Source organism: Corallococcus sp. CA049B (assembly GCF_003611685.1).
Taxonomy (GTDB): domain Bacteria; phylum Myxococcota; class Myxococcia; order Myxococcales; family Myxococcaceae; genus Corallococcus; species Corallococcus coralloides.
In genome coordinates this window covers 1-41,428 of sequence record NZ_RAWC01000061.1, presented here as the reverse complement: position 1 = coordinate 41,428, position 41,428 = coordinate 1, and the positions used below count along the sequence as shown (strand labels likewise).

Annotated in this window: 37 protein-coding genes; 32 read left to right on the top strand and 5 right to left on the bottom strand. The window is 69.6% G+C overall.

Features of this window, described 5'->3' with window-relative positions; all coding sequences use genetic code 11:
- The 20 genes from D7W82_RS16275 to D7W82_RS16180 form a co-directional block, all read left to right on the top strand.
- Positions 1 to 1,859: tetratricopeptide repeat protein (locus D7W82_RS16275; protein ID WP_147439353.1), on the top strand; the 1,859-nt coding region annotated here is incomplete at its 5' end.
- A 3-nt stretch (positions 1,860 to 1,862) separates the two neighbouring features.
- Entirely contained in the window at positions 1,863 to 2,981 is a 1,119-nt protein-coding gene (locus D7W82_RS16270; protein WP_120619231.1) for a DUF4388 domain-containing protein, read from the top strand.
- 96 nt (positions 2,982 to 3,077) lie between these two features.
- The gene (locus tag D7W82_RS16265; protein ID WP_120619230.1) at positions 3,078 to 4,127 is read left to right on the top strand and encodes a PhoH family protein; all 1,050 of its coding nucleotides are present in this window, start codon (positions 3,078 to 3,080) and stop codon (positions 4,125 to 4,127) included.
- A 213-nt stretch (positions 4,128 to 4,340) separates the two neighbouring features.
- Complete coding sequence (locus D7W82_RS16260) at positions 4,341 to 6,854, top strand: HD family phosphohydrolase (protein WP_120619229.1); 2,514 nt, start codon at positions 4,341 to 4,343, stop codon at positions 6,852 to 6,854.
- Positions 6,851 to 7,732 carry an rRNA maturation RNase YbeY gene (gene ybeY, locus D7W82_RS16255; protein WP_171427316.1) on the top strand — a complete coding sequence of 294 codons (882 nt, stop codon included), beginning with the start codon at positions 6,851 to 6,853 and terminating at the stop codon, positions 7,730 to 7,732. The genes D7W82_RS16260 and ybeY overlap by 4 nt, the downstream gene beginning before the upstream one ends.
- A gap of 51 nt (positions 7,733 to 7,783) precedes the next feature.
- The gene (locus D7W82_RS16250; protein ID WP_120619228.1) at positions 7,784 to 9,106 is read left to right on the top strand and encodes a DUF4105 domain-containing protein; all 1,323 of its coding nucleotides are present in this window, start codon (positions 7,784 to 7,786) and stop codon (positions 9,104 to 9,106) included.
- 50 nt (positions 9,107 to 9,156) lie between these two features.
- A protein-coding gene (prfB, locus tag D7W82_RS16245; protein WP_233587644.1) for a peptide chain release factor 2 occupies positions 9,157 to 10,279 on the top strand; the annotation gives its coding sequence in 2 pieces (ribosomal slippage) (positions 9,157 to 9,225 and positions 9,227 to 10,279; 1,122 coding nt in all).
- Between the two features lie 159 nt (positions 10,280 to 10,438).
- Positions 10,439 to 11,071, top strand: coding sequence for an RNA polymerase sigma factor (locus D7W82_RS16240; RefSeq protein WP_120619227.1), 633 nt, complete (start codon positions 10,439 to 10,441; stop codon positions 11,069 to 11,071).
- Entirely contained in the window at positions 11,068 to 11,448 is a 381-nt protein-coding gene (locus tag D7W82_RS16235) for an anti-sigma factor (protein WP_014395488.1), read from the top strand. Before D7W82_RS16240 ends, D7W82_RS16235 begins: the two co-directional genes overlap by 4 nt.
- Positions 11,449 to 11,537: 89 nt before the next feature.
- Complete coding sequence (gene lysS / locus D7W82_RS16230; RefSeq protein WP_120619226.1) at positions 11,538 to 13,097, top strand: lysine--tRNA ligase; 1,560 nt, start codon at positions 11,538 to 11,540, stop codon at positions 13,095 to 13,097.
- A 12-nt stretch (positions 13,098 to 13,109) separates the two neighbouring features.
- Positions 13,110 to 15,479 (top strand): ABC transporter permease, encoded by a 2,370-nt coding sequence (locus D7W82_RS16225; RefSeq protein WP_120619225.1) that lies wholly within the window; start codon positions 13,110 to 13,112, stop codon positions 15,477 to 15,479.
- A gap of 2 nt (positions 15,480 to 15,481) precedes the next feature.
- Complete coding sequence (locus D7W82_RS16220; protein WP_120567698.1) at positions 15,482 to 16,156, top strand: ABC transporter ATP-binding protein; 675 nt, start codon at positions 15,482 to 15,484, stop codon at positions 16,154 to 16,156.
- A 76-nt stretch (positions 16,157 to 16,232) separates the two neighbouring features.
- A complete protein-coding gene (gene bamA, locus D7W82_RS16215) occupies positions 16,233 to 18,704 on the top strand; it encodes an outer membrane protein assembly factor BamA (RefSeq protein WP_233587642.1) in 2,472 nt (823 codons plus the stop codon).
- A gap of 119 nt (positions 18,705 to 18,823) precedes the next feature.
- Positions 18,824 to 19,390 (top strand): OmpH family outer membrane protein, encoded by a 567-nt coding sequence (locus D7W82_RS16210; RefSeq protein ID WP_120619223.1) that lies wholly within the window; start codon positions 18,824 to 18,826, stop codon positions 19,388 to 19,390.
- Positions 19,391 to 19,405: 15 nt separating this feature from the next.
- Positions 19,406 to 20,470 carry a UDP-3-O-(3-hydroxymyristoyl)glucosamine N-acyltransferase gene (gene lpxD, locus D7W82_RS16205; protein WP_120619232.1) on the top strand — a complete coding sequence of 355 codons (1,065 nt, stop codon included), beginning with the start codon at positions 19,406 to 19,408 and terminating at the stop codon, positions 20,468 to 20,470.
- On the top strand, positions 20,467 to 20,937 hold the full coding sequence (fabZ, locus tag D7W82_RS16200) for a 3-hydroxyacyl-ACP dehydratase FabZ (RefSeq protein WP_014395495.1): 471 nt from the start codon (positions 20,467 to 20,469) through the stop codon (positions 20,935 to 20,937). Before lpxD ends, fabZ begins: the two co-directional genes overlap by 4 nt.
- Positions 20,938 to 20,971: 34 nt before the next feature.
- Complete coding sequence (gene lpxA, locus D7W82_RS16195) at positions 20,972 to 21,748, top strand: acyl-ACP--UDP-N-acetylglucosamine O-acyltransferase (RefSeq protein WP_120619222.1); 777 nt, start codon at positions 20,972 to 20,974, stop codon at positions 21,746 to 21,748.
- 31 nt (positions 21,749 to 21,779) lie between these two features.
- Entirely contained in the window at positions 21,780 to 22,583 is an 804-nt protein-coding gene (locus D7W82_RS16190) for an LpxI family protein (RefSeq protein WP_120619221.1), read from the top strand.
- A 74-nt stretch (positions 22,584 to 22,657) separates the two neighbouring features.
- A complete protein-coding gene (locus D7W82_RS16185) occupies positions 22,658 to 23,683 on the top strand; it encodes an OmpA family protein (protein WP_120619220.1) in 1,026 nt (341 codons plus the stop codon).
- A gap of 8 nt (positions 23,684 to 23,691) precedes the next feature.
- Entirely contained in the window at positions 23,692 to 24,162 is a 471-nt protein-coding gene (locus D7W82_RS16180; protein ID WP_120619219.1) for a hypothetical protein, read from the top strand.
- Here D7W82_RS16180 and D7W82_RS16175 read toward each other — a convergent pair.
- The 3 genes from D7W82_RS16175 to lpxB all read right to left on the bottom strand — a co-directional run bounded on the left by D7W82_RS16175 (position 24,155) and on the right by lpxB (position 26,733).
- Entirely contained in the window at positions 24,155 to 24,790 is a 636-nt protein-coding gene (locus tag D7W82_RS16175) for a MarC family protein (protein ID WP_120619218.1), read from the bottom strand. The genes D7W82_RS16180 and D7W82_RS16175 overlap by 8 nt on opposite strands.
- Before the next feature lie 6 nt (positions 24,791 to 24,796).
- Entirely contained in the window at positions 24,797 to 25,501 is a 705-nt protein-coding gene (locus tag D7W82_RS16170) for a polyprenol monophosphomannose synthase (protein WP_120567690.1), read from the bottom strand.
- A 71-nt stretch (positions 25,502 to 25,572) separates the two neighbouring features.
- A complete protein-coding gene (gene lpxB / locus D7W82_RS16165; protein WP_120619217.1) occupies positions 25,573 to 26,733 on the bottom strand; it encodes a lipid-A-disaccharide synthase in 1,161 nt (386 codons plus the stop codon).
- 63 nt (positions 26,734 to 26,796) lie between these two features.
- On the opposite strand from lpxB, the gene D7W82_RS16160 reads away from it, so the two are divergent.
- The 10 genes from D7W82_RS16160 to D7W82_RS42545 are packed head-to-tail and all read left to right on the top strand — an operon-like array spanning position 26,797 to position 37,749.
- Positions 26,797 to 28,683, top strand: a complete 1,887-nt coding sequence (locus D7W82_RS16160) for a DUF4388 domain-containing protein (RefSeq protein WP_120619216.1) — start codon at positions 26,797 to 26,799, stop codon at positions 28,681 to 28,683.
- Between the two features lie 2 nt (positions 28,684 to 28,685).
- Positions 28,686 to 30,470 (top strand): ABC transporter ATP-binding protein, encoded by a 1,785-nt coding sequence (locus D7W82_RS16155; RefSeq protein WP_120619215.1) that lies wholly within the window; start codon positions 28,686 to 28,688, stop codon positions 30,468 to 30,470.
- Positions 30,467 to 31,642, top strand: coding sequence for a PHP domain-containing protein (locus D7W82_RS16150; RefSeq protein WP_120619214.1), 1,176 nt, complete (start codon positions 30,467 to 30,469; stop codon positions 31,640 to 31,642). Before D7W82_RS16155 ends, D7W82_RS16150 begins: the two co-directional genes overlap by 4 nt.
- 20 nt (positions 31,643 to 31,662) lie before the next feature.
- Positions 31,663 to 32,931: a 3-deoxy-D-manno-octulosonic acid transferase gene (locus D7W82_RS16145; protein WP_120619213.1), complete on the top strand. Its 1,269-nt coding sequence runs from the start codon at positions 31,663 to 31,665 to the stop codon at positions 32,929 to 32,931.
- Entirely contained in the window at positions 32,928 to 33,929 is a 1,002-nt protein-coding gene (locus tag D7W82_RS16140) for a glycosyltransferase family 4 protein (protein WP_120619212.1), read from the top strand. Before D7W82_RS16145 ends, D7W82_RS16140 begins: the two co-directional genes overlap by 4 nt.
- Positions 33,929 to 34,960, top strand: coding sequence for a glycosyltransferase (locus tag D7W82_RS16135; RefSeq protein WP_120619211.1), 1,032 nt, complete (start codon positions 33,929 to 33,931; stop codon positions 34,958 to 34,960). The genes D7W82_RS16140 and D7W82_RS16135 overlap by 1 nt, the downstream gene beginning before the upstream one ends.
- Positions 34,957 to 36,018: a tetraacyldisaccharide 4'-kinase gene (gene lpxK / locus D7W82_RS16130; RefSeq protein WP_120619210.1), complete on the top strand. Its 1,062-nt coding sequence runs from the start codon at positions 34,957 to 34,959 to the stop codon at positions 36,016 to 36,018. The genes D7W82_RS16135 and lpxK overlap by 4 nt, the downstream gene beginning before the upstream one ends.
- 52 nt (positions 36,019 to 36,070) lie before the next feature.
- Entirely contained in the window at positions 36,071 to 37,084 is a 1,014-nt protein-coding gene (locus D7W82_RS16125; protein WP_120619209.1) for a bifunctional heptose 7-phosphate kinase/heptose 1-phosphate adenyltransferase, read from the top strand.
- Positions 37,081 to 37,569, top strand: a complete 489-nt coding sequence (locus D7W82_RS16120; RefSeq protein WP_120567680.1) for an adenylyltransferase/cytidyltransferase family protein — start codon at positions 37,081 to 37,083, stop codon at positions 37,567 to 37,569. Before D7W82_RS16125 ends, D7W82_RS16120 begins: the two co-directional genes overlap by 4 nt.
- A gap of 3 nt (positions 37,570 to 37,572) precedes the next feature.
- On the top strand, positions 37,573 to 37,749 hold the full coding sequence (locus D7W82_RS42545; RefSeq protein ID WP_370451006.1) for a Trm112 family protein: 177 nt from the start codon (positions 37,573 to 37,575) through the stop codon (positions 37,747 to 37,749).
- Here D7W82_RS42545 and D7W82_RS16115 read toward each other — a convergent pair.
- Complete coding sequence (locus D7W82_RS16115) at positions 37,739 to 38,848, bottom strand: glycosyltransferase family 9 protein (RefSeq protein WP_120619208.1); 1,110 nt, start codon at positions 38,846 to 38,848, stop codon at positions 37,739 to 37,741. The two genes, D7W82_RS42545 and D7W82_RS16115, sit on opposite strands and share 11 nt — an antisense overlap.
- 82 nt (positions 38,849 to 38,930) lie before the next feature.
- On the opposite strand from D7W82_RS16115, the gene D7W82_RS16110 reads away from it, so the two are divergent.
- Positions 38,931 to 39,809 carry a YicC/YloC family endoribonuclease gene (locus D7W82_RS16110; RefSeq protein WP_120619207.1) on the top strand — a complete coding sequence of 293 codons (879 nt, stop codon included), beginning with the start codon at positions 38,931 to 38,933 and terminating at the stop codon, positions 39,807 to 39,809.
- On the top strand, positions 39,806 to 40,429 hold the full coding sequence (gene gmk, locus D7W82_RS16105) for a guanylate kinase (protein WP_120619206.1): 624 nt from the start codon (positions 39,806 to 39,808) through the stop codon (positions 40,427 to 40,429). The genes D7W82_RS16110 and gmk overlap by 4 nt, the downstream gene beginning before the upstream one ends.
- A gap of 454 nt (positions 40,430 to 40,883) precedes the next feature.
- Here gmk and D7W82_RS41550 read toward each other — a convergent pair.
- Positions 40,884 to 41,428: hypothetical protein (locus D7W82_RS41550; RefSeq protein ID WP_233587640.1), on the bottom strand; the 545-nt coding region annotated here is incomplete at its 5' end.

Genomic DNA, 41,428 nt, shown 5'->3' with positions numbered 1-41,428 from the left:
CCTTCGGCGCCGTCACCCCGGTGATGGCGCCGAAGGTGACGGACGCGGAGCTGCTGGCCGTCTGGGAGAAGTGGAAGGCGGCCCGCTCCCGCAACGACCTGGCCGCGGCGGAAGCCGCCCAGAAGGAGCTGCTCACGCTGCGCGAGGAGGTGCTCGCCTCCGACCTGGAACCCCTGAGCATGGGCTTCGTGCGCGAGGCCGGGGTCCGCCGCCGCGCCGGGGACCTGAAGGGCGCGCTCGCGCTCCTGGACGTGGCCGTGGCCCTGTCGCCCGGGCTGCCCGCCGCGCGCTTCGCCCGGGCGGAGACCTACGTGGTGGCGGATCCGCTGAACGTGACGCGCGGGCTGGGCGAGTGGAAGACCGCCCTCGTGACGCTGCTCGCGGACGCCCGCTACCGCCGGCCCGCGCTCACGGACCTGGGCGCGCTGGTGCTCGCGGCGTGGGCGGCCACGGCGGTGGCGGTGGTCGCGGTGCTCTTCCTGCGGCGGATCCGCTACGCGCTGCATGACTTCCACCACCTGTTCCCCCGGGCGGTGACGCGCTGGCAGTCCGGGCTCCTGGGCCTGATGCTCCTGGCGCTGCCCGCGGTGCTGGGCGCGGGCCTGCTGCCGGTGCTGCTCCTGCTCTTCGCCTCGGTCGCGCTGTACGTGGGCCGCGCCGAGCGCTGGGTGGCCGCGGTCCTGCTGATGGGCCTGGGCGTGATGCCGCTCGCCGCGGGGACGCTGACGCGCTTCACCGTGTTCGCCGGCACGCCCGCGGAGGACGTCTACCTCCTGGAGCGCGGCGGCCTGTCCGCGGAGGGCGCGGCGGCGCGTGTGCGTGCCCGCGCGGAGGCGCGCACCGCCCGCTTCCAGGAGCTGGGCGCGCTCGCCTGGTATGAAGCGCGCCGGGGTTTGCTGGAGGAGGCTCGGGCTGACTTCAAGGCCGCCTCCGCCCTCAAGTCAGGCGACGCGCGGATGCTCACGCGCTTTGGCAACGCGCTGCTGGGCCTGGGCGACGTGGACGGCGCGGTGCTCCTCTACACGCAGGCGTCCCAGGCGGATCCCTCCATGGCGGCGCCGCACTACAACCTGGGGCAGGTGTACCGGCGCCGGGCCCGGCTCCTGCCGGATGATCAGCTGGGCAAGGAGCTGGACCGCTCCACCTCCGCCATCGCCCAGGCGCAGGCCCTGGACAGCTCGCTCCTGCGCAGGGATCCGCCGCCGGAGGACCGCCCCCTGCTCAACCTCCTGCTGCTGGCCCCGACGGTGCCGGAGCGCGACTGGATGGGCCTGGCGGACGGCACCCAGGAGGGCGCCCGCGTGGAGGGCCAGGTGGGACGGTGGCTGTCACCCGTCCTGCCGGCCGGCCCGGTGGGCTGGGGACTGAGCGCGGCGCTCGCGGCCCTCGTCGCCGTCTTCGGAGAAGCCTCCCGGCGCATGAAGGCGTCGCGCGGCTGTGAGCGGTGCGGCAACGCCGTCTGCCTCCGCTGCGACAAGGACCTGTCCGTGGGCGGCGCGATGTGCGGCCAGTGCGTCCACGTCTACGCGCGCAAGAGCCAGGTGCCCAAGGAGTTCCGCTCGCGCAAGCAGGGCGAGGTGGACCGTCACCAGGCCTGGACGAAGCGCGTGACGTACGCGCTGGGCAGCCTGGTGTCCGGCGCGGGCCACGTGGGCACGGGCCTGCCGGTGCGGGGCGCCCTCTACGCCTTCCTGTTCAGCTTCGCCGTGGCCGCGCTGGTGCTCCACCGGGGCCTCGTCCGCACGCCTTACGGCGACGCGCCGCTGTACCTCAAGCTCGTGCCCGCGGGCACGGTCCTCTTCTTCGTCTACCTGCTGACCCTGCGCGGCCTGCGCCGCCACCAGCGGGGGGAGGCCTGAGCCATGGCCCTCAAGGGAACCCTCAAGGACTTCGGCATCGGTGACATCCTGCAGCTGATTGGCCAGCAGCAGAAGACGGGCACGCTCCACCTGCGCAACAAGGACCAGGAGGTGCGCGTCGGCTTCCAGGACGGCCACATCATCAAGGCCGAAAGCCTCACCCGGAAGCGCAAGGAGCTCATCGGCGCCATGCTGGTGCGCGCTGAGATCATCACGGAGACCCAGCTGGAGGCCGCGCTGGAGGTCCAGAAGCGCACCCTCAAGCGTCTGGGCGACGTGCTGGTGCAGAGCCACGCCCTCACCGCGGAGCGCTTCCAGCAGATGGCCCAGCTCCAGGTGACGGAGACGCTCTACCGCCTCTTCACCTGGAAGGCGGGCACCTACGAGTTCATCCAGGAGCCCGTGGAGCCCGGCCCCGAAGGCATCACCCCGCTGCGCGCGGAGACGGTGCTGATGGAGGGCTTCCGGATGGTGGACGAGTGGCCCGTCATCCGGAAGCGCATCCACCGCGACGACATGACCTTCGAGCGCGTCAAAGCGCTCCCGCCGCCCCGCGCCCACGCCGACGAGGGCGGGGAGCTGGGCGTCATCGGTCCGTCGGAGCGCCACGTCTATGAGGAGATCGCCGTGGGGCGCGACCTGCGCCGCATGGTGGACCTCTGCGGCCTGGGCGAGTTCGAGACCTGCAAGGCGCTCTACAACCTGGTCAAGGGCGACTACGTGCGCGCCATCGACGCGGAAGGCCGCGCGCCCGTGCCGGAGGACACCCGCCTCGTCGCCCGGGTCGCCGGCCTCCTGGGCCGCGTCGCGGTGACCATGGCGGTCATCGCGGGCCTGGCCTTCATCGCGTCCCGCTGGGTCGGGCGACAGGGGCACGAGCCCGGCGCCTCCCGGCTGGGGGATCCCGCCGCCCAGCGTCAGATTGCCCACGCCCAACGCGTCCGCATCGAGGCCGCGCTGGAGGTGTTCCAGCTGGAGAAGGGGACCCTCCCGGAGCGGCTGGATGCTTTGGTGGATGCCGGATTGTTGAGTCCGGAGGAACTGCGCTACCCGTGGCGGGAGGAGTACTATTACCGCCGCACGGACGCCCGGCAGTTCATCCTCCTACCGCCCGTGCGCTAGCCCGCGGGCAGGCTCGCCGTCGAGAGATGGCGGGCGTGGGGGGAGGGGCGGCGTTAAATTGAGGGCGAGCGATCACTGAACGAGGAATGACGCGCATTGCGAAATCCCGCCACGCTGGAAGTGCCCGCAGCTCGCGCTGAAACCACTCCCACCTCCGCCAAGGTGGACGTCCGTGACAACGAGACGACCCAGGCCCTTTGCGGAAACCAGAACGAAAACCTCAAGCTGATGGAGCGGCGCCTGGGGGTCCGGGTGGGGCAGCGCGGTACGGAGCTGCTCCTGTCGGGGCCCGCGGACGCGGTCGCCTTCGCCGTGCGTCTGGTGGAGAACCTGGAGGAGATGATCCGCGCCGGACGCCCCGTCTACCGCGAGGACGTGGAGCAGGCCATCAAGGTCCTGGGCCGCGGCACGGAGTCGCTGCAGGAGGTCATGCTCGGCACCGTCCTCAAGAGCTCCGGCAACCGGCAGATCGCCCCCAAGAGCATCGCGCAGAAGCGCTATGTGGACGCCATCCGCGCCCACGACATCGTCTTCGGCGTGGGCCCCGCCGGCACCGGCAAGACGTACCTCGCCATGGCCATGGCGGTCGCCTTCCTCCAGGAGCGCAAGGTCAAGCGCATCATCCTGGCGCGCCCCGCAGTGGAGGCCGGTGAGAAGCTCGGCTTCCTCCCCGGCGACCTGGCGGAGAAGGTGAACCCGTACCTGCGCCCGCTCTACGACGCACTGCACGACATGATGGCCGTGGAGCGCGCCCAGCATCTGGTGGAGCAGGGCGTCGTGGAGGTCGCGCCGCTCGCGTTCATGCGCGGCCGCACCCTCAACGACGCCTTCGTCATCCTCGACGAGGCGCAGAACACCACCGTGGAGCAGATGAAGATGTTCCTCACCCGCCTGGGCTACAACAGCAAGGCGGTCATCACCGGCGACGTGACGCAGGTGGACCTGCCTACGGGCAAGTTGTCCGGCCTGAACCACGCGCGCTCCGTGCTGCGGAACATTGAAGGCATCCACTTCTCGGAGTTCTCCGACGTGGACGTCGTGCGCCACCCCCTGGTGCAGGAGGTCATCCGCGCCTACGAGCGCTCCGAGGCCGCCCAGAAGGAGGCCCCGGCCGCCGCCCCTCCGGCGCAAGGCGCGGAGTCCTGAAGTCGTGACGCCGCACCCGCCACCCCCGCTCCCAGCCTTGCGCCGGGACGGGGTGGAGTCGCTGGGGGGCCTACACTGCTGCCTGTTGGCTTACCCGCAAATTTCGCAGAGCGAACTGGCGTCCAGGCGGCGGCTGTCCCACCCTCACGAATTTTCCCCGTCGCTGCTTCCTTCTAGGGAGCCTGACGTCTTCGCAGGGTGAGGAGTTCCCCCATGGCCGATCCTGAATCACCAACCCCCGGGCCCAGTCCGCTGGACGCGCTCGCGGTCCGCCTGGGGCTCGGGCGGCGTGGGGAGTGGGGTCGGCGCATCGTGCAGGCCCTGCTGTTGCTTGTCGTCTCTGTGGGGGCGGGCTTCGTCATCTCCCCGGGCCTCTACAGCCAGCAGATTCCGGCGCTCACCACGGAGAACCTGGGCAAGCCCTTCCGGGCCAACTCGCCCGCGGGCTTCAAGGCCGCGCGCGACTACGACATCGTCCACCAGTCGATGACGGAGCAGCGCCGCCGCGAGGCCCGGAGCGCCGTGCGCCCGGTGTACGATCTCAACCCGGCGGTGGTGGGCAACCTGCGCGCGTCCGTGCGCGCGGCCTTCGCCTCCGCGCGCGAGCACCTGGAGGAGGAGAAGGACGCCCGCGCCGAGGAGACCCCTCCGGAGGAGGGCCAGTCCAAGCGCCGCCGCCCCGTGCCGCTCGCCCCGGAGGCCCTGGAGCGCCAGCGCCGCGACCGCGAGGAGATGCAGGCCCGGTTCCAGGAGCAGCTCTTCGGCCAGCGGGACGCGGGGCTGGAGTCCGAGGACTTCCAGGCGCTCGTCGCCAACGGCTTCTCGGAGGAGTCGGAGACCGCCACCCTGGTGCTGCTGGACCGGGCCTACCGCGCGGACGGCAGCCAGGTGTACGTGGCCGGCTCGCGGGATGAGCTGGTGCGCGAAGCGCCCCAGGGACTCACCGTGCGCGACGTCCAGCACAAGAACGAGGAGACGCTGCCCGCGGGCGCCGCCCAGGTGGTGGACATGCGCGAGGCGCACCAGGAGCAGGACCGGTTCGCCTCCGTGCCCGGCAACGTGATCCCGGAGGCCCCGGCGGTGCAGCGCCGCGCGGTGCTGAGACTCGCCAAGCGGCTCGTGCGCCCCAGCCTGACCATCAACATCGCGGAGACGGACCTGCGCCGCCGGCTCGCGGGCGACGCGGTGAAGGACGCCGTCATCGCCATCAAGAAGGGCCAGCGCGTCATCGGCGACGGCGAGCTCGTCAACGAAACACACCTCGTCATGCTGCGCGGGATGCGCGCGCAGACGGACCGCCTGGACCTGCTCCAGTTGCAGGTGGGCGGCACGGGCCTGGTGGCCCTGCTGGTGGTGGCCTTCTACGGCTTCTGCCGCGCGGCCTTCCGCCGCTTCCGCCCCACGCGCAAGGACGGCGTGCTCTTGGGCCTGCTGCTGGTGGGCCTGCTGGGCCTGCTCCAGGTCTGGGTGTCCATCGCGGACGCGGTGCAGGACCGCTACACGGCGCTGCCCATCGAAGCGTTCTATTACGCCTTCCCGGTGGCGGCGGGCGCCATGCTGGTGCGCTTCATCCTGGCGCAGGAGCTGGCGCTGTTCTTCGCCATGGTGTTCGCGTGCCTCGTCGGCGTGATGCTGGGCAACTCGCTGGCGTTCGGCATCTACACGCTGGTGGGCTCGCTGGTGGCGGCGGACCGCATCGTCAAGGCGAAGGACCGCGTGGGCATCTTCCGCGCGGGCCTCGTCACCGGCGTGGCCAACCTCATCGCGGTGCTCTTCCTGTTCCTCGTGGAGGGCAAGGGCCTGGCCGGGGACACGGTCATCACCGCGGTGTGCGCGTTCTTCGGCTCCGCGCTCGCCGTGCCCGTCATGGTGATGGCGCTGACGCCGCTCATCGAGGCCACGTTCGGCTACGCGTCGGACATCAAGCTCCTGGAGCTGGCGAACCTGAACCACCCGGCGCTCAAGGAGCTCATCGTCCAGGCGCCCGGCACGTACCACCACTCCATCATCATCGGCACGCTGGTGGAGAACGCGGCGGAGACGATTGGCGCGAACCCGCTGCTGGCGCGCTCGTGCGCGTACTACCACGACATCGGAAAGGGCCGGAACCCGCTCTACTTCGGGGAGAACCAGAAGGGGGAGAACCGGCATGACGGCCTGGCGCCCGCGATGAGCGCGGTCATCATCAAGCGCCACGTGACGGAAGGCCTGGAGATGGCGCGGCAGTACCGCCTGCCCAAGCTGGTGGCGGACGCGATTCCCCAGCACCACGGCACGCGCACGGTGGGCTTCTTCTTCCACAAGGCCTTGAAGGAGCAGGAGGGCAAGGAAGGCGCGCCCCCCATCGACGAGAGCATCTACCGCTACCCGGGCCCCAAGCCGCAGTTCCGCGAGGCGGCGCTGGTGATGATCGCCGACGCGGTGGAGGCCTCCACGCGCTCCATGCCGGACCCCACCAGCGCGAAGCTCCAGGCGCAGGTGCAGAAGATCATCAACATCATCTTCTCCGAGGGCCAGCTCGACGAGTGCGACCTGACGCTCAAGGACCTGAACCTCATCGCCCAGTCCTTCCTGCACACGCTGGAGGGCATCTACCACACGCGCCCCGTCTACCCGGCGGGCGCCATGGGTGGGGGCAAGGGCGGAGGCGCGCCGCTGATGATGGCGCCCGCGCCCGCCAAGACGGAAGCGAAGGACCCGAAGGTGCGAACGGCGGGCATGTCATGAGCCGCAAGGTGGAGGGCGTGAAGCTGCGCAAGGGCAAGGTGATTCCGCGCGACGACGGCAAGCGCATCGAGGAGTTCGTCGGCGTGGCCAGCACGCAGACGGAGTCCGCCTCCGTGGCGCGCATGCGGGCGCCGCCGGGCTGGAGCGAACCCGCGCAGACGCCGGAGTTCGACGAGGTGGTGCTCGTCCTCACGGGCGAGCTCACCCTGGTGGTGGACGGCAAGCGCGAGCGCATTGGCGCGGGCGAGGTGGGCCTGGTGCCGCGCGGCAAGCGCGTGGTGTACCGCAACGACTCGCAGGGCGCGTGTGACTACTGGTCCATCTGCGCCCCGGCGTTCCGCGTGGAGCTGGCGCACATTGAAAAGCCGGCGCCCAAGGCGAAGGCCGCGGACAACCTGGTGACGGTGCAGGTGGCGCACGGGCAGGGCGCGGACTACGAGCGCCTGCTCACCACCTGGGCCCGCGACTACTTGAAGCGCCTGGGGCTCACGGGCTGCGAGCTGTCGCTGTCGCTCGTGGGGGACCGGGCCATCCGCCGGCTCAACCGCACGTGGAGGCAGAAGGACAAGGCCACGGACGTGCTGTCCTTCCCCGCGGGGGACCTGCCCAAGGGCACCCCGGGCCCTCGCCCGCTGGGCGACGTGGTCATCTCCCTGGATACGGCGAAGCGGCAGGCGAAGGAGTACGGCCGCACGCTGGAGTCGGAGATGGGCCGCTACCTGGCGCATGGCCTCCTGCACCTCTTGGGGCATGACCATGAGAAGCCTCGCGACGCGAAGCGCATGGCGGCCCTGGAGGAGCAGCTCCTGGGTGAGCGGGGCATGGTGGCGGACTCGCTGACCATCGACTCGCGCGAGCGCCGCGCGAAGCTCATCTGAAATCCCCGCCGGGGGGCTTGCGGCCCCCCGTGCCTCGTGTTGGATGGAACGATGCCCCGCCTGTCGTCTCTCATCGTCGCAAGCCTGTTGGGTCTCCTGCTGTCCGCGTCCTCCGCGCGCGCCGCGTCGGTGCCGCCATGGGGCACGGGCGAGAGCCGGGGCGAGGACCTGTCCATCTGGCTGGTGACCTTCAGCCCCGGCGACGACGTCTTCTCGTGGTGGGGCCACGGCTCGCTGGTGGTGGAGGACCGCGCCCGCGGCATGCAGCGGCTCTACAACTACGGGATGTACTCGTTCGACGACCAGACGGTGGTCCACTTCGCCAAGGGCCGCCTGGAGTTCTGGGTCGGTGAGTCGAGCGTCAACGGCACCTTCCGCCTCTACAAGTCGCTGGGGCGCGACGTGCGCGTGCAGGAGCTCAACCTCACGCCGGAGCAGCGCGTGACGGTGGCGAAGAAGCTGGCGGACAACGTGCTGCCGGAGAACCGCGACTACCTCTACGAGCACTACAGCGACAACTGCGTGACGCGCCTGCGCGACATGATCGACGTGGCCGTGGGCGGCCGGCTGTCCGAAGCGGAGAAGGCCCCGGCCCGCATGACGCTGCGCGAGCACACGCGGCGCTACACGGCGGTGAGCCCGCCCGTGAGCTTCCTGCTCGACTTCATGATGAATGACTCCATCGACAAGCCCATCACCCGCCGCGAGGAGGCCTTCCTCCCGGACGAGCTGGAGCAGCAGGTGGCGGAGCTGAAGGTGCCGGGCCCGGACGGGCAGCCGGTGTCGCTGGTGGAGAAGCAGTGGAACTTCTACGCGTCGCCCACGCGCCCCCGGCCTCCCGCGCAGCCCCCCGCCTTCGGCCCGTACATCCTCGCGCTGGGCGTGCTCCTGGGCGGCGCCGCGCTGGGCCTGGCCGCTTGGGAGAAGAAGGGCAGCCGCGCCGCGCGCATCCTCCTGGGCCTGGAGAACGTGGTGGTGGGGCTGGTGCTGGGCATCCCCGGGCTGGCGCTCGTGGTGATGTGGGTGGGCACGAACCACGTCGTCACGCACCACAACGAGAACCTCTTCCTCGCGAACCCGCTGACGCTGCTGGCCGTGCCGTACGGCCTGCGCCTCACCTGGAACAGCGCGAAGGCTCGGGCGCGGCTCAGGTGGGTGTGGGGCCTGCTCGCGGTGACGGGCGCGCTGGGGCTGGTCGTCAAGATATTGCCCTGGTTCGACCAGGACAACTGGCGCGCCATCGCGCTCATCCTGCCCATCTCCCTGGGCATGGCCGGCGCGTTCTGGCTGGACCGGCTCCGGGCGCTCGTGCCAGGAACGGCGCGCACGCCGCCCCGTCAGGATGCGCGGGTGACCTCGCTCAAGGCCTCCTGAAACACCCCGGCTTTCCCAACTGTTTCGCAACGAAGGAGACGACGAACACCATGGCGAACGACTCGATGGAGAAGATCCACGCCCTGAAGGAGCGCCTCAACGCGCTCCGGGGGCATCTTTGACCTCGACCGCAAGCGGTCCCGCATTGCGCTGATCGAGCGTGACTCCACGCAGCCCGACTTCTGGAACGACAACACCAAGGCCCAGGGCCTGTTGAAGGAGAAGTCCACGTTGGAGGCCAGCGTGGGCGCCTTCGACAAGACGCTGCGCGGGCTGGACGACGCGCAGACGCTGCTGGAGCTGGCGGCGGAGATGAACGACGAGGCGAGCGCGCAGGAGGCGGAAGGCACGCTCGCGTCGCTGGAGGGCGAGGTCGCCAAGCTGGAGCTGGCGCGGATGCTCTCCGGCCCGCAGGACCGCAGCAACTGCTTCATGGACATCAACCCGGGCGCGGGCGGCACGGACTCCATGGACTGGGCCGCCATGCTCCTGCGCATGTACACGCGCTACGGTGAGACGAAGGGCTGGAAGGTCGAGATCAGCGACGCGTTGCCGGGCGAAGAGGCGGGCTTCAAGAACGTCTCGCTGCGCATCGAGGGCGAGAACGCCTACGGCTACCTCAAGGCGGAAGTGGGCGTGCACCGGCTCGTGCGCATCAGCCCCTTCGACGCCAACGCGCGCCGGCAGACGGCCTTCGCCTCCGTGGACGTCTACCCGGAGGTCGACGACAGCATCCAGATTGACCTGCCGGAGAAGGACTACGAGTTGAAGTTCATCCGCGGCAGTGGCGCGGGTGGCCAGAAGGTCAACAAGACGTCGTCCACGGCGCAGCTGCGGCACCTGCCCACGGGCATCATGATCACCTGCCAGACGGAGCGCTCGCAGTCGGCCAACAAGGACATGGCCTTCCAGATCTTGCGCGGCCGGCTGTACGAGCTGGAGATGAAGAAGCGCGACGCCGAGCGCGACGCGGCGGAGGCGGCCAAGAAGGACATCTCCTTCGGCTCGCAGATCCGCAGCTACGTGCTGGCGCCGTACCGCATGGTCAAGGACCTGCGCACCGGCGTGGAGACGGGCAACGTGGACAAGGTGCTGGACGGCGACCTGGACGAGTTCGTCACCGCGCAGCTGTTGGGCGTGAAGAACCCCAACCGCAACGCCGCCGCGGACTAACCGCCGCCGGTCCTGTCCGGACGCATCCCACCCCTCCCGGGCCTACAGGTCCGGGAGGGGTTTTTCCTTGCCCGGGAACCTTTTTCCCGGGGCGGGTGTCAGGGGGCGGGGCAGGGTGGTGCGGTAGGATGGAGTGGGCCGTACACACAGGAGGCGCGGGTGTCACCGGGCGGAGTGCTCGACGTCGGACAGCAGGCCCTGGCCTCCGAGGCCCTGGCCGACCCGCGCCGCGAGGAGCAGGCGCTGCTCGTCCGGCTGCGGCGCGGCGACCCGGAGGCCTTCGAGTCCCTGGTGCTCCAGCACCAGGACCGCCTCTACGACTTCTGCTTCCGCATGCTGGGCGACCGCGAGGAGGCCCACGACCTGGTGCAGGAGATCTTCGTCAGCGTGCACCAGAACGTCCGCCGCTTCCGCGAGGACGCGCGCCTGTCCACGTGGCTGTTCCGCATCTCCAAGAACCACTGCCTCAACCGGCTGAAGTACCTCCAGCGCCGGGGGCGGGGGCGCTCGGACGTCTTCGACGAGGTGAGCGCCGCCGCCATCGCCGAGGGTGGGGGAGCCCCACCGCAGCCGGACGCCGCCCTGGACGCGGCGCGTGAGCGGGCCCGGGTGCAGCGGGCCATTTCCCAACTGGACCCCGATGCGCGCATGCTGGTGGCGCTGCGTGACATCGAGGGCCTGAGCTACGACGAGATTGTCGACATCACCGAGCTGCCCGAGGGGACCGTGAAGAGCCGGCTCCACCGGGCACGCGAGAAGCTGGCGAACCTGCTGGGGCGCTTCGAACCATGAGCGGCGGCGGGTGGAGGTCAACGGACGTGGAACCGCGATTGGATCACCGCGAGGCGAGGGCGCTGTTTCTAGCGCTCGCCGATGAACAGCTGGCCGCCCCCCAGGAGCAGGCGGTGCGCAGCCACCTGGACGGCTGTGAGGAGTGCCGCCAGGGGTGGGACCGGTACGCCCGCACGGTGGAGCGCGTGCGCACGGTGGAGCGGGAGAAGGCCCCGCCCGCGCTCGCGTCGCTCGTGGCCGCCCGCGTGCGCCGCCAGCGCCGCTTCGGCCTGAAAGGCCTGCACCTGGCGCATGCCCAGCACCGCTTCCCGGTGGAGATCCTCATCCCGCTGCTCCTGGCCGCGGCGGTGGGCGCATTTCTCTTGATGTCTTCCTGACGGTCATTTCCGGGGCCGCCACCCCCTGGGATGCGTTGCGTACCGGGGGAGGCTTGGCTACGGTGCCGCGCCTTTCATACGAGCGCGTCATGGCCGACCCCGAGAACAAGACCCCCCCAGGTGAGAAGAGCGGCGAAGCGGTGGACTCCGGCTCCAAGGAGCAGGAGATCTACCAGCAGCGGTTGGACAAGGCCCAGAAGTGGCGCGAGGCCGGCTTCAACCCCTACGGCAACGGCTACGCCCCGAAGCACCGGGCCGCGGACATCCTGGCCGCGCACGCCGACCACTCCATGGAGGACCTGGAGAAGGACGCGCCCGCCTACGACGTCGCCGGCCGCATCGTGGCCATGCGCTCGTTCGGCAAGGCCGCCTTCATCAAGCTGCGCGACCGCTCCGGGGAAATCCAGGCGCACGTGAAGAAGGACGCGCTCGGGGACCTCTACGAGGTCTTCAAGCAGTGCGACCTGGGCGACTTCGTCGCGGTGCAGGGCCCCGTCTTCCGCAGCAAGACGGGCGAGCTGTCCCTGTCCGCCACGAAGTTCGTGCCCCTCACCAAGTCCCTGCGCCCCCTGCCGGAGAAGTGGCACGGCCTCACGGACGTGGAGGTCCGCTACCGCCAGCGCTACCTGGATCTCGTCTCCAACCCGGACGTGAAGCAGGTCTTCCTCAAGCGCAGCAAGCTGGTGAAGTTCATCCGGAGCTTCCTCGACGGGCGGGACTTCGTCGAGGTCGAGACCCCGATGATGCACCCGCTGGTGACGGGCGCGGCGGCGCGGCCGTTCATCACGCACCACAACACGTACGACATCGACCTCTACATGCGCATCGCGCCCGAGCTCTATCTGAAGCGGCTCGTGGTGGGCGGCATGGATCGCGTCTACGAAATCAACCGCAACTTCCGCAACGAGGGCATCAGCACCCGGCACAACCCGGAGTTCACGATGCTGGAGTTCTATCAGGCGTACGCCACGTACGAGGACCTGATGGACCTCACGGAGGAGATGCTCACGGAGGCCTCCCGCCACGTCACCGGCGACTCCAAGGTGAAGTACGGCGAGCACACGGTGGACTTCGGCAAGGGCTGGAAGCGCATCCCCATGCCGGAGGCCATCCGCGAAGCCGTCCCCGGCCTGTCCGACAAGGACATGGTGGACGTGGACCGCCTGCGTCACGAATTGCTCAAGACGGTCCACTCGGAGGCGGAGCGCCGCGCGGTGGACGCCATGCACCACGGTGAGCTGGTGGGCGCCCTCTTCGAGGCCCACGTCGAGCACACGCTCATCCATCCCACCTTCATCACCCAGTATCCCACCGCCGTCTCCCCGCTCGCCCGCCGCAACGACCAGAACCCGGAAGTCACGGACCGGTTCGAGCTCTTCGTCGCGGGCCGGGAAATCGCCAACGCCTTCTCCGAGCTGAACGACCCCCTGGACCAGAAGGGCCGCTTCCAGGCCCAGCTGGACGCGAAGCAGCGGGGCCAGCAGGAGACCATGGACTACGACGAGGACTACATCCGCGCCCTCGAACACGGCCTGCCGCCCACGGCCGGTGAAGGCATCGGGATTGATCGCGTCGCCATGTTGTTCACGGACGCCGCCAGCATTCGTGACGTGATTCTCTTCCCCCTCCTCAAGCCGCTGGCGAAGTAGCCACGAGGCCTCGTGCACCCCGCCGAACGGCAGACCGACTATCGCTGGCCCCTCCTGTGGGCCGGCGCCCTCGTGGCACTCGTGGGAGCCATCCTCCTGGGGGTGGCCATCTCCGAGTCCGAGGCGTGGGCCGAGGTGGCCGGCGCCCTGGGCCTCTCCTTCGTGGGGTGGGGCGGGCTCGTCCAGTCCTTCGACGCCGGGGCGCTCGCCCTGGGCGCCCAGAAGGCCACGGCCGTGGCCGGCCCCAAGGCGCTGGTGGCCGGGACGCTCGTCTGGCTGGCCGGCTGGGGCCTCATCGCCGCCGGCATCCGCCGCGCGCCGGCATCCGGTGAGGGGCCGAGCCCCGCCGCGGGCGCGCCCCTGTACCCGCGCCTGGCGCGCTACCGGGACTTCTACTGGAGCACGCTGGGCGCCTACGGCGGCGGCATCCTCCTGGCGGAGCTGGTGCTGCTGCTCCTCCAGACCGTCCTCTCCAGCGGCGTGCCGTCGGATCTGGGCGGCGCGGCGCGCGAGGCGGCCGGGGGGCTCTCGCTGCCGCCCACCATCGCCTTCGCCATCGCGTTCATGGTGAGCATGGGCGTGGCGTTCGCGTCCGGCTTCGTGGGCGCGTCCCGGGCGCAGCGGCTGTCGTTCCCGGAAGCCACCATCGGCGTGTTCTACCTGGGCCTGCCGGTGCCCATCCTCCTGTCGCTGATGGAGCGCGTGCCGTCCCTGCAGCTGGCGCTGGGCTACCGGCTGCGCGAGGTGACGTACGTCGCGGGGCTCATCGGCCGGCCGGAGCTGGCGTACTGGCTCGTCTTCGCGGCGCTGGTGCTGGCGTTGGTGCTGGGCATCAACACGGGCTTCATCGCGGCGGGCAGCGGCCGGGTGGATCTGCGGCTGGGCTTCGAGCTCTTCGTCGCGCGCCGGCACGTGGCGGTGTTCCGCCCGTCGCTGCTCTTGGGCGCGCTCGCGGTGCTGATGTTCGGCATCATCCCGCCGCTCATCGTCTACTTCATCATCCGCGGGGCGGAGGCCGCCGTGGAGCGCACGCGCGTGAAGTCCCTGGGCCTGGCGGATCCGCTCGCCGCCGCGTCCGCGCAGCACCGGATGAAGCTGCACGAGCAGTCGCCCACCATGATGATGACCGCCCTGTCGGTGGGCGGCGTGGGCGTGGGCGTGATGGCGCTCATCATCGTGCTCAGCGTGATGAGCGGCTTCGAGGCCGACCTCCAGCAGAAGATCCTGGGCACCAACGCGCACGCGGTGGTGTCGCGCTACGCAGGCGACCTGCCGGACTACGACAAGGTGATGCAGCAGGTGAAGCGCGTGCCCGGCGTGGTGGGCCAGACGCCCTTCATCATCAACCAGGTGATGATCGCCTCTGAGGGCAACGTCGACGGCGTCATCATCAAGGGCATCGACCCGAACACGGTCGGCTCGGTGACGGACCTGCCGCAGAACATCCTGCCCGGCGGCGACCTGGGCCACCTGGAGCAGCCCGGGAAGATCCTCCCCAGCAGCGCGGTGGAGGACGCGGATGGCCGGAAGGACGCCGAGGAGGAGGACCCCATCATCGGCAAGCCCTCCAAGCCCGCGAAGCCCACGGTGCTGCCGGGCATCATCATCGGCCGGGAGCTGGCGGCGTCGCTGCGCGTGGTGGTGGGGGACCGGGTGAACGTCGTGTCGCCCCTGGGCACGGAGCTGGGGCCGTCCGGGCCCATCCCCAAGAGCCGCGCGTTCCGGGTGGCGGGCGTCTTCTACTCGGGCATGTACGAGTACGACTCCAAGTTCGTCTACATCCTGCTCAAGGAAGCGCAGGACTTCTTCGCGGTGAAGGGCGCCACCGGCATCGAACTGAAGGTGGCGGACATCGACGACGCGCGCCGCATCGCCAACCAGGTGGTGCGCGTGCTGGGCGGCTACCCCTACCGCGCGCGCGACTGGGGCGAGATGAACAAGAACCTCTTCTCCGCGCTGCGCCTGGAGAAGCTGGTGATGGGCATCATCCTGTCCATCATCATCATCGTCGCCGCGGGCCTCATCGTCGCCACGGTCATCATGCTGGTGCTGGAGAAGCGCAAGGAGATCTCCGTCCTCAAGGCGCTGGGCGTCCCGGACGGCGGCATCGTGAAGATCTTCCTCGCCGAAGGGCTCCAGATTGGCGTGGCCGGCGGCGTGCTGGGCCTGTTCTCCGGCCTCGCGTGGTGCCTCTTCATCGAGAAGGTCGGCATCAAGCTGGATCCGGAGGTCTATTACATCCCCGCGCTGCCGGTGCGCATCGAACCGGTGCAGACGGCGCTGGCGGTGATCATCGCGGTGCTCGTCACCTACCTGGCGTCCATCTACCCGGCCCTCAAGGCGAGCAGCGTGGAACCGGTGGAAGGTCTGAAGGCGGAGTAGCCATGGCGCTGTTGTCCATCCGCAACGTCTTCAAGAGCTACTTCCTGCACGGCAAGCGCATTGACGTGCTGCGCGACGTGTCTCTGGACATCAACGCCGGCGAGCTCGTCTCCATGATTGGCGCGTCCGGCGCGGGCAAGAGCACCTTCCTGCACGTGCTGGGCACGCTGGACGCCCCCGCCGCCGGTGAAGTCCTCTTCGACGGCAAGTCCGTCTTCTCCATGAACGACGCGGAGATCGCCGAGTTCCGCAACCGCACCATCGGCTTCGTCTTCCAGAGCCACTACCTGCTGCCGGAGTTCACCGCGCTGGAGAACGTGGCCATGCCCGCGCTCATCCAGCGCCGGGACCGCGGCCCCTCGTACGCTTACGCCCGGGAGCTCCTGGAGCGCGTGGGCCTGGGCAGCCGCGTGGACCACCGCCCCGGCGAGCTGTCCGGCGGCGAGGCCCAGCGCGTGGCCCTGGCGCGCGCCCTGGTGCTCAAGCCCGCGGTCCTGCTCGCGGACGAACCCACGGGCAACCTGGATCCCACGACAGGCGAGGGCATCCACCAGCTGCTCCGGGACGTCAACCGGGACCTGGGCATCACCGCCGTCGTCGTCACGCACAACGAGACGCTTGCTCGCTCCATGCCCCGCCGCCTGAGACTGGCTGGCGGGCAGGTGTCGGAGGCCTGATGGCCGCTCGCTTTTGGATTGAGGGGCCCTCCCCCCATCCCGTACATTGCCCCGCCTTTTCCTGGCCGGACTGCACTTGAGGCTCACCGTTCTGCGCAAGTCATTGCTCCCGCTGCTGGCGGTCGCCCTGTGGGCGCTCGGGCCCGTTTCCGCCTCCGCCCAGGTGGACGTGGACGCGGGTACGCCCGCCGTCGTCCCCCCGTCCACTCCCGCCGCCACGCCCGTTTCGCCTCCGGATGGGGGCGCTCCCTCGGGCGCGGACGCGCCGCTGGCGTCCTCTCCGGACGACGAGGACACGAACGTCTCCTCCTCGGATCGCGTGGTGGAGATCCGCATCGAGGGCAACCGCCGCGTGGAGTCGGAGGCCGTCCGCCGCGCCATGCGCACCCGGGTCGGTGATCCGCTCACCCGCTCCGCGGAGGACCTCCGCGCCATCTGGGCCCTGGGCTACTTCACGGACGTGCAGCTGCTCGCGCAGCGCCTGGCCAACGGCATCGCGTACGTGGTGCGCGTGTCGGAGCGCCCCACCATCCGCGCCGTGGCGCTCCAGGGCAACGAGGAGCTCAACGCGGAGGACCTGAAGGAGCAGCTGGATCTCAAGATCGGCAGCATCCTCGACATCGAGGCCGTGCGCGCCACGCAGAAGAAGATCCAGGAGAAGTACGTCGAGAAGGGCTACTTCCTGGCGGAGGTGAATTACAAGCTGGAGCCGGTGGATGGCGGCGCCGCGGTCACCGTCGTCTACCTCATCAACGAGCACTCGAAGGTGATGGTGAAGCAGATCGTCCTCCAGGGCGCGGAGCAGGTGTCCCCGGAGGAGCTCAAGGCGACCATGATCACGAAGGAGGGCGGCTTCCTGTCCTTCTTCACCGGCGAGGGCACCTACCGCGAGGAGGCCTTCCAGCGCGACCTCGCCGTCATCCAGATCGCCTACTACGACCGCGGCTTCATCAACGTGCGCGTAGACAAGCCCACCGTGCAGCTGTCCGCGGACAAGCGCGACATCTACATCACCCTGCACATCACCGAGGGTGAGCCCTACGACATCGGGAAGATCGACTTCGCGGGCGACCTGGAGCGCCCGCCGGAAGAGCTGCTGAAGCTGATGAAGTCGCGCTCCAAGGAGCGCTTCAACCGCGGCCAGCTCTCCACGGACATCTCCGCCATCTCCGACGTGTACTTCGACAAGGGGTACGCGTACGCGAACATCAACCCCGTCACCTCCGTGAACGCGGAAGACCGGACGGTGGACCTCACCTTCGACATCCAGAAGGGCCCGCTCGTCAACATCGAGCGCATCGACGTCGTCGGCAATACGAAGACGCGCGACAAGGTCATCCGCCGCGAGCTGCGCGTCTACGAAGGAGAGCTCTACAACGGCACCGGCGTGAAGCGCAGCCGCGAGCGCGTCACCGCGCTGGGCTTCTTCGAGACCGTCGAAATCACCCAGCACCCGGGCAGCTCCGACAACGCCATCGTGTTGCAGGTGGAGGTGAAGGAGAAGGCCACGGGCACCTTCCAGGTGGGCCTGGGCTTCTCCAACGTGGAGAACTTCATCTTCACGGCCCAGGTGTCGCAGAACAACTTCCTCGGCTGGGGCCAGAGCGTGTCCGCGTCCGCCCAGATTTCGGGCCTGCGCTCGCTCGTCCAGCTGTCGTTCTACGACCCGTACTTCCTGGACACGAACTACCTGCTGTCCGCGGAGTTCTTCCGCGTGCAGGCGGACTACGACGGCTTCATCCGCAACTCCACGGGCGGCACCGTCTCCCTGGGCCGCCAGCTGGTGGACGACGTGCTCGCCACCGTCGGCTACTCGCGGGAGTACGTGGACGTGCAGGCGGGGCAGGGCATTGGCGCGGTGCTGCTCGCCAACCAGTTCCAGTCCGGCGTCACCAGCGCGCTGCGCCTGTCCGTGTCCTTCGACCGGCGCGACAACCGCCTCTTCCCGTCGCGCGGCTTCATCCACTACGGCTCGGTGGAGACGGCGCCCTCGTTCCTGGGCGGCACGTTCCTCTTCAATCGCTACACCGCCTACTCGCGCCTGTACTTCCCCATGCCGCTGGGCTTCGTCTTCAAGACGAACGCCACGCTGGGCTACGTGCAGCAGCTGGACTCCAGCAAGCCGCTGCCCATCAGCGAGCTCTACTACGTGGGCGGCATCAACACGATCCGCGGCTACTACCTGCGCAGCATCAGCCCCACGCTGCTCGTGCCGCGCGCGGACAACCCGGACGCCAACGTCACCGAGTTCCGGGTGGGCGGCAACAAGCAGCTCATCTTCAACTTCGAGCTGGAGTTCCCCATCTTCGAGAAGGCCGGCCTGCGCGGCGTGCTCTTCTACGACGCCGGCAATGCCTTCGGCTCCAACGAGAAGTTCTTCGAGGACCGGCAGGACAAGCTGCCGCTGGGCCTCTTCCACGCGGCGGGCTTCGGCTTCCGCTGGTTCTCGCCCATCGGACCCCTGCGCTTCGAGTGGGGAATCCCGCTGACCAAGCGGCCGTCGGACGACTCCATCCTGTTCGAGTTCACGATCGGTAACTTCTTCTGATAGGCATTGACCCCAAGGCCTTCCCGGCACGTCCTCTTTCGCCCCACCCGGGCGGAAGTGAACAGGCGGGGAGGGCGGACGTCGGAGCCTGCAGCACCCTTTCCGAGGAGCCTTGACCCATGTCGCTTCGAAGCACCCTGGCGGCCGCCGCCGCTGTCCTGTCGCTCGCCCTCCCGGTTGCCGCTTCGGCCGCCGAGCTCAAGGTGGCCTACGTCGACCTGCAGCGCGTGCTGCTGGAGGTGGATGACGGCAAGGCCGCCAAGGCCCGTCTCCAGAAGTGGCTGGAGGACCGCCAGAAGGAGATCGACAAGGAGCAGGAGGCGCTCCGCAAGGAGAAGGACACCCTGGACAAGCAGGCCAGCGCCATGAGCGAGGCCACGCGCACCCAGAAGGCCACCGAGCTCCAGAAGAAGGTGATGGAGCTGGCGCAGAAGTACGAGCGCAGCCGCGCCGAGGCCGCCAACAAGGAGCGCCAGGAGATGGAGCCCATCGTCAACCGCATCGACCAGGTCATCGCGTCCATCGCGGAGCGGGACGGCCTGGGCATGGTGCTGGACAAGCGCGACTCCGGCATCGTCTTCGCGCTGTCCCAGTACGACATCTCCAACGAGGTCGTGCGCAGCTACAACAACAGCGCCTCCAAGAAGCCTGCGCCGGCGGCCAAGGACGCCCCGGTCAAGAAGTAGGCGTTGGACACCCCCGTGCCTTCCGCACCCAACGCGCACCGGCTGGGGGACATCGCCACCCACGTCCGGGGTGAGCTCCTCGGCGACCCCGGACTGCTCGTCCATGGCCTGAACGGCCTGGAGGAGGCAGTCCCGGGGGAGGTGTCGTTCTACGGCAACCCCCGCTACCGCAAGCAGTTCGAGGCTACCCGCGCCTCGGCGGTGCTGGTGGGGACGGATGCCCCCGCTCGCGACGGCGTGGCCCTGGTGCGGGTGTCCAACCCGCACCTGGCCTACGCGCAGCTCCTCACCCTGTTCCACCCGGCCACGAGGCCCGCCGCGGGCATCCACCCGGCCGCCCACGTGCACCCGGAGGCCGCGGTGCACCCGGAGGCCACGGTGAAGGCCGGGGCGGTGGTGGAGAAGGGCGCCCACGTCGGCGCCCGCACGGTGCTGCACCCCGGGGCCTACGTGGGGGAGGACGCGCGCGTCGGCGACGACTGCGTGCTCTACCCGCACGCCACGGTGCGCGAGGGGTGCGTGGTGGGCTCGCGCGTCATCCTCCACGCCTCCTCGGTGGTGGGCGCGGACGGCTTCGGCTTCGCCTTCGACGCGGAGGGCGAGGACGGCCCCCGCCACTTCAAGATTCCCCAGGTGGGCATCGTCCGCATCGAGGACGACGTGGAAGTCGGGGCCTGCACCTGCATCGACCGCGCGACGGTGGGTGAAACGGTGGTGGGCCGCGGGACGAAGCTCGACAACCTGGTGCAGATCGCCCACAACGTGCGCGTGGGCCCGCTGTCGCTCATCTGCGCGCAGGCGGGCGTTTCGGGTTCGGCGGAGGTGGGCACCGGCGTGGTGCTCGCGGGGCAGGTGGGCGTGGTGGGCCACATCCGCGTGGGAGACCTGGCCAAGGTGGGCGCGCAGTCCGGCGTCGCCCATGACGTTCCAGACGGGCAGGTCGTCAGTGGCAGCCCCGCCATCCCCCACAAGGAATGGCTGCGCGCCAGCGCCGCGTCGGGGCAGCTGGCGGACCTGCTCAAGGAAGTGCGTGCCCTTCGCAAGAGGGTGGAGCTGTTGGAGAAGGAGAAGGGCGGATGATGGACATTGGCGAGATCCAGGCGCTGCTGCCGCACCGCTACCCGTTCCTCCTGGTGGACCGGGTGGTGGAAATCGTGCCGGGCCAGAAGCTCACGGCCTACAAGAACGTCACCATCAACGAGCCCTTCTTCAACGGCCACTTCCCGGGGCACCCGGTGATGCCGGGAGTGCTCATCCTGGAGGCGCTCGCCCAGGCGACGGCCATCCTTGCGTATAAGACGGAAGCCATGGACCCGACGCGGCTCGTCACGTACTTGATGGGCGTGGACAACGCGCGCTTCCGCAAGCCGGTGGTGCCCGGAGACCGGCTCCAGCTGGACATTGAAGTCATCCGCCACAAGGGCGCCATCTGGAAGACCAAGGGTGTGGCGTCGGTGGATGGCGCCAAGGTGGCGGAAGGGGAGTTCCTCGCCACCGTGGTGGACAAGAACAAGGCCGCCAAGGGCGACGAGAGCGCGGCGCCGTAGGGCGCGTCATTCGCGCTGCTGAGGAGAGAAGGACATGGCGCAGGTTCATCCCACCGCGGTCGTCCATCCGGGAGCCCGGCTCCACGACACCGTGGAGGTGGGGCCGTTCTCGGTCATCGGGCCCCAGGTCGTCATCGGCGCGGGCACCCGCATCGGGCCGCACGTCGTCATCGAGGGCCGCACCACCTTGGGAGAGCGCAACCACCTCTTCCAGTTCTGTTCCGTGGGCGCGGCGCCCCAGGACCTGAAGTACGCGGGCGAGGATACGGAGCTCGTCATTGGCGACGAGAATCAAATCCGCGAGTTCGTCACGGTGAACCTGGGCACGGTGGCCGGAGGTGGCGCCACGCGCCTGGGCCACCGCAACCTGCTGCTCGCCAACAGCCACATCGCGCACGACTGCGTCGTGGGCAATGAGGTCCTCCTCGCCAACGGGGCCGCGCTCGCGGGCCACGTGGTGGTGGAGGACGCGGTGAAGATTTCGGGCCTGGTCGCGGTGCACCAGTTCACCCGGCTGGGGCGCTACGCGTTCATCTCCGGCGGCTCCATGGTCACCATGGACGTGCCCCCGTACTGCACCGTGCAGGGGGACCGGGCCACGCTGGTGGGCCTCAACACCGTGGGCCTGGAGCGCGGCGGCTTCACCGAGGAGCAGATTGGCCGCGTGAAGGAGGCCTACCGCATCCTCTTCCGCTCCAAGCTGGGGCTCCAGGAGGCGCTCGCGCAGCTTCGCGGGGAGCTCTCCGGGCACCCGGAAGTGGAGCACCTGGTGCGGTTCGTGGAGACGAGCAAGCGCGGCGTCACGCGCTAGGCCCTCTCGCGAGGGCACGGAAGGGGAGTGGGTGGAGCGCATCGGGCTCATCGCCGGTAACGGCCAGCTTCCCTTCCTCTTCGCGCGGGCCGCCCGTGCGCGCGGCCTGGAGGTGGTGGTGGCCGCGCACCGGGGAGAGACGGACCCGGCGCTGGAGCAGGAGGTCGGCCACTTCGCCTGGGTGCGCGTGGGGCAGGTGGGCCGCATCCAGAAGGTCTTCCGCCAGGCGGGCGTCACCCGGGCGGCCATGGCGGGCGGCATTGGCCGCGTGCGCGCGCTCACGGAGGCCCGGCCGGACCTGGGCGCGCTGCGCATCATCTCCCGCCTGCGCAGCTTCCGGGACGACGCGCTCCTGCGCGCCGTGGCCGCGGACTTCGAAGCGCAGGGCATCACCATCATCGCGCCCACGGACTTCCTGGGCGAGGTGCTGTGCCCCGAAGGGCACCTGGCCGGCCCTACGCTCAAGCCCGCGCAGGAGAAGGACGTGGCCCTGGGCAGGGAAGTGGCGGTGCTCCTGGGGCAGGCGGACGTAGGCCAGACGGTGGTGGTGCGGGACGGCCACGTGCTCGCGCTGGAGGCCGTGGAGGGCACCGACGAGACCATCCGCCGGGGCGCGAAGCTGGGCGGCCCGGGCGCGGTGGTGGTGAAGCGCTGCAAGCCGGAGCAGGACCTGCGCTTCGACCTGCCCGCCGTGGGGCCCCGCACGCTGGAGGTCATGGAGGAGGTGGGTGCCCGGGTGCTGGCGCTGGAGGTAGGGCGCACGGTGCTGTTGGACGCACCCGCTCTCTTCGCGGGGGCCACCTCGCGAGGCATCACCCTGGTGGGCGTGCGGTAGGCTCGCCGGGAATCCGTTCCCCCGGGCTGGAGTTGCCTCCCTACCTCCCCCCGCGACGCCGAGGTTGACGCCGCATGTCCGTCCGACTCCTACCTCTCGTGGCCCTGCTGGGCCTGCCGCTCACTGCCTCCGCGGAGGCCATCCGGGTATCGCTGGAAGGCAAGGCGGCGCTGGGTGAAGGCGTGCCCGCGCTGCTCGTCCACATCGAGGAGCCCATCGACGGCTTCGAGGTGAAGCTCAAGCGCAGCGACGGCAAGACGGTGGAGCTCAAGGGGGGCGGCAAGCCGGGCATCACCCGCCGCGTCGCCCTGGAGCAGCCGGAAGGGAAGTTCCACTACGAGGGCGAGCTCACCGTGCGGTTCCCGGGCGGGGCGGAGCCGGGAAGCATGCCGCTCTCCTTCGACACGGAGCTCAACGGCCCGCTGAAGATGGAGGTGCGCCCGGAGGACGTGGACGTGCCCGGCCGCAAGCTGCGCTTCACGCTGTCCCGCCCGGCCGCCAAGACGGAAGTCACGGTGAAGATGGACACCGGCAAGACGGCCTTCGCGGGCGACGTGGACTTCAAGGGCGCGCCCGCGGGCACGCCGCTGGAGGTGAAGTGGCTGCCGGCGGAGGGCAAGGTGATGCACATCCGCCTGAGGGCCTACGACACCTCCGACTTCTACACGGGCGTGGACCTGTACCCGTGGCAGGTGGACATCCCGCATGAGGAGGTGACCTTCGCCTCCGGCCGCTCGGACATTCCCCCTGCGGAGAAGGGCAAGCTGGACGCCAGCTACAAGAGCATCGCGGAGGCGTTGAACAAGTATGGGCGGTGGGCGTCGCTGCGCCTGTACGTGCTCGGGCACACCGACACGGTGGGCAGCGCGAACGACAACCGCGAGCTTTCGCTCAAGCGGGCGAAGAGCATCGCGTCCTACTTTCGCCAGCGCGGCCTGAAGGTACCAGTGTTCTACGAGGGCTTTGGTGAGCAGTCCCCGGCGGTGCCCACGCCGGACGAGACGGCGGAGGCGGCCAACCGCCGCGCCGAATACATCATCGCGGTGGAGGACCCGTCCCTGACGAACGCGCCCTTCACCCCTCGCTGGCGCAAGCCTTGAGGTGTCACATGGTGGAACTTCCTCGCATCCGTTGGGCGCTCGCCGTGGCGGGCCTGGGCTTGCTGGGGACGGTGGGCTGCGCGCACTCGGTCCCCCTCGAGCAGCGCGTGCAGGCCGAGGACGAGAAGTGCACGCTCCTCCAGGCGCTGATGCGCCAGCCCGAGCCCGCGAAGGCCATCCAGAAGTTCGTCGCCGAGGGCAAGGAGGAGAGGGCCCCCGTGGTCGTCTACGTGCGCCACCCGGAGGAGGCCACGCTGGAGCGCTTCTTCACCGGCGACACCCAGTGCGCGAACGACTCGTTCAAGGTCGTGCAGGAGAACGTAGTGGACGCCGTGGTGGTGTACCTGCAGGAGGTCCAGGGCGGCTACGCGTACGACGCGCAGCGTTCCAGCCCGGACCGGCTCACCATGGACGGCCGTCCCCAGGGCACCGTGCGCAAGGACGGCGCCGTGTGGGTGGCGGGCGCGGACGCTATTTGAGCAGGTCCTTAGCCCCGTCCGCGATGAACTGCACCGCGATGGCGGCAAGGATGAGACCTGACACGCGCTCCAGGATGGCGACGCCGGACTGACGCAGCACCCGCTGCACCAGGCTGGACGCGTTGAGGATGAAGTAGGTCGCGGTGAAGGTCAGCACCACCGCCGCGACCACCGGCAGCGCGGACACGAAGGACGTCCCGGAGCGCGCCATCAGCACCATGGCGGTGGCAATGGCGCCCGGCCCCGCGAGCAGCGGAATGGCCAGCGGGACGATGGCCACGTCCTCCTTCACCGCGCCCTCTTCTTCTTCCGTGGGGCTGGTGCGCGTGGAGGACGGACGGGCGCGCAGCATGTCCAGCGAGGTAATCAGGAGCAGGATGCCGCCCGCCACGCGGAAGGCGCCCAGCGACACCGCGAACACCTGGAAGATGACGCGGCCGAAGAGGGCGAAGAACAGCATCATCCCGCACGCCACCAGACAGGCGCGCAGGGCGGTGCTGCGGATCTGCTCCTTGGTGTCCCCCGCCGTCATCGCCAGGAACAGCGGCACGACGCCAATCGGGTCCACCACGAAGAAGATGGCGGACAGCGACACGAGGAAGGTGGACACCATACCGGACGTCGACATGGTGCTTTAGACCGTGAAGCGCAGCTTCCAGACCATGCCCAGCGCTTCGACGAAGATCTTCTTGTTCATCTTCGAGTGCCCCACGCGCCGGTCCTCGAACACGATGGGCACCTCGCGCACGGTGAAGCCCTTGCGCAGGGTGCGGTAGGTCAACTCAATCTGGAAGGCGTAACCGGTGCTGCGCACCTCATCCAGGTTGATGCTCTCCAGCACGCGGCGGTTGAAGCACTTGAAGCCGCCGGTGAGGTCGCGCACGTCCACGCCCAGGATGCTGCGCGCGTAGAGCGAACCGCCGCGGCTGATGATCTTCCGGCCCACGCCCCAGTTCACCGTGCCGCCGCCATCCACGTAGCGCGAGCCCAGCACCAGGTCCGCGCCGCCTTCCGCAGCGTCCAGGAAGGTGGGCAGGTAGCGCGGGTCGTGGCTGAAGTCCGCGTCCATCTCCAGGATGTACGTGTAGCCCTCGGCCAGGGCCCACCGGAAGGCGGCCAGGTACGCGCGGCCCAGGCCCTCCTTCTTCTCGCGGTGGAGCACGCGCACGCGCGGGTTCTTCGCGGCCAGCTCGTCCGCCAGCTGCCCCGTCCCGTCGGGCGAGTTGTCGTCGACGACGAGGATGTCCACGCGGGGGTCCGCCGCCAGCACCGCCTGGGTGATGGGGCCGATGTTGTCCCGCTCGTTGTAGGTGGGGATGCAGACCAGCGCACGGTTCATGACCCGGCGGACATACCCCAAACCCGGCGCTGGAACAGCACTCCCGACGCCAACCCGGTCGGTTCTCCGGCTCAGGAGACAGGGCGCGGGGGCAGCAGCTCCAGCACCGTCTGGGCCGCGCGGTGGGCGGCCCCCACCTCGCCCAGGCGCCCGCGCACCTCCGCCAGCCCCTGGACCATGGCGTCGCGGGGCTCGCCGGGCAGCCACACGCGCCGCACCTCCGAGGCGATGTTCTCCGGCGTCATCTCCCCCTGGAGCAGCTCCGGCACCACGCGCCGGCCCGCCAGCAGGTTGATGAGCGACACGAAGGCCACCTTCAGCATCAGCCGGCCCACCCAGTACGTCACCAGCGACACGCGGTACACGACGACGAGCGGCCGCTCCATCAGCCCCGCCTCCAGCACCGCCGTGCCGGAGGCCACCACCGCGGCGTCGCTCGCGCCCACCACCTCCGGGGCGCGCCCGTCCACCAGCACCGGCGTCACGCCGCTGCCCTCGAAGCGGGAGAGGATCTCCTCCTTCGCGATGGTGGGCGCCACCGGCACCACCACCTGGAGCCCCGGCCGCTCGGAGACGAGCTGCTTCGCCGCCCCGACGAGGGTGGGCAGGATGCGGCGGATCTCACTCATCCGGCTGCCGGGCAGCAGCGCGAGCGTGGGAGCGTCCTCGGGCAGGCCCAGGCGCTGCCGGAACTCGCGGGCGCTGGCGGACCTGGGCATCTGCTCCAGCACGGGACTTCCCACGTAGCGTGCGGGAACCCCGGCCTCCCGGTAGAAGTCCTCCTCGAAGGGCAGGATGCAGAGCATCCGGTCCACCAGCCGCTGGATGGTGCGCACGCGGCCCCGGCGCCAGGCCCAGATCATCGGGGACACGTAGTAGGCCACCGGGATGCCCAGGGCCTTGAGCTTCTTGGCCAGGCGCAGGTTGAAGTCCGGGATGTCCACCAGGATGGCGCAGTCGGGGCGGCGCTCCTCGGCGGCCCGGGCCAGGTCCTTCATGATCCGCAGGATGCGGGGGATTCGGGGGAGCACCTCGGTGATGCCCATGACGGACACCTCCCGGGCGTCATGGATGAGCTCCACCCCCCGAGCGGCCAGCCGGGCGCCTCCCATGCCGAAGAAGGTGAGGTCGGGGCGCAGGGCCTGGAGGGCGGCGACGAGCTCCGAGGCGTGGGTGTCGCCGGAGGCCTCGCCGGCCACGACGAGGATGCGGGGGGAGGATGGCTGCGTCATGGGAGGCAAGACCCTCATCGTAGCTGATGCGCGGAGGGAGGGAGGTTGTAGACTGCGGCCCCCTTGAAGACGCTTCTGCTCGCTGAGAGCCACCCCCCGACCCTGGAGCACCTGACGGGCTTGCTCTCGCAGGCCGGGTACACCGTTCGGGCGGTGAATGACGCCGTGATGGCGTTGGAGCACTTCTCGGCGGACAACCCGGACGTGGTGGTGCTGGGCGTGGACCTGCCGCGCGTGGAGGGGCAGCACGTCGTGCACCTCATCCGAGGGCACAGCCAGGGCGGGCGCGTGCCCATCGTGGCCATCGACAAGGGACACCTGGGCCGCGCGAAGGGCGTGAGCTCGGTGCTGGACCTGAAGGTCAACGCGTACATCCCGGATCCGCTCAAGCCGGGGGAGCTGGTGCCCCGCCTGGAGGCGCTGGTGAAGGCGGCCCAGGCCATCACGCTCACGGGCCTGCCCGCCACGCTGTCGCGCCCCACGGTGGCGGCGGGGGAGCTGAAGTCCTTCCCGCTGCCGGCGCTGCTGCACTCGCTCTACCGGCTGCGCCGTGATGGCGTGCTGGTGGTGGCCCTCAAGGGCCTGTCGCGCCGGGTGTACTTCCTGCGAGGCGGGCCGGTGAACTTCGACTCCTCCGCGAAGGAGGACGCGCTGCCCCGCTTCCTGCGCGAGCGCCGGGTCCTCACGGAGGCGCAGGAGCAGCCGGTGGTGGAGTCGCTCGCCTCCGGGCTGCGCATCGGCGCGGCGCTGGCGGACGTGGGCGTGGAGGCGGTGGGCGAGGACCTGCTGGCGCTCCTGCGCGACTTCACCCGGGACCGGCTCGGACGCGTGCTGGCCATGCGCGAAGGCCGGTACGCGTTCTACGCGGGCGACGAGTTCTCCTCCGAAGTGGCCTCCGTGGATCAGCCCGCCCTCGCGCCGCTGCTGGAGGCCGCGCGCAAGCGGATGCCCCTGCGGGTGGTGGCGAACGCGCTCAAGGCGCACCTGAACGAGTACCCGGTGCGCTCGGCGGACTTCGGTCGTGACCTCCAGTCGATGGCGCTGGACACGGAGGACATCAAGCTGGCCATGCAGGTGAATGGCCGCATCGTGCTCAAGGACCTGCTGGCGCACGGGCGCGCGGAGCTGCGCGCGGCGTACACGCTGCTGTGGTTCCTGAAGCTGACGGGCGGGGTGACGTTCTCCGCGACGCCGGTGGCGACGGGGACGGATGTGCTGAGCGCGGCGGCGGTGCCGGACGTCATCGCGCCGCGCAAGCGCAAGAGCCTGCCCGCGGAGACGGCGGCGGCGCTGCGCGAGGAAGCGGTGCGCATCATCACGCGCAGCTACTTTGGCGGGCTGGGCCTGGACCTCGCGGCGGACAAGGAGGCGGTGGAGCGCGCGTACCACGAGACGGCGATGCGCTTTCACCCGGACACCTACGCGGAGTTCGACCTCTCCGACCTGCGCGACCTGTTGGAGCAGGTGCAGGAGAAGCTGTCCGCGGCGTACCGCGTGCTGAGCGTGGACGAGAAGCGCCGCGCCTATCTCCAGTACTTCTTCAGCCGGCAGGAGGTGGTGGGCCGCGCGACCGCCATCAACGTGGACGCGGAGCTCGCGCTGCGCCGGGGCGAGTCCGCGATGAAGCGGGGTGACTTCAAGGCGGCCATCCAGGGCTTCGAGGAAGCGGTGTCGCTCAACGGCAGCGAGCCCGAGTACTACTCATACCTCGCCTGGGCGAAGTACCGGGGCTCGCCCGGGCCGCTGATGCAGCGGGCGCTCGCGGCGCGCAAGGTGCTCAAGCAGGCGCTGACGTTGGACCCGTACCTGGAGCGGGCGCAGATCATCGCGGCCATCATCGAAATCGACCTGGATGACGCGCCGCTCGCGCGAAAGAAGCTGATGAAGGTGCTGGAGCTGAATCCGTATTCGGTGCTCGCGAGGGCGGCGTTGCAGAAGGTGGTGAAGTAGTCATGCATCACGCGCTCTGGCGGCTGCTCCGGTACGCGAAGCCGCACGCGGGAATCCTCGTCCTGGCCTTCGCGTGCATGGCGGTGTTGGGGCTCGCGACGGGCGCGTACGCGTACCTGCTGGGCCCGGCGCTGCGCTTCCTGCTGTCGGGAGGAGAGGAAGGCTTCGCGAGCGCGCACCGGGTGCCGTGGCTCGCGAACCTGCCGCGAGAGGCCGCGCTCTGGGGCTTCCCGGTGTTCGTGCTGGCGGTGGGCGCGGTGAAGGGCGTGGGGTACCTGGGCCAGTTCTACTTCATGGGCCTCTTCGCGCAGCGCGTGGTGAAGGACCTGCGGCGCGACCTGTTCCTGCGGCTCACGGCGCTGTCGCCGTCGCAGCTGTCGAAGGAGCGGACGGGAGATCTGCTCAGCCGCTTCTCCTCGGACGTGATGGCGGTGGAGCTGGCCGCCATGTACACGGTGGGTTCGTACCTGCGAGACACCATCCAGGTGCTGGTGCTCGCGAGCGTGGCGCTGGCGATGAGCCCGGTGCTTGGAGGGCTGATGCTGGCGGTGATTCCGCTGGCGGCGCTGCCCGCCTCGAAGCTGACGCGCAAGGTGCTGAAGGGAACGCGAGAAGGGCAGGCCCACCTGGGCCAGCTCGCGGGCCAGCTGCACGAAGGGCTCGGAGGCCTGCGCACCATCCAGGCCTTCAACGGTCAGCAGGCGGAGCTCGCGCGCTTCGAGTCCTATGCGAAGGCCCACGAGGAAGCGGTGGTGGGCGCGGCCTGGGCGCGAGGAGGAGTACCGGGGTTGATGGAGGTGCTCGCCGCGGCGGCGCTCGCGGGAGCGTTGGGGTACGCGGCGGCGACGCGGGCGATGGAGCCGGAGGCGCTCCTGTCGCTGCTCACGGCGGTCATCCTCGTGTACCAGCCGGTGAAGGACCTGGGCCGGGTGACGCAGTTCGCGGTGCAGGCGGGAGCGGCGGGAGAGCGCCTCTTGGCACTGCTCGACCTGAAGCACCCCGTGGAAGACGCCACCGGCGCGGGGCCAGCGCCAGCGCTGCGTGAGTCGCTGCGCATGGAGGACGTGCGCTTCTTCTACGGCGAGCGCCGCGCGCTGGAAGGGCTGACGCTGGACCTGAAGGTGGGGCAGGTGGCGGCGCTGGTGGGAGGCAGTGGAGGCGGCAAGAGCACGGTGACGTCGCTGCTGCTGCGCTTCGAGCGCCCCCAGCAGGGGCGCATCCTCCTGGATGGAATGGACGCGGACACGTACACGGCGGCGAGCGTCCGGAGTCAGTTCGCGCTGGTGACGCAGGAACCGCTGCTCTTCCACGGCACCGTGCTGGAGAACCTGCGGCACGCGAGGCCCGAAGCGACGAAAGAGGAAGTGGAGGCCGCGGCGAAGGTGGCGAACGCGGACGCCTTCATCCAGGCGCTGCCCCAGGGCTACGACACACGCATCGGCGAGCGAGGCGTCACCCTGAGCGGAGGCCAGCGCCAGCGCCTGTGCATCGCGAGGGCGGTCCTGTCCAAGGCCCCGGTGCTGGTGCTGGACGAAGCGACCAGCAGCCTGGATCCGGAGAACGAGCGCGAGGTGCAGGCCGCGCTGGCGAAGGTGCTCCCCGGCCGGACGGCGCTGGTCATCGCGCACCGGCTGTCCACGGTGACGAACGCGGACGTCATCCACGTGGTGGAGGCGGGCCGCATCGTGGAGAGCGGAAGCCACGCGGACCTGCTCCAGAAGGAAGGCCGCTACGCCGCCATGTGGCGCCTGCAGACGTCAGGCCCGATTGAGCGGGGAGCGGCGTGAGCAAGGCGGGCACGGCGAAGCGGCCCGTCTCCCTGGCGATCCGCGCCGTGTTCGGTGTGCTGTTCCTGCTCCTGGGAGTCGCGGGCTTCTTCGCCTTCGCGGCGGGCTTCGCGGACTACCCCGTCGTCGAGCCCGCACCGAACGCGAAGCCGTGGATCCGCGGCGCGTACCACGTGCACACCACGCGCTCGGACGGGAACGGGACGCCCGCGAAGGTCGCCCGCGCTGCGAAGGCCGCGGGCCTCGACTTCGTGGTGCTCACCGACCACAACGACTTCAAGCCGCCCGCCGCGACCTGGGTGGACGGCGTGCTGCTCATCCCCGGAGTGGAGATTTCGACCAACGCGGGCCACCTGACCGCGTTCGGCATGCAGCGGCCCATTGAAGGCGTGACGCTCTGGGGGCCACCGGAACAGGCGGTGGCCGAGGTGGAAGCAGCCGGAGGCACGGCGGTCCTCGCGCATCCGGTCCAGACGAAGAACCCCTGGAAGGACGAAGCGACGGCGCACCAAGTCCCGGGCTTCGAGCTGTACTCAGCGGACACCTTCTTCCGGCAGGCGCTGCGAAGCCCGGTGAGCCGGCTCCTGCCCGCGGTGGGGGCCTCCCTGGTGAACCCGGTGCACGGCGTGACGCTGCTCGCGGTCCCGGAGCCACGCCCGACAGAGCGCTTCCTGGAACTGGCGCGAGAGCGCAAGCGCATCGCCCTGTGTGGCCATGACGCGCATGGGGTGCCCGCGTACGAGGACATCTTCAATGCGCTCGGCATGGAGCTCCCGCCGGACGTGCTGCCAGGTCCCCTGTCCCAGAACGCGCGCGAAGCCGCGGCCCAGGTCACGCAGGCCCTGGCGAGCGGCAGGGCCCTCTGCGTCTTCCGAGCGCTCGGAGCGCCGGAGGGCTTCACCCTGGAAGGCTTCGACACGACTACGAGGGAAGCCCCCGTCGGCACGGTGCTGACGGTCCGCCTCCCGGAACACACCCCAGGCGCGCTGGAGGTCCGGGTGTGGGGAGACGGCCGCCTGCAACCCGACGGGCGGCACATCGAGCTGACCGGTCCCGGAGCCGTCCAGGTAGAGGTCTGGGCCCACGCGCCCGGACGTTTCTTCGGCCACGAGTGGCGGCCCTGGCTGGTCCCCAGCCCGGTGCGAGTGGTGCCGAGACCGCCGGGCATCTGATAGAGCGCGGGACGTCGCCCATGCGCCTGCTCTACGTCGTCGCCACCTACGTCCTCTTCGCGCTGCTGTTCCCGGTGCTCTGCGTGTACCGGAAGACGCGTCACGGGCTGAGGCAGAGGCTGGGCTTCTACGCACCGGGCGACCTGCCGAAGGGAGAAGGCCCGCTGCTGTGGTTGCACGGAGCCAGCGCGGGCGACCTGCTGGCCCTGGCGCCCATGTTCGGCCCCCTGCGCCAGCGCTTCCCCGGCTGCCGCATCGTGCTCTCGACGATGACGGACAGCGGCCACGCGATGGCAAGGGACCGCCTGGCGAAGCAGATCGACGGAGTCGTGTACGTGCCCTACGACCTCTGGGGCGCGACACGAAGGGCGGTGCGAGCCCTCAAGCCGGACCTCCTCGTCCTCGAGTACACGGAGGTCTGGCCCAACCTCATCCGCGCCGCGAAGCAATCCGGAGCGAGCGTGGTGATGACCAACGGGCGCTTCTCACCCGCGAACGTGGGGAAGTACCGGACGCTCTTCGGCCTCATCGAGAACCCGCTGAAGGACATGGACCTGCTGCTGATGCGGCAGGACGAGGAAGCCGAAAGAGCGAAGGCCCTCGGCGCGCCGGCAGAGCGGATCCTCACCACGGGAAACACCAAGTTCGACGCTCTCGCGGCGGGGCCAGCCCCCGAGGACGAGGCCTTGCGAACCGCCCTCGGCCTGACCTCAGCGGATCCGGTGTGGCTCGCGGGGAGCACGCACGAGGGCGAGGAAGAAATCCTGTTGCAGGTGTATCAGCGTCTACGGGAGCGCTGGCCCACGCTGAGCCTGGTCATCGCGCCGCGCTACCTGAACCGGGCGGAGCGGATCCAGACCCTCGCAAGGGAGCGGAACCTGACCGTGGGCCTGCGCTCGCAGGGCAACCCGGAGCGAGCGCCGGTGGTGGTGATGGACTCGATGGGCGAGCTGTCGCGAGCCTACCGCCTGGCGACGGTGGTGTTCGTGGGAGGCTCGTTCACGAAGCGGGGCGGTCAGAACATCCTGGAGCCAGCGGGGCAGGGCAGGCCGGTGCTGTTCGGTCCGCACATGGACAACTTCCGCGACAGCGTCGCGGTGCTGCAAGGCAACGGAGGCCTTCAAGTGGCGGACGGAGAAGCCCTGCACGCCGCGCTGGAGGACCTCCTCGCCCATCCCGAACGCCGGCAACAGCTGGGAGCCCAGGCCGAAGCCACGGTGCGCCGCATCTCCGGAGCCAGTGAGCGCAACGCGGAGGCCATGGCCGAGCTAAGGAGGGCTCCTCGATGACCCTCATCATCCATCCACACTTCCACAAGCGCTACACGGGAGTGACCCGGCACGTGGAGTCCGTGGTGCCAGCGCTGGCCCAGGGAGACGAGACCCGGGTCATCGGCTCCGGCCTGACGGAAGCCCTGCCGCGCATCACCTGGGGAGAGCTGATCCGCCGCTCGCACCAGGAGCCCATCGTTTGGCACGCGCACCGGAACAACGAGCTGCTGGCGGGGATGCTCCTGAAGGCGCTGGGAGGAAGGGTCCAACTCGTCTTCACGAGGCACACGTCGGTGGCCCCCACGCGCTTCACCCGCTGGCTCGCCAGGGGAGCGGATGCGCTCGTATCGCTCACGAAGCAGATCTCCGACGTCATCGCGCTCCCCTCCACGGTGATTTCACACGGCATCGACCTCCGGCGCTTCCACCCACCGGAGGACCGCGACGCGGCCTGGGCCCGGCTCCAGCAGGGAGGCCGCTACGGCATTGGCGTCATCGGACGCATCCGCAAGGAGAAGGGGCAGGGCGACTTCATCGAAGCGCTGAGGCCCCTGTTGCCGCGGCGGCCGGACTGGCAGGCGGTGCTGGTGGGGCTCGCGAAGGGGCCGGACCTGGCCTGGGTGAACGGGCTGCGCCAGGGCATCGAGGACCGCGTGCTGCTCGCGGGAGAGCAGTCCACCATCGAGCCCTGGTACCAGGGCCTGAGCATCCTGGTGCATCCCTCCTACGCGGAGGGCTACTCGCTGGTGCACGTGGAGGCGATGGCCTCCGGCTGCTGCGTGGTGGCCTCGAAGCTGCCGTACCTGGACACCCTCATCGAGCACGGCCGCACGGGCTTCTTCTTCGAACCCGGAGACGTGAAGGGCCTGCGCGACCTGTTGGACGAACTGACCCGAGAACCGGAGCGGGCCCGTCAGGTCGGCCGCAACGCGCAAGAGGAAGCGCGCAGCCGCTGCGGCGTCGAGCACGAAGCCCGGGCGCTCCGTGACCTCTACCATTCGCTGGTGAAGCGCTGATGCGCATCCTGCATCTGCTCGCGAGTCCCTTCTGGAGCGGCCCGGCGGAGAACATCGCGCTATTGGCCCAGGCGCAGCGGGCCCTGGGCCACGACGTCACGGTGGCGGTGGACCGCAAACGCAGGGACATCGCCGCCGAGGAACCCGCCGTCCCCCGCTTCCAGCAACTGGGCCTCCTGGACGACGGAGGCCTGACGTTGTCCGTGAAGTCCCCACCCTGGGAACTCTGGAGCGACCTGCGAGCCCTCCGCCGCAGGACGGTGGACGTGGTCCACGCCCACTTCACGCATGATCATCTCGTGGCGCGTTGGGGAACGCCGAAGGGCGCGGTGCGGATCCGCTCCATCCACGCGCCCCGTTCGCTGCGCTCCTCGCTGCCCGAAGCCGCCGCGTACACGGTGCCCGCGAGCCACCTGATGGAGAAGCTCGAAGGCCGGCACCGCCCCGTCCAGGTCCTGCCCGCACTGGTGGACCCGATGTTCGAGCCCGCCCACGACCGCAAGGCCCTCCGAAGGACCCTGGGCCTCGAAGACACGCATCTCGTGGGAATGATCTCCACGTTCCAGCAGAGCCGCCGTCACGCGCTGGGAGTCGAAGCCTTCGCCGCGTTCCGCCAACAACGTCCCGAATCCCGCCTCGTGCTCGTAGGCGATGGGGCGCTGCTCGAAGCGACGCGGACGCAGGTGTCGGAGCGAGGCCTCACCAAGCAGGTGACGTTCGCGGGCTACCAGCAGGGAGCGGACTTCGCGAAGTGGCTACAGGCCCTGGATGAAGTCTGGATCCTCGGCCTGGGGAACGACTGGAGCGCGAGGGCCGCGGCCCAGGCCAGGGCCTGCGGAGTCCGAGTGGTCGCGGTGAACGAGGGAGCGCTCCCGGACCTTTCGGACGCGAAGGTGGAAGCGCCCACGGTGGATGCCGTCGTCACCGCCGCGCTGTCCGGAGCAACGGCGGGGACCCGGCACCCGACGAACGAGCAGATCGCCCGGGACATCCTGGCCCTCTACCAGAAGGCAGCGGAGCCACGGCGATGACGGGCGGACCCACGGCCCTGGAGCGGATCTTCTATCCGCCGGCACCGGAGCCCTGGACCCGTCGTGCCCTCCTGTCGCCGCTCACGCTGTTGTCCTGGACCTACAGCGGAGCGGTCCGTCTCCGCGGTGCCCTCTACGACTCGGGACTGAAGCGGGCCGAACAAGTCGAGGGCCTGCGGGTCATCTCCATCGGCAACCTCAACGTGGGAGGCACGGGCAAGACGCCAGCGGTCCTCCATCTCGCGGAGTCGCTGATCCGCGAAGGGCGCAAGGTCGGAATCCTGACCCGAGGCTACGGACGCGAGTCCCAGGAGCCACTCACCTTCACGGGAGCGGAGCCCTTGCCCGAGGTGACGGAAGCAGGAGATGAACCCCTGCTGCTAGCACGCCGATGTCCGAAGGCCCGTCTCTTCGTGGGAGCGGACCGCGTCGCGGCTGCATTCCGGGCCAGGGACGACTTCGGCCTGGATACGGTTCTCCTGGACGACGGCTTTCAGCACCGCCGCCTGCACCGTGACGAAGACCTGGTCGTCGTGGACGAAGCCGTGGGGCTGGGCAACGGCCAACTGCTCCCAAGAGGACCGCTGCGAGAGCCCCCGTCAGCAGCCCTGCGCCGCGCCACGCTCCTCTGGCTGAGAGCCGCCTCGGGAGACGCCGCCCCCAACCCATGGCTCGAAGCCGTGACCGCCCCCAGGGTCCGGACGCGCTATGGACCCACGGGATGGTGGGACCCTTCAGGCACCGAGCACGCGACGAAAGCGCTCGAAGGAAAGCCGGTCCTCGCCCTGGCGGGGCTGGCCCGGCCCGGAGGCTTCCTGAAGACCGTCACCACACTCGGAGCAGAGGTCCGGGACGCGGCCCTCTTCCCGGATCACCATCGCTTCACGGCGGACGAGCTACGCCAGGTCGAAGCCCGGGCCCGCCAGCACGGAGCGCTCGTGGTGACGACGGAGAAGGACGCGGTGCGCCTGCCCGCCGGCTTCGAGGCCTGGGTGGTGCGCCTGGGAGTGGAGGTCCTGGAGGGCGAAGCGCATCTGAAGCGGGCGCTCGGGCTGTAGGGAGAGACGCGCGACTTGTGAGGGCTGGACCGCTGTGGGACAACGCGCGCCCATGCCAGCGGCCCCGTCTTCACGTCCGGCAGCTTCGTCCTCGCGTTTGCCTCTCGCCTTCGCGCGCCGTCGGGTGTTGCTGGTGGGAGACCTGGTCGCCGACCACTACCTCTACGGACAGACGGACCGGGTGAGCCGCGAGGCCCCGGTGCTCATCGTCCGGTACGAGTCCTCGGAGGTGAAGCTCGGAGGCGGAGCCAACGTGGCGGCCAACATCCGCGCGCTGTCGGGGCAGGTGACGGCGGTGGGCGCCCTGGGCGTGGACTCGATGGGCAGCGACCTGCGCAAGCTCTTCGAAGCCGCGGACATCCGGCTGAACGCGGTCAGCAGCCGGAGCATCCAGACGGAGACGAAGACGCGCATCCTCGCGGGAGGCATCAGCACCACGAGGCAGCAGATGCTCCGGGTCGACCGGGGCCAGCGAGGCCCCCTCCCGCCCCGGATGCGCAAGGCCATCGCCAGGCAGGTGGAGACCGCGGCGAAGGACGCCGACGCAGTGGTGGTCTCGGACTACGGCGCGGGCGTCGTCAGCGACGAGGTCCGGGCCGTATTGCGAAACCTCGCCGCGGACGGCCTCCCGGTCTGCGTGGACAGCCGCTACGCGCTCGCGGCCTTCGCGGGCCTCACGGTGTGCAAGCCCAACGAGCCGGAGCTGGAAGCGCTCACGGGCCGTCCGGTGCGCACGAAGGAAGACCTCCTGGAGGCCGGTCACGAAGCGGTCCGCAAGCTGGGCTGTCAGGCCCTGCTGGTGACGCGAGGCCGGCATGGCATGGCCGTCTTCGACGCGAAGGGCGGCGTGGACCTCATCCCCGTGCACGGAGCGAAGTCGGCGGTGGACGTGACGGGAGCGGGCGACACGGTCATCGCGAGCTTCGCGTTGTCGCTCGCGGCCGGGGCCTCCTTCGGTGAAGCCGCGAGGCTCGCGAACGTCGCGGGCTCGCTGGTGGTGCAGAAGCCCGGCACGGCGACGGTCTCCCGCGAAGAACTCCTCGAAGCGCTGCGGAGCCCACGATGAACACCCTGGACAAGCTTCGTCCCCTCGCCGCCATCGCGGAGGAGCGGGAACGCTGGCGCGAGCAGGGTCGCACGGTGGCCCTGGCCAACGGCGTCTTCGACCTGCTGCACGTCGGCCATGTCCGCTACCTGGAAGGGGCGAAGGCCCTGGCGGACGTGCTGGTGGTGGCGGTGAACTCGGACGCCTCCACCCGGGCCTACAAGGGGCCGGGCCGTCCGCACATCCCGGAAGCGGAGCGAGCGGAGCTGGTCGCGGCGCTGGCCTGCACGGACCGCGTCGTCGTCTTCGATGAACCGAACGTGCGTACCCTCATCCGCGCCCTCAAGCCCGACGTGCACGTGAAGGGGACGGACTACACGCCGGACTCCATTCCGGAAGGTGACGAGGTCCGGGCCTACGGAGGCAGGACGGCGGTGGCGGGAGACCCGAAGGACCACAGCACCACGGAGCTGGCCCGCAGGCTCGGCCGCGAAGGCGCGAAGTAGCCCATGGACCTGGACCCGGCGCTGCGGTCCATCCTGGGGTGTCCCCACTGCAAGGGCCCTCTCGAAGCGCACCAGGGCCCCCCGTCCGAAGTCCGCTGCGGCAACTGCCTGCGAGCCTGGCCCGTGGAGGAAGGCGTCCCCCAGATGGTGCCCGAGCGGGAGCGACCGCTCACCCCGTGAGCGCGGTCCGCTCCGCGACGAACGACCGGACCTCCGCGGCCACGCGCTGCTCCAACCCCACGCCGGAAGCTCCATCCACGATGGGCGTCAGGTCCACCATCCGGTGGGGCGCCACCGCATGGCCCCAGCGCTCCATGTCGATGCGCAGGAAGAACGCGAGCGTGGGCGCGCCCACCGCGACCGACAGGTGCATGGGCCCGGTGTTGTTGCAGATGGTGAGGCCCGAGGTCCGCATGAGCGCACCCAGCTCATCGATGCTCGTCGCCGGAGCCAGCTCCGCCCCCGGAGCGCCGGAGATCACGGTCCGAGCCAGCGCCTCCTCTCCAGGTCCCCACGTCACGACAGGCGAATAGCCGAGCGAAATCAGCTTCCGGGCCGCCGCCGCGAACGCCTCGGCCGGGATGCGGCGCTCACCCAACCGGCCCCCGGGGTTGATGACGGCGCGCCGCGAACCCGTCCCGGAGAAAGTCGCCAGATAGCCGCGGAACGTCTCTCCCAGCACTGGCTCCCGGAACGAAAGCCCCTCGGCGACAGCGCCCTTCGTCAGGGGCGTCAGCAGGTGGGTGCGCTGAATGGCCTCGTGCCGTGTATCGGACCGGGCAGGCACGGACACCGACTGCAGCAGGGACACCGGCCAGATGCCGGGTCCAATGACGACCGCCTTGGGCCCCACCATCCGAGCAACGAGTGCGCTCGTCACGGAAGGAGCACTCCAGTTGGCACAGTCCACCACGGTGTCATAGCCCGCGCGGCGAAGTGCGCGGATGCCAGGCGCCAGCGGCCCCAGCCAGAGCAGGCGCCGGTCGAACGCCAGGACCGCGTCCGCGTCAGGGTGTCCCTGGAGGACGCGAGCCACCTTGGCGTGCACCAGCACGTGCACTTCCGGAGGCGGGTGGAGATGCGCCTTGAGGGTCCGCATCAAGGGAGTGGTGAGCAGGGCCTCGCCCACGCGGTTGTCGGGCCGGACGAGCAGGACCTTACGAGGGTGGGGGAGGGGCGTCCCGGGAGAACGGCGACGTCCGGGGCGCCAGAACAGGAGGGAAGCCAGGAGCGTCAGTGCCAGCTTCGCCCACGTTTCAAGCCGCTTGTGCCACGCCATCGGCGGCGGACCCTACCAGAATTGGAACGGACACAAGACGCTGGCTTGACCTTGGGACCGAAAGCCCCTAGCACCCGGCCCGATGCTCAAGAGCATGACCGGATTTGGTTCGGGCCGCGCCCGCGTGGGGGACGAAGAGGTCTCCGTGGAAGCACGCTCGCTCAACCACAAGTTCTGTGAAGTGAAGGTCCGGCTGCCGCGTGAGCTGTCCGCGCTCGAGCCTGCCCTCGTGAAGCAGGTGAAGGACCGCCTCGCGCGAGGCTCGGTGGAAATCCTGGTGCGCCGGCAGGCCGCCACCGTCTCGGGCAACGTCCCCACGGTGGATGTCGCCCTGGCCCGCGAATACGCGCGCGCCTTCCGCGAGGTCGCCGAGGCCATGGGCCAGTCGGTGGAGATCGCCTGGTCGCAGGTGGCCAACCAGCCGGGCGTCATCCGCCTGGAGGAGAAGGGCGTGGACGTGGAGTCCGCCACCCAGGCCACGCAGACCGCGCTCCAGCAGGCGCTCGCGGCCCTGGAGACGATGCGGAACACCGAAGGCGAGTCCATCCACACGGACCTGGACGCCCGGATGAAGCTCATCGAGGGCTGGAGCCAGGAAGTCGCCGGGCTCGCGCCTCGCGCGGTCAGTGACTACCAGCAGCGGCTCACCGAGCGTGTCGCGGAGCTCGCGCGCGGCGTCGCGGTGGATCCGCAGCGCCTGGCGCAGGAAGTGGCCCTGTTCGCCGAGCGCACGGACATCGCGGAAGAGGTGACCCGGCTCGCGACCCACCTCGAGCAGTTCCGGCTCCTGATGGCGAGCCCCGAGCCGGTGGGCCGGCGCATGGACTTCCTCGTGCAGGAGATGCACCGCGAGGTGAACACGACAGGCTCCAAGAGCCAGCACGCGGAGATCTCCGCGCGCGTGGTCTCGATGAAGGCCGAGGTCGAGCGCATCCGCGAACAGGTGCAGAACGTCGAATGAACGAACCCACTGGACTCCAGCCTGGCCTGCTCCTCGTCCTCTCCGCGCCGTCCGGAGCTGGAAAGACCACCCTCGCGCACCGGCTGCTGAAGGAGATGCCTGACGGCATCTTCTCAACCAGCGTCACCACCCGGCGCCCCCGGGGCAAGGAGCAGGAGGGCGTGGACTACCACTTCGTGGGAGTCGCCGCCTTCCAGGAGAAGATCGAGAAGGGCGAGTTCGTGGAGTGGGCCGAGGTGCACGGCCACTTCTATGGCAGCCCCCAGTCCGTGGTGGACGAAGCCCGCACCCGCCGTGGCACCGCCATCTTCGACATCGACGTCCAGGGCGGGCAGGCCATCAAGCGCAAGCACCCTGACGCGGTCCTCATCTTCGTGCTGCCCCCCTCCATGGAGGAGCTGGAGCGGCGGCTTCGGGATCGTCAGACGGACTCGGACGAAACCATCCGTCGCCGGATGCTGGCCGCCCGCTCGGAGATCGAGCGGGGAATCGCGTCCTACGACTACATCGTGGTGAACGACGACATCGAGCGCGCCTATCAGGAGCTCCGCTCGGTGGTGGTCGCGGAGAAGTGCCGGCGGGGGAGGGTGGACCTCTCCAAGCTCAAGTTCGGGAGCTGAAATCCGCCGGAGGAATGGATGGGATCGCCCCACGGGTTCCCCCTCCACCACGTCGCACCGCGCTGGCAGCCTGCATCAAATATCTTGCGCTGCCCGATCGCCTGATGGATAAGCCGCCCACCTCGCGGCGACACGCAGGCGTCACTCCGGTGGCACCTGCAAGACGCAAAGACGAGGAGAGGAGCAGTCGGCCTCATCGGTGACGGGAAGTTGACATTCTCCGAACCGATTCTTAGATGGTGCCGCAGCAGGGCAGTCGATCGGCGGGCGTTGAAGGTGTCGGAGCGGGTTGCCGCCTCACGGGAGGCGGAGCAGATCGAGAAGTAGAAGCAGCAGTCGAGCGGTTGACACAAAACGCGGCGGTGGTACAAGCCGCGCCCCTCGCTTCGAAGCCCGCGCACTGGCGCGGAAGGCACTTCGGGGAGAGAGCAGCACCGACAAGGAAATAGGGCAGTCAACGAGCGAGTTGACAGCGAACGCGGCGAAGAGATAGAAGCCGCGCCCCACCGAAGAAGCAGCAGTCCGGAAGGCAACACGACGGACGCAAAGCGGTGAGGAAAGCTGACAGCAAGCGGTTGACAGGGAACGCGGCGCTGAAGTAGAAGCCGCTCCCCTTCGAAAAGAAGCGGCGGAAGTCACTGGACGGCGCCGACGAAATTCGAAGCAGCCCGCAGGACGCAAAAGCGAAGTTGACGCTGACTGCGAACTGAAATAGAAGCTGCAACCCCGCCGGTTGAAACGAAACCGGCAACGAAGTAGACGGTAGCAAAGGTCGCGAAGCAAAACAAGCGGCTCGGTCTTTGAAAACCAAATAGCAAGCCCAAGTAGTAATGGATTGCGGAAACCCGCAGTCAATTTTTTGAGGGCGCTTCACCTCAAGAGCAGCGCTGAAAAGCGCAGCGAGAGGGAAGTGCCGACGAATCAGCGAGCCGAGACTCCTTAGCCGGGTCTCGGGGAACGTCGGTTCAAGCAAACCAAGAATACAATTGGAGAGTTTGA

Bases quoted from the DNA above. Each gene is read 5' to 3' on its own strand.
- D7W82_RS16115 (WP_120619208.1), bottom strand. From the start codon at position 38,848: ATGGCGTGGCACAAGCGGCTTGAAACGTGGGCGAAGCTGGCACTGACG.
- D7W82_RS16175 (WP_120619218.1), bottom strand. From the start codon at position 24,790: ATGTCGACGTCCGGTATGGTGTCCACCTTCCTCGTGTCGCTGTCCGCC.
- D7W82_RS16135 (WP_120619211.1), top strand. From the start codon at position 33,929: ATGCGCATCCTGCATCTGCTCGCGAGTCCCTTCTGGAGCGGCCCGGCG.
- D7W82_RS16270 (WP_120619231.1), top strand. From the start codon at position 1,863: ATGGCCCTCAAGGGAACCCTCAAGGACTTCGGCATCGGTGACATCCTG.
- lpxB (WP_120619217.1), bottom strand. From the start codon at position 26,733: ATGACGCAGCCATCCTCCCCCCGCATCCTCGTCGTGGCCGGCGAGGCC.
- gmk (WP_120619206.1), top strand. From the start codon at position 39,806: ATGAACGAACCCACTGGACTCCAGCCTGGCCTGCTCCTCGTCCTCTCC.
- lpxA (WP_120619222.1), top strand. From the start codon at position 20,972: ATGGCGCAGGTTCATCCCACCGCGGTCGTCCATCCGGGAGCCCGGCTC.
- lpxK (WP_120619210.1), top strand. From the start codon at position 34,957: ATGACGGGCGGACCCACGGCCCTGGAGCGGATCTTCTATCCGCCGGCA.
- D7W82_RS16140 (WP_120619212.1), top strand. From the start codon at position 32,928: ATGACCCTCATCATCCATCCACACTTCCACAAGCGCTACACGGGAGTG.
- D7W82_RS42545 (WP_370451006.1), top strand. From the start codon at position 37,573: ATGGACCTGGACCCGGCGCTGCGGTCCATCCTGGGGTGTCCCCACTGC.
- D7W82_RS16170 (WP_120567690.1), bottom strand. From the start codon at position 25,501: ATGAACCGTGCGCTGGTCTGCATCCCCACCTACAACGAGCGGGACAAC.
- D7W82_RS16120 (WP_120567680.1), top strand. From the start codon at position 37,081: ATGAACACCCTGGACAAGCTTCGTCCCCTCGCCGCCATCGCGGAGGAG.
- D7W82_RS16145 (WP_120619213.1), top strand. From the start codon at position 31,663: ATGCGCCTGCTCTACGTCGTCGCCACCTACGTCCTCTTCGCGCTGCTG.
- D7W82_RS16125 (WP_120619209.1), top strand. From the start codon at position 36,071: ATGCCAGCGGCCCCGTCTTCACGTCCGGCAGCTTCGTCCTCGCGTTTG.
- D7W82_RS16250 (WP_120619228.1), top strand. From the start codon at position 7,784: ATGCCCCGCCTGTCGTCTCTCATCGTCGCAAGCCTGTTGGGTCTCCTG.
- D7W82_RS16260 (WP_120619229.1), top strand. From the start codon at position 4,341: ATGGCCGATCCTGAATCACCAACCCCCGGGCCCAGTCCGCTGGACGCG.
- fabZ (WP_014395495.1), top strand. From the start codon at position 20,467: ATGATGGACATTGGCGAGATCCAGGCGCTGCTGCCGCACCGCTACCCG.
- D7W82_RS16210 (WP_120619223.1), top strand. From the start codon at position 18,824: ATGTCGCTTCGAAGCACCCTGGCGGCCGCCGCCGCTGTCCTGTCGCTC.
- D7W82_RS16155 (WP_120619215.1), top strand. From the start codon at position 28,686: ATGCATCACGCGCTCTGGCGGCTGCTCCGGTACGCGAAGCCGCACGCG.
- D7W82_RS16220 (WP_120567698.1), top strand. From the start codon at position 15,482: ATGGCGCTGTTGTCCATCCGCAACGTCTTCAAGAGCTACTTCCTGCAC.
- D7W82_RS16235 (WP_014395488.1), top strand. From the start codon at position 11,068: ATGAGCGGCGGCGGGTGGAGGTCAACGGACGTGGAACCGCGATTGGAT.
- D7W82_RS16180 (WP_120619219.1), top strand. From the start codon at position 23,692: ATGGTGGAACTTCCTCGCATCCGTTGGGCGCTCGCCGTGGCGGGCCTG.
- D7W82_RS16185 (WP_120619220.1), top strand. From the start codon at position 22,658: ATGTCCGTCCGACTCCTACCTCTCGTGGCCCTGCTGGGCCTGCCGCTC.
- ybeY (WP_171427316.1), top strand. From the start codon at position 6,851: ATGAGCCGCAAGGTGGAGGGCGTGAAGCTGCGCAAGGGCAAGGTGATT.
- D7W82_RS16110 (WP_120619207.1), top strand. From the start codon at position 38,931: ATGCTCAAGAGCATGACCGGATTTGGTTCGGGCCGCGCCCGCGTGGGG.
- lysS (WP_120619226.1), top strand. From the start codon at position 11,538: ATGGCCGACCCCGAGAACAAGACCCCCCCAGGTGAGAAGAGCGGCGAA.